Origin of the sequence: Methanobacterium sp., assembly GCA_039666455.1 — an archaeon.
Taxonomy (GTDB): Archaea; Methanobacteriota; Methanobacteria; order Methanobacteriales; family Methanobacteriaceae; genus Methanobacterium_D.
The window spans coordinates 1-40,624 of record JAVSLW010000019.1 but is presented as its reverse complement, the minus strand read 5'-3'; the positions used below and the strand labels follow the sequence as shown (position 1 = coordinate 40,624).

General features: G+C 35.4%; 52 protein-coding genes and 2 tRNA genes. 34 read left to right on the top strand and 20 right to left on the bottom strand.

All coding sequences use genetic code 11. The features are described 5' to 3' along the window. Positions 1 to 173 precede the first annotated feature (173 nt). Genes anfK through anfD form a run of 3 tightly spaced genes read right to left on the bottom strand, consistent with a single transcriptional unit; the run spans position 174 to position 3,501 of the window. Entirely contained in the window at positions 174 to 1,562 is a 1,389-nt protein-coding gene (anfK, locus tag PQ963_06075; protein MEN4029230.1) for a Fe-only nitrogenase subunit beta, read from the bottom strand. Between the two features lie 13 nt (positions 1,563 to 1,575). Beyond that, positions 1,576 to 1,926: a Fe-only nitrogenase subunit delta gene (anfG, locus tag PQ963_06070; GenBank protein ID MEN4029229.1), complete on the bottom strand. Its 351-nt coding sequence runs from the start codon at positions 1,924 to 1,926 to the stop codon at positions 1,576 to 1,578. Between the two features lie 18 nt (positions 1,927 to 1,944). Further along, positions 1,945 to 3,501, bottom strand: a complete 1,557-nt coding sequence (gene anfD / locus PQ963_06065) for a nitrogenase iron-iron protein, alpha chain (protein ID MEN4029228.1) — start codon at positions 3,499 to 3,501, stop codon at positions 1,945 to 1,947. Between the two features lie 786 nt (positions 3,502 to 4,287). Between anfD and PQ963_06060 the strand changes: the two genes are divergently transcribed. From PQ963_06060 to cofG, 4 genes are all read left to right on the top strand, one after another. Beyond that, positions 4,288 to 5,784 (top strand): pseudomurein-binding repeat-containing protein, encoded by a 1,497-nt coding sequence (locus PQ963_06060; GenBank protein MEN4029227.1) that lies wholly within the window; start codon positions 4,288 to 4,290, stop codon positions 5,782 to 5,784. Between the two features lie 535 nt (positions 5,785 to 6,319). Then, the gene (gene mptA / locus PQ963_06055) at positions 6,320 to 7,276 is read left to right on the top strand and encodes a GTP cyclohydrolase MptA (GenBank protein MEN4029226.1); all 957 of its coding nucleotides are present in this window, start codon (positions 6,320 to 6,322) and stop codon (positions 7,274 to 7,276) included. A gap of 32 nt (positions 7,277 to 7,308) precedes the next feature. Beyond that, entirely contained in the window at positions 7,309 to 7,740 is a 432-nt protein-coding gene (locus PQ963_06050) for a DUF2120 family protein (GenBank protein MEN4029225.1), read from the top strand. Between the two features lie 11 nt (positions 7,741 to 7,751). Next, complete coding sequence (cofG, locus tag PQ963_06045; protein MEN4029224.1) at positions 7,752 to 8,837, top strand: 7,8-didemethyl-8-hydroxy-5-deazariboflavin synthase CofG; 1,086 nt, start codon at positions 7,752 to 7,754, stop codon at positions 8,835 to 8,837. Positions 8,838 to 8,842: 5 nt separating this feature from the next. On the opposite strand, the gene PQ963_06040 is transcribed toward cofG, so the two are convergent. The 8 genes from PQ963_06040 to PQ963_06005 all read right to left on the bottom strand — a co-directional run bounded on the left by PQ963_06040 (position 8,843) and on the right by PQ963_06005 (position 15,339). Further along, on the bottom strand, positions 8,843 to 9,241 hold the full coding sequence (locus PQ963_06040) for a response regulator (protein ID MEN4029223.1): 399 nt from the start codon (positions 9,239 to 9,241) through the stop codon (positions 8,843 to 8,845). A 314-nt stretch (positions 9,242 to 9,555) separates the two neighbouring features. Next, positions 9,556 to 10,401: a 16S rRNA (adenine(1518)-N(6)/adenine(1519)-N(6))-dimethyltransferase RsmA gene (gene rsmA, locus PQ963_06035; protein MEN4029222.1), complete on the bottom strand. Its 846-nt coding sequence runs from the start codon at positions 10,399 to 10,401 to the stop codon at positions 9,556 to 9,558. A 10-nt stretch (positions 10,402 to 10,411) separates the two neighbouring features. Continuing rightward, complete coding sequence (locus PQ963_06030) at positions 10,412 to 10,984, bottom strand: DUF655 domain-containing protein (protein MEN4029221.1); 573 nt, start codon at positions 10,982 to 10,984, stop codon at positions 10,412 to 10,414. 120 nt (positions 10,985 to 11,104) lie between these two features. Beyond that, positions 11,105 to 11,434, bottom strand: coding sequence for an RNA polymerase Rpb4 family protein (locus PQ963_06025; protein MEN4029220.1), 330 nt, complete (start codon positions 11,432 to 11,434; stop codon positions 11,105 to 11,107). A gap of 5 nt (positions 11,435 to 11,439) precedes the next feature. Beyond that, on the bottom strand, positions 11,440 to 11,733 hold the full coding sequence (locus PQ963_06020; protein ID MEN4029219.1) for a 50S ribosomal protein L21e: 294 nt from the start codon (positions 11,731 to 11,733) through the stop codon (positions 11,440 to 11,442). A gap of 332 nt (positions 11,734 to 12,065) precedes the next feature. After that, positions 12,066 to 13,292 (bottom strand): tRNA pseudouridine(54/55) synthase Pus10, encoded by a 1,227-nt coding sequence (locus PQ963_06015; GenBank protein ID MEN4029218.1) that lies wholly within the window; start codon positions 13,290 to 13,292, stop codon positions 12,066 to 12,068. Between the two features lie 62 nt (positions 13,293 to 13,354). Continuing rightward, positions 13,355 to 14,686, bottom strand: a complete 1,332-nt coding sequence (locus PQ963_06010; protein MEN4029217.1) for a signal recognition particle protein Srp54 — start codon at positions 14,684 to 14,686, stop codon at positions 13,355 to 13,357. 164 nt (positions 14,687 to 14,850) lie between these two features. After that, positions 14,851 to 15,339 (bottom strand): hypothetical protein, encoded by a 489-nt coding sequence (locus tag PQ963_06005; GenBank protein ID MEN4029216.1) that lies wholly within the window; start codon positions 15,337 to 15,339, stop codon positions 14,851 to 14,853. Positions 15,340 to 15,518: 179 nt separating this feature from the next. Between PQ963_06005 and hpt the strand changes: the two genes are divergently transcribed. The 19 genes from hpt (at position 15,519) to PQ963_05910 (ending at position 27,600) form a co-directional block, all read left to right on the top strand. Further along, entirely contained in the window at positions 15,519 to 16,085 is a 567-nt protein-coding gene (hpt, locus tag PQ963_06000; GenBank protein MEN4029215.1) for a hypoxanthine/guanine phosphoribosyltransferase, read from the top strand. A 20-nt stretch (positions 16,086 to 16,105) separates the two neighbouring features. Further along, positions 16,106 to 17,098 (top strand): diphthamide biosynthesis enzyme Dph2, encoded by a 993-nt coding sequence (gene dph2 / locus PQ963_05995; GenBank protein ID MEN4029214.1) that lies wholly within the window; start codon positions 16,106 to 16,108, stop codon positions 17,096 to 17,098. A 179-nt stretch (positions 17,099 to 17,277) separates the two neighbouring features. Further along, positions 17,278 to 17,847, top strand: coding sequence for an exosome complex RNA-binding protein Csl4 (locus PQ963_05990; GenBank protein MEN4029213.1), 570 nt, complete (start codon positions 17,278 to 17,280; stop codon positions 17,845 to 17,847). A 1-nt stretch (position 17,848) separates the two neighbouring features. Beyond that, complete coding sequence (locus tag PQ963_05985; GenBank protein MEN4029212.1) at positions 17,849 to 18,112, top strand: DNA-directed RNA polymerase subunit L; 264 nt, start codon at positions 17,849 to 17,851, stop codon at positions 18,110 to 18,112. A 13-nt stretch (positions 18,113 to 18,125) separates the two neighbouring features. Beyond that, entirely contained in the window at positions 18,126 to 18,722 is a 597-nt protein-coding gene (locus tag PQ963_05980) for a DUF99 family protein (protein ID MEN4029211.1), read from the top strand. A 21-nt stretch (positions 18,723 to 18,743) separates the two neighbouring features. Next, positions 18,744 to 19,175, top strand: coding sequence for an NUDIX hydrolase (locus tag PQ963_05975; protein ID MEN4029210.1), 432 nt, complete (start codon positions 18,744 to 18,746; stop codon positions 19,173 to 19,175). 63 nt (positions 19,176 to 19,238) lie between these two features. After that, entirely contained in the window at positions 19,239 to 19,553 is a 315-nt protein-coding gene (locus PQ963_05970) for a transcription factor S (protein ID MEN4029209.1), read from the top strand. Positions 19,554 to 19,579: 26 nt separating this feature from the next. Then, positions 19,580 to 20,104: a DUF308 domain-containing protein gene (locus PQ963_05965; protein MEN4029208.1), complete on the top strand. Its 525-nt coding sequence runs from the start codon at positions 19,580 to 19,582 to the stop codon at positions 20,102 to 20,104. Positions 20,105 to 20,171: 67 nt separating this feature from the next. After that, positions 20,172 to 20,906, top strand: a complete 735-nt coding sequence (pcn, locus tag PQ963_05960; protein MEN4029207.1) for a proliferating cell nuclear antigen (pcna) — start codon at positions 20,172 to 20,174, stop codon at positions 20,904 to 20,906. A gap of 67 nt (positions 20,907 to 20,973) precedes the next feature. After that, positions 20,974 to 21,777, top strand: a complete 804-nt coding sequence (locus PQ963_05955; protein MEN4029206.1) for a hypothetical protein — start codon at positions 20,974 to 20,976, stop codon at positions 21,775 to 21,777. Positions 21,778 to 21,999: 222 nt separating this feature from the next. Next, positions 22,000 to 22,278 (top strand): 50S ribosomal protein L44e, encoded by a 279-nt coding sequence (locus PQ963_05950; GenBank protein ID MEN4029205.1) that lies wholly within the window; start codon positions 22,000 to 22,002, stop codon positions 22,276 to 22,278. A 9-nt stretch (positions 22,279 to 22,287) separates the two neighbouring features. Next, a complete protein-coding gene (locus tag PQ963_05945; protein ID MEN4029204.1) occupies positions 22,288 to 22,473 on the top strand; it encodes a 30S ribosomal protein S27e in 186 nt (61 codons plus the stop codon). A gap of 23 nt (positions 22,474 to 22,496) precedes the next feature. Next, positions 22,497 to 23,282, top strand: coding sequence for a translation initiation factor IF-2 subunit alpha (locus PQ963_05940; protein ID MEN4029203.1), 786 nt, complete (start codon positions 22,497 to 22,499; stop codon positions 23,280 to 23,282). A gap of 30 nt (positions 23,283 to 23,312) precedes the next feature. Next, positions 23,313 to 23,489 (top strand): RNA-protein complex protein Nop10, encoded by a 177-nt coding sequence (locus PQ963_05935; GenBank protein ID MEN4029202.1) that lies wholly within the window; start codon positions 23,313 to 23,315, stop codon positions 23,487 to 23,489. A 4-nt stretch (positions 23,490 to 23,493) separates the two neighbouring features. Further along, positions 23,494 to 24,261 (top strand): proteasome assembly chaperone family protein, encoded by a 768-nt coding sequence (locus tag PQ963_05930; protein MEN4029201.1) that lies wholly within the window; start codon positions 23,494 to 23,496, stop codon positions 24,259 to 24,261. A gap of 44 nt (positions 24,262 to 24,305) precedes the next feature. Continuing rightward, a complete protein-coding gene (locus tag PQ963_05925) occupies positions 24,306 to 25,508 on the top strand; it encodes a TIGR00375 family protein (protein ID MEN4029200.1) in 1,203 nt (400 codons plus the stop codon). A gap of 10 nt (positions 25,509 to 25,518) precedes the next feature. Beyond that, complete coding sequence (locus tag PQ963_05920; GenBank protein ID MEN4029199.1) at positions 25,519 to 26,370, top strand: MoxR family ATPase; 852 nt, start codon at positions 25,519 to 25,521, stop codon at positions 26,368 to 26,370. A gap of 79 nt (positions 26,371 to 26,449) precedes the next feature. After that, positions 26,450 to 27,223, top strand: coding sequence for a VWA domain-containing protein (locus tag PQ963_05915; protein MEN4029198.1), 774 nt, complete (start codon positions 26,450 to 26,452; stop codon positions 27,221 to 27,223). A gap of 59 nt (positions 27,224 to 27,282) precedes the next feature. Further along, the gene (locus PQ963_05910; protein MEN4029197.1) at positions 27,283 to 27,600 is read left to right on the top strand and encodes a VWA domain-containing protein; all 318 of its coding nucleotides are present in this window, start codon (positions 27,283 to 27,285) and stop codon (positions 27,598 to 27,600) included. 60 nt (positions 27,601 to 27,660) lie between these two features. Here PQ963_05910 and PQ963_05905 read toward each other — a convergent pair. The 4 genes from PQ963_05905 to PQ963_05890 form a co-directional block, all read right to left on the bottom strand. Continuing rightward, positions 27,661 to 27,735: transfer RNA gene (locus tag PQ963_05905), tRNA-Arg, on the bottom strand. A 244-nt stretch (positions 27,736 to 27,979) separates the two neighbouring features. Beyond that, positions 27,980 to 28,053 (bottom strand) — tRNA-Arg (locus PQ963_05900). A 133-nt stretch (positions 28,054 to 28,186) separates the two neighbouring features. Then, positions 28,187 to 28,906 carry a proteasome assembly chaperone family protein gene (locus tag PQ963_05895; GenBank protein MEN4029196.1) on the bottom strand — a complete coding sequence of 240 codons (720 nt, stop codon included), beginning with the start codon at positions 28,904 to 28,906 and terminating at the stop codon, positions 28,187 to 28,189. Beyond that, positions 28,907 to 29,344, bottom strand: a complete 438-nt coding sequence (locus PQ963_05890) for a PepSY domain-containing protein (protein ID MEN4029195.1) — start codon at positions 29,342 to 29,344, stop codon at positions 28,907 to 28,909. Positions 29,345 to 29,628: 284 nt separating this feature from the next. On the opposite strand from PQ963_05890, the gene frhA reads away from it, so the two are divergent. From frhA to PQ963_05860, 6 genes are all read left to right on the top strand, one after another. Next, positions 29,629 to 30,852 carry a coenzyme F420 hydrogenase subunit alpha gene (gene frhA / locus PQ963_05885; protein MEN4029194.1) on the top strand — a complete coding sequence of 408 codons (1,224 nt, stop codon included), beginning with the start codon at positions 29,629 to 29,631 and terminating at the stop codon, positions 30,850 to 30,852. Between the two features lie 9 nt (positions 30,853 to 30,861). Continuing rightward, on the top strand, positions 30,862 to 31,332 hold the full coding sequence (frhD, locus tag PQ963_05880) for a coenzyme F420-reducing hydrogenase, FrhD protein (GenBank protein ID MEN4029193.1): 471 nt from the start codon (positions 30,862 to 30,864) through the stop codon (positions 31,330 to 31,332). Positions 31,333 to 31,335: 3 nt separating this feature from the next. Continuing rightward, positions 31,336 to 32,133 carry a coenzyme F420 hydrogenase subunit gamma gene (frhG, locus tag PQ963_05875; GenBank protein ID MEN4029192.1) on the top strand — a complete coding sequence of 266 codons (798 nt, stop codon included), beginning with the start codon at positions 31,336 to 31,338 and terminating at the stop codon, positions 32,131 to 32,133. Between the two features lie 11 nt (positions 32,134 to 32,144). Next, positions 32,145 to 33,029 (top strand): coenzyme F420 hydrogenase subunit beta, encoded by an 885-nt coding sequence (frhB, locus tag PQ963_05870; GenBank protein MEN4029191.1) that lies wholly within the window; start codon positions 32,145 to 32,147, stop codon positions 33,027 to 33,029. Between the two features lie 93 nt (positions 33,030 to 33,122). Then, the gene (locus PQ963_05865) at positions 33,123 to 33,497 is read left to right on the top strand and encodes a hypothetical protein (GenBank protein MEN4029190.1); all 375 of its coding nucleotides are present in this window, start codon (positions 33,123 to 33,125) and stop codon (positions 33,495 to 33,497) included. A 35-nt stretch (positions 33,498 to 33,532) separates the two neighbouring features. After that, positions 33,533 to 34,345 (top strand): hypothetical protein, encoded by an 813-nt coding sequence (locus PQ963_05860; protein ID MEN4029189.1) that lies wholly within the window; start codon positions 33,533 to 33,535, stop codon positions 34,343 to 34,345. Positions 34,346 to 34,354: 9 nt separating this feature from the next. Here PQ963_05860 and map read toward each other — a convergent pair whose 3' ends face one another. After that, positions 34,355 to 35,260, bottom strand: a complete 906-nt coding sequence (map, locus tag PQ963_05855) for a type II methionyl aminopeptidase (GenBank protein MEN4029188.1) — start codon at positions 35,258 to 35,260, stop codon at positions 34,355 to 34,357. A gap of 279 nt (positions 35,261 to 35,539) precedes the next feature. Between map and PQ963_05850 the strand changes: the two genes are divergently transcribed. The 5 genes from PQ963_05850 to comE all read left to right on the top strand — a co-directional run bounded on the left by PQ963_05850 (position 35,540) and on the right by comE (position 38,359). After that, on the top strand, positions 35,540 to 35,971 hold the full coding sequence (locus PQ963_05850; GenBank protein MEN4029187.1) for a hypothetical protein: 432 nt from the start codon (positions 35,540 to 35,542) through the stop codon (positions 35,969 to 35,971). Position 35,972: 1 nt separating this feature from the next. Next, the gene (locus PQ963_05845; protein MEN4029186.1) at positions 35,973 to 36,485 is read left to right on the top strand and encodes a hypothetical protein; all 513 of its coding nucleotides are present in this window, start codon (positions 35,973 to 35,975) and stop codon (positions 36,483 to 36,485) included. A gap of 66 nt (positions 36,486 to 36,551) precedes the next feature. Further along, positions 36,552 to 37,196: a DUF1122 family protein gene (locus PQ963_05840; GenBank protein MEN4029185.1), complete on the top strand. Its 645-nt coding sequence runs from the start codon at positions 36,552 to 36,554 to the stop codon at positions 37,194 to 37,196. Positions 37,197 to 37,295: 99 nt separating this feature from the next. Next, positions 37,296 to 37,790 carry a sulfopyruvate decarboxylase subunit alpha gene (gene comD / locus PQ963_05835; protein MEN4029184.1) on the top strand — a complete coding sequence of 165 codons (495 nt, stop codon included), beginning with the start codon at positions 37,296 to 37,298 and terminating at the stop codon, positions 37,788 to 37,790. A gap of 17 nt (positions 37,791 to 37,807) precedes the next feature. Next, complete coding sequence (gene comE / locus PQ963_05830) at positions 37,808 to 38,359, top strand: sulfopyruvate decarboxylase subunit beta (GenBank protein ID MEN4029183.1); 552 nt, start codon at positions 37,808 to 37,810, stop codon at positions 38,357 to 38,359. A gap of 75 nt (positions 38,360 to 38,434) precedes the next feature. On the opposite strand, the gene hisE is transcribed toward comE, so the two are convergent. The 4 genes from hisE to PQ963_05810 all read right to left on the bottom strand — a co-directional run. Continuing rightward, a complete protein-coding gene (gene hisE, locus PQ963_05825; protein MEN4029182.1) occupies positions 38,435 to 38,722 on the bottom strand; it encodes a phosphoribosyl-ATP diphosphatase in 288 nt (95 codons plus the stop codon). Between the two features lie 19 nt (positions 38,723 to 38,741). Continuing rightward, positions 38,742 to 39,545, bottom strand: coding sequence for a CBS domain-containing protein (locus tag PQ963_05820; GenBank protein ID MEN4029181.1), 804 nt, complete (start codon positions 39,543 to 39,545; stop codon positions 38,742 to 38,744). A gap of 42 nt (positions 39,546 to 39,587) precedes the next feature. Then, complete coding sequence (locus PQ963_05815; GenBank protein MEN4029180.1) at positions 39,588 to 39,815, bottom strand: DUF504 domain-containing protein; 228 nt, start codon at positions 39,813 to 39,815, stop codon at positions 39,588 to 39,590. 109 nt (positions 39,816 to 39,924) lie between these two features. After that, the coding region (locus PQ963_05810; protein ID MEN4029179.1) for an Asp-tRNA(Asn)/Glu-tRNA(Gln) amidotransferase GatCAB subunit B at positions 39,925 to 40,624 on the bottom strand (700 nt) is incomplete at its 5' end.

Genomic DNA, 40,624 nt, shown 5'->3' with positions numbered 1-40,624 from the left:
CTGGTTTCATTATTTATTATATTATGTTTTCACAGTATTTAACCCTTTGATTTAAGTATTAATCTGAAAATTCATCTAATGACTTAAAGAAGTCATAGTATTCTTTCAGAAATTAGATAAATGAGGGTGTTATGAAAATTTAGTTATGTATGGCATATTTTTCAAACCACATTTTACCATACATTCAGGATCCATTCTTTATTCTTTTTATATTCCATATCTGTGAACAATACATTTGCCATTTCCTCAGCAAGCCACATAGCACCAGTATATCCGACGATAGGATGCCTGTAATAGCCTGCCCGGTCATATACTGGGAAACCTACACGTAGCATTGGAATATCGTTATCGATGGCCACGAAACGGCCTTTAGAATGGCCCATTATCAGATCCACCTCGATCTCTTTATTCTTAATTTTACTTTCTAAAACCCAAAAATCTGCATTTTGAATAATTTCTATGTCATATCCGACTTTTTCCTTTAGATCTTTAATTCGCTGGTCTTTCAAATATTCTAAATTTTCATCACCAAGCAGAAGCAGCACAGGTTTCATCTCCAGATCAAGGCAAAACTCAGCAAGTCCAATGACAAGATCTGGGTTTCCATAGATGGCCACCTTTTTATCGGCAAAAAACATGTGTACAAGATCTGTTAATGCATCAATAGCAATACCTCGCTCCTGCACAAGAGATTGAGGGATGGGTTTTCCAGTCATCTTTCTTACATTCTCTAAAAAGGTATCAGTATTGCGGATACCGATGGGTGTTGGCCCGATTACAGATGGAACTTCAAACTTCTTTTCAAGATACTGGGCAGCCTGCCCACCCTCGTATCTGTTGAGTACAATGGTACCCATTGCATTGGCCGTGCCCTTAAGATCTTCGATAGTTGTGCTTCCATGGGAAACTGCCTCTCCATCAGGCATCAGGGGAGAATCAAAGCTTTCAATTTCAAAAATGACCGTGGCATCCACATCCATCTCATTAAGAAGATGTTTAATAGCTGTCACATCTCCCGGATTCACCCAACCAGTGATTAAATTGATTTTTCCATTAGGTTTGTCTAATTCGGCAAAATGTGTTATGAAATCCTTAACTGCAGTATCATATCCATGGATCATGCTTCCTTTGAAGCTGGGGGTGTGTATTGGAATCAAATGAACTTCCCTATCTACAAATTTTTCCTTTAAAAGACCTTCGTTGAGCTTTCTAACAACTCCATCAATATCATCCCCTATGATTTCTGTTGAACAGGTTGAGATTATGGGAACTACTTTTACTTCAGGATACCTCATCAAAAGTACGTCAACAGCTTCTTCAACTCGACGCATTCCTCCCAGAACTGCTGAGTCCTCGTGTAAGGATGATGATGCCATAAGGAAGTTATCCTTAAAATGCTGGGCAAACAGGAGACGTACGAACATAACACAACCCTGTCCACCGTGGACGATGCCAATACAGTCTTCTATACCTATATTGGCGTATTGAGCACCGGCGGGTTGACAGGTAAATATGGGGTTGATAATACCGTTACGCTCTTTTTTTTCTATTTCAAAAGACATAATTTCACCTCTTTTAGTAGCGTTTGACTGTAAGCTCCTCATTGAGGGATCCAGTTATTGTTAAATAGTCTATTCGATCTTTAAGACCTTTCATAAGTAATTTTATCTCGCTTTTTTGCATTTCCAAAAGCCATGGATAATTACTTTTAAATTCTCTGGCCAGTATCACGGCTTCTGCCCAGTAACACCTGTCTGCAGGAGTCTCTTTTTCAACGGGTTCATTGCATAAAATCTGCATGGTCTTGGTAAGGACTCCTTCATTTTGATTTTCCCGATCCCATGCACGGGAGTTAAACTGCCACAGACTCCATTTCATAATATGATCAACAAGCTGTTCTATCCGTTCTTTCATAATGTCTTCCATCTTTATTTCCTCCTTACATTATGTTGAAAGACTTTTTTCAAGTTTTGGATATTTTTTTCCGCGTAATTTTGTAACACAGTCATAATCTCCAGTGTAGGGTCTTTCATCGCTTAAAGCCGCTTCTTCCCTGTCAATTTTTACATCAGAAATCATTTGCCGTGTCATAAATCCTTTATCTGTGGGTATTTCATCTTTGCTTATGTCCAGTCCGGATAACTGGTGAATCGGCGAATAAACTGCGTTGTAAATATCCCTTGCAAATCGGACCCATCCTTCAAATCCTTTATAAGGTCCGTTATGGTAAGCATGCGCATTGAGATACTGAACTCTCATCTTTTTGGCAACTTCACCTGGGCGTACACCAGTGAAAATGACATCTGGTTTTAGTTCTTTCATAGCTTCTATTCCTTCAAGCTCGTTAGGGTCATCAATTGCCAGTGCACCTTCTCCACACCGGGCTATACCTTTTTCCATATCTCCCTGATGGCCAAATTTTGTGTATAGTGAAACAACGTCCACACCCATTTCTTCATGTATTACATGGGCCCAGTGCCAGAGTTTAGAGCCTCCTGGCCATAAACATACTTTAATTCCCTTGAGACGCCTTGCATACCAGTCAAGTTCTGGTTTCCATCTGGTAATTTCTTCATCGATTATTTTCTGGGCTTCTTTTTCAAGCCCGAAAAAATACCCTACCTTAAGGAGTGATTCAGATAGAGGTTTGAAACCAAATCCATCAATATCCATACGTGGAGTGCCATATCTTTTTCGTAGCTCGTTACAGATGTATTCTGCTGAACGTGCGCATTCAAGAACATTGAGATGTGCCCGATGCATTCCTCTAAGATCATCGTAGGAACCATTCCCCGTGAATGTGGAGAGAACCTGAATACCCATCCTCTTGAAGTAATCTACCATCACTTCCTGGTCACCCTGGATGTTGTATTCTCCTACATAGTTAATGACATAGTCACTGGTGATCTCCGGTTCGAAGGTGCCTACTTTCTGATTTACCCATGCAATGTTGATTAAGTGGTGCCCTCCAGACTGGCTGGGACCTGCAAATCCTGGGGAATTACAGACAAAGATGTCCACATCCGGCATTTCTGCCATCACCTCCTTGGCCACTGCATCGATATCATCCCCGATCAGCGCAGAGGCACAGGTTTGATAAATTGTCATTCGTTTGATTTCTGGAAATGCTTCAAATGCTTCGATGATATTCTGTTTTAAAAGTTTTTCAGCACCAAAAACAATGTCTTTTTCTTTCATATCCGTTGCAAAGGTATACTTAAACTGGAAGTTGTCATTATCACTGAGATACCTCTTTGTCTGCCAGGTGTCATAGGTGCATCCCACTGGACCATGGCACAGGTGGATTACATCTTTCATGGGAGTGCCGATCACGTGTTTTGCCCCACAAAAAGCACATCCACGTTCTGAAATTGTTCCAGGGATAGTGTTTAGGTAACCAAGGGGTAGGCAGGATGTTAAATCCTCTCCCTCCCCTTTTATAACGGCATGTTTTTTTCTCTCAGGAATACATTCACTGCATTTAAACAGATGATATGGCATGACTTTCCCTCCTTTTATGGCTGGATATTAAAAATTTGAATTCGTGCTGTTTAATATATAATATCATATTTTGCCACAAGTTTCTCCCATATCCATCGGATTGAGTACTATATTTACTGTAAATAACTATTTCCACCACAATACACCCCCATTTCGTTTTTTACCGGAATAAGGAAGCATACTTCCGACAACATATGTTATAGTTCTAACCGATATATATACTTTGACATTTCGATCCTGAATTTTTTCTTCATAATTAAAAATTTCATAGCTACAGTGTTCTTTCGATATGCAAAAATATTCCAAATTGGTATTTAAAATGCCCTAACTGGACACTGAAATCCATAGTGTCCAGGACTTACCACACTTCAAATTAAGGCAAGGGAATTCAAACATAGTGTCATTTTATCTAATCTAATACTTGCATATGCCCTGCCATAGTATAATAGTTCCAAAATGATTAGATAAAACGAAAATCCTCATTTAATGGACACTCCTAAACTAACTTCAGCGATCCTCAAAGGATTGTCCCCTAATTTATGGTCATAACTGTATGGCAAAACATGTATCACTCAAATTTCCTTCAACGCTAAAATTCTATGAATTTTGGAGCAACCAAGAAATTCAGCCCGGGGACAGTTCTAAAAATAACTTTTAATAGGGCTTTAAATTGAAAAAAGAATCATAAAAGCTCCTTTTTTTAGATTTAAAACCAAAAGATTTATATAATACATGGCATTAACTATTGCCTACCCATATGAAAACTCTAATTGAGTTTTTCGATGATTGGGAATCGGAGGCGGTATAATTACGAAAAAATTGCTTTTTGCAGCCCTATTAATATTCGGCCTATCATTGGCAGGTATTGCTGGCGCAAGCGCAGCAGAAGTAGGAAATGCACAAACACAGTCTGATAATAACAGTACTGTGCAAAAAAAAGCTAATATACAAACAAATGATACAAACATTGTAAATAAATCGGCTACAACGCAAAATTCAGTCGATGAGAATGAAAAAACTGTAGAAAATACAGGCACTGCTACAGCAAGTACCAGTACTGATCAAACTACAGTTAAAAAACAGGCAGTTGCAGAAGATGCAGCAAGTACAGGTACCCGTAAAACTACAGTGACTCCAACATCGACTTCAACAAATGTAACCAAACAAAACTCAGCAAGTACCGGGACAGATACACAAAAAACAGTTGAAACTGCAGATGTTAACACTCAAAATTCAGTGACATCTTCAAAAACAGCGAATAATGCAACCAGTACTCAAAAAGAAGAAGCGACTGCAGGAGAAACAAAAACTACAAGCACCAATCAAACAGCGAATCAAACAGCAAATTCAACAAGTTTTACTGTAAATCAAATCAACGATGCAGCAGCTAGAGTCAAAGCATACATCGAAACCAATCACAAACTCCCAAACTACGTGACAATCGGTACAGCTCAAGTTAAAATGCCTGACTTCTTGAAACTACTGACTGCAGGACTATTACAAATAAACAACGGAACAACAGCACCAGTAACACTTGAAACTGTAAATATTCCAGCAAAACCAACTGAAAGCATTAAAAGTGGAAGTATAACTAAAACAGGTTATTTAGACCTTGCTAAAAGAGTCAACGCATTTATAAATGCAAATGGCATTTTACCAAATTATGCAACCACTACTCTCGGTAAATTAAGGTATGAATCCCTGATTTACAAGTTTTCCAAGATACTCAATTTCGAGAAAACAAACAACAGATTACCAAACTACGCTACAGTAAAAGCATGGTCAATTGTTTCAAATGCTAATTTAACGCAAGCTAGAGTAATATATATAACAAGCGACAACATAAATAGCGTTACAAGAGACACAGCACGGATTAAAGCAATTATCGATGGCTTAAAGGCACTGGGATTAACTGCAGTAAACGGAGGTTTAGGCCCTAATACACATATGAGTGTGCTTAAAAATAGCAAAGTACCCTCAAACGCACTGGTAGTTAATATATACGGTGGAGCCTGTGCAGGTACAATATATGAAATGGGACTAAGCTATTATAAGAAATTAGTCGGGGCCAAAAAAGTATTCAGTGTTTGGATACCACCATCTGCAAATATAACTGGTTTAGCATGGTTACCAAGGGCACATGACGACAATTTCAGTCCATCCAGGTTTAAAGGACTGGCGCATCCAGATCAATATCTAAAAAATAACGGATATGATTACATCTACTCTAGAGATTTAAACGCTATAATAGCTGCCATATATAAACAAGCAACAACTGCATAAAAGTAAATTAATTGGACATTAATACAATTCAATTTACTTTTCCATTTTTATTTTTTTAAAGACACATGAATAATTTAATAAAATCATAAAACTATTAAATATCATAATAATCAATTTATCAAAATCTCCAATATTCTGCATTTACAATCTGATACGTGATAAATGTTCTGCCCAATGATGTATTTCCACTTTATGTTAATTTAAATATGATTAATTCTTAATCAAAAGATTGGTATCCCTTTGATTATTTCAAATTCATTTTTCTAATGTCCAGAAGAGCGTACATTTATAAATCAGTTAATCGTATTTAAATTAATAAACAGTTAAAAATGATTTTAAAATCAAAATATTCAAAACTATTAAATATTTTCTAAAAAGCATCATGAATTTATGCATGCTGCAAAAACTTATCTAAAGAAAATACGCATGAGAAACTTTCGTTTCTCTGCCCCAAAATTCTCCGAATTTTGAGGGCCTCGAAAATCAGAGATTTTCGGCGGCTATGATTTTAAATTATCTAATTGGGGTGAAAATTTTGGATATCAAATGTTTTCCAGATACGCAGGATAAAACAGCTACAATTCCAGTGCATCTTACACGAGTTGGAGTAATTGGAGTAAAAAAACTTTTAAAAATTGAAAGAGAATGGAAAAGGCCTATAATACTCTTGCCGACCTTTGATGCATTTGTGGATCTTCCAAGTAAACAAAGAGGAATCCACATGTCCAGAAATCCAGAGGCAATAAGCGACGTGCTTGAAGAAGTTATTGATGGTAAGGTGACAGAAATAGAATCTCTTTGTGCTCAGATAGTAAGTAAACTACTTAAAAAGCATAAATATGCAAGAAGAGCAGAAGTAAGTATGAAAAGCGATCTTATGATCGCTAAAAAGTCACCGATCACCGATTTAAAGACCCAGGAAATGACCAGTATAATGGCAGATGCCACTGGTCTAAGGGACGGTGATGAAATAATTATCAGGAAAATGATCGGTGCAGAAGTTGTGGGAATGACTGCATGCCCATGTGCGCAGGAATCAATACGTGAAACCTCCAGAAAGAAACTCTTAGAGTTTTTAGATGAGGATACTACTGAAAAGGTTCTTGATTCTGTATCGCTTGCATCCCATAACCAGAGGGGAAGGGGGATGATCATGATAGAGGTTCCTAATGACCAGGTGATACGAGTGGAACAGTTAGTTACAATTATAGAAGAATCTATGAGTTCTCCTATCTGTGAACTTTTAAAAAGACCTGATGAAAATGCAATTGTGGTTCAAGCCCATGAAAATCCCATGTTTGTTGAAGACTGCGTAAGAAACATGGTGCAGAAAATAGTAAAGGAGTTTAAAAGCTTCCCTGATGACACTTTAGTTACTGTTAGGCAGGTGAATGAAGAGAGTATACACATGCACAATGCCTTTGCCGAGAAGGTGGCCACATTAGGTGAACTTAAATATGAAATAGAAGCTATGGAAGAAAATAGCGATTAATTCATTTAGTGAATTAAGGGAGATGAAAAGCGATGCAAACGCATAAAATTGCAGGGAAAGTAATGGAAAGTTTAGAAGCTTTCCATGGATCAAAGCCAGCTATAGACGCACAAAACATCCTTATAGTACGTGGAATGTCTGGAAAAAAATTTGATGAGGATATGGATGCTGTTCTTTCAGATCTTTTAAAAACCATTGGAGCACAGGAAATAGACATTTTTTCAAAGGATGGTGGAGATATTATAGGGATAATGGATGAAAGAATTCGTGCCAATGTTCCTGTTCAAAGTGAAACCGATATTTCCGGTATTCACATGATGAAAAACTCTCTTGAAGCCATGGGTTGTGATGTAGATTATAATCTTGGAATTTTAGATGATTCAGGAATTTTTATTGTTTCCTGGATGGATAAAAGTGGAATGGGTCCTCGATTCGTGGAAGTGGTTGTTGCAATCCTGGAATAATGGAAGATATTATGGCTGAATATTCAAAAAGTGATATAATAGTACTTTTAAATGCAAAAGGCAGAGATATTGTATCATTGATGTCTTCTGCAGAATCAAAAAGAAAGACAAACCGAATTACCTATTCAAAAAACGTTTTTTTACCTCTTACAGATATCTGCAGAAATGAATGTGGCTACTGCACCTTTAAAAAGACGCCTGGTGATGAAGGCGCACGGATTTTGATGAAGCAAGAAGAAATATTCAGTATTTTAAAGGAAGCAGATAAATGGAATTGCAGGGAAGCTTTATTTACCTTTGGAGAACGTCCTGAAGAAACAGAAGATGTAAGGGCAGCTCTTGAAGCTTTGGGCTATAGCAACATGACTGAATACCTTCATTATATCTGCAATGAAACACTCAAAAAGACAGGTCTTTTGCCGCACAGCAATCCAGGAGTACTTAAAAAAAGTGAATTAAAGACTTTAAGGGAAGTAAACGCATCAATGGGACTTATGCTTGAGACAACAAGCAAACGGCTGATGAAAACTGTGGTACACGAAAAAAGTCCCGGGAAAGACCCGGATTTAAGGATTAAAACTATTGAAAACGCGGGAAAACTGAAAATACCCTTCACTACCGGTCTCCTTATTGGCATTGGAGAAACGATTGAAGAAAGAGCAGAATCCCTCCTTGAGATAAAGCGTTTAAATGATAAGTATGGACACATTCAGGAGATAATTATTCAAAATTTCAAACCAAAACCAGGAACTCCAATGGAACATGAGAGAGAACCGTCATTAATGGAGATGATCAAAATGGTTGCTGTAACAAAGCTTTTATTTCCTGAAACTGGAGTTCAGGTTCCTCCGAATTTAAATAAACGTAATGCCCAGATATTTTTACTTGCAGGCGCTGATGATTGGGGTGGTGTTTCACCAGTTACCAATGATTATGTAAATCCAGAAGCACCATGGCCTGAGTTAGATGATTTAAGAAAAATGACAGAAGAAATAGGTTTATTTTTAGATGAAAGGCTTCCTGTATACCCTGAATTTATTAATGAAGCATTTTTAAGTGAAAAAATAATGAATAAGATAAATTCTTTTAAGTATTGAACTATTTATTTACTTAGAATAATCCTTTGATGTATTCTACGTCTGTAAAGAGCATTTTCAACCGTGTATTTTAGCTGATTTTCCTCAAAAGGTTTTACTGCATATCCATAGGGTTTTGTTGCCCGCATTAACTGCATCAGTTCCTCATTAAAATGACCAGTGATATAAATCACGGCCGTATCAAGATTATCAGTAATTTCCTTAGCAATATCTATTCCATTATCAGCTTTTAATTTAATATCTATGAGTGCAAGGTCTGGTTTAATCTCGATAGCTATTTTTAAAGCTTCTTCTTTAGACGACGCTATCATGGGGGTGTGGTAACCCCAGTATTCGAATTTGCTTTGAAGATCAACTGCAATTGCTGGTTTATCTTCAACTATTAAGATCATTGTATGATACATTGTATCACCCCAAAGTAATATTTTATGTAATATTTTTATTATAATATGTATATAAAATTTTATAAAACAGAACAAATCCTAAAATTTGTTTAGATAAGTGTCTTTTCATATATTTAGGACACTACACCCTTAAATACGTAAAATAAGTAAAATGAAGATTTGAAATGTAAATTTTAAAAAATGATGCTGGTTCCAATTAACAAAATATATTTATTATTAATCAGTTTTGGACTTTAAATCTGTGACTTCTGGACATTCTTTTTGAAATAATTCATAGGGATTCTATCTTATTTTTTCACCTAACACATTGATTTTTACCTGTTTTCTATTAAATGTTTCAATTCTTTAGTAATTCTCATAACTTCTCCTATCTCAAGCTTCACAACCCTTTCCATCAACAATTTTTCATCCAGTTTTGAAACTATCTCTTTAGCCTCTTTTTTATCCACATCAGCAATTTCATGGAAAGAATCAAGCAGTGCATTCCTCACTTTTTTCTTTTTATGCTGAAAGAGTGCCCTTGAAGTTTTTTCGAAGAATTCATCAATTTCTGCTCCTCTCTTTGGAACTAATTTAATCACTGCAGATGATACTTTAGGTTCTGGAAAGAAACAGTGCTTTGAAACTTCAAAAAGCATTTCAATATCAGCACAGAAGTGTAACATTAAAGATAGCCTTGAATAATTTGAATCACCTGGTTTTGCAACCATCCTCTCGGCAAATTCAAGCTGATACATAAGAATTGCAAAATCAAAGTCATATCCAAGCAGTTTAAAAGTAATTGGGGATGAAATTTTGTAGGGAAGGTTGGATACAACTTTATTAAACTCTGGAAAATCAATCTTTGTAGCATCTCCCTTTAAAACTTCAACATTTGAAATGCCCAGATCTCCAAGTCTTTTTTCCAAAACAGCAGCAATTTTTTGATCCTGCTCAATTGCAATTACTTTTTTTGCATTTTCTGCAAGCGGAATTGTTAGAGTTCCTATTCCTGCACCAATTTCTAAAACTGTGTCATTTCTGGATAAATCAGCATAATCAACAATTTTTTGGAGTATATTTGAATCTATCAGGTAATTTTGACCCTTTCGCCGGTCTAATCTTATGTTGTTGTTTTTAAGTATGTTCAGAGTTTCTTTTGCAAGCATGCAATTTTCCATACTGTTCAGTCTATTTTAAGCGAGGTCTTGTAAAGAGTATATACTTTCGTTTTCCCCTTTTATCCTCTGTAGCTTCAAGCTCTAATAAAATTCTCTTTGAAATAAGCTTTACCGGGTCTGATAACATTGCAACTCTTTTTTTGATATCATCAAAGCTTTGGAAAGGTTTTTCTTTCCTTGCTTTAATAATATCCCACATGTGTTTTTTTCCGATTCCAGGTAGAAGTTCCAGCTGGTGTAGTCTGGTTGATACTGGACCAGCTTCGTTAAAAAATTCAACGAATTTATCTTCTTTAGCCTTAATAATTTCTTCTATGACGTAATTCAATTCAACCCTGGCTGTTGCTGTGAGGTCGTCATATTTAAGCCTTCTATTTACTCGGGCTATCTCTTCACGTTTTCCTGAACCTATGTAGACTTTCTGGTGTATATCCAGAGTTACATTCTCTTTGGGGATAAGTTCCAGGAGGGTAAATTCTTCCTTACCTATTGCCTGTGCTACAGGCTTTCTTTTATATGTGGGTATACCTTCTTTAATGTAACCTAAAGGAAGATAATCCAGAATAATTGCATATTCTTCCATTTAATCACATCGGTGATGTTATTTTAAGACCTACAGTTTGAGAGATTCCAATTTTTATATTGAAGATTAAGAATTCTTAATCACATTTTTTAATATTTAATTTCATTAAATATCCCGGTTTTATCTGTACCTGTTCACTATTTCCAGTATCTTCTCCAGATCTTCTTTTTTGTATGTGCCCCTTTCTTTTGCAAATAACAGCCTTAGATCAGCCATATCTTCAGGCATTATATCTGCAATTTTAACAGCTTGAGTTTTTTTGAGTGTTTCTGCAAGTTCTTCAACCATTTTATTTGCAGATTCTTCATCGATCTTTGAAAACTTCGTAACATGATCCAAAGCAAGATTCTGCTCATATGTGAGTTCATGGTGCTTAGAAAGTTCTTCCAGCACTTTTTTTACTTCTGCAGTGGTGATAGGGTCAGTGTCAATAACTTTTTTCCCAATCATCAGCATCACTCTTGTATTTTAAGATGTTCTGGCCTTATAATTAACTTTTTAGCTTTGTTGCCATCATTAATGTCTACTATGTAAGCTCTTCCTCGTTTTTCAGTTACTTTTCCTGTTTTACCATGGAAGCGAGGGTGTGGTTGACCTTTTTGCACGCTTGGATCAATTATTATATGAACAAGATCACTTTCATCGAAAGTCTGTATTTTTTTAGAAATTGGATTTGCTCTACTAACTCTTATACTCTTTTTAAGTTTATATCGTGTCTTACTTCTTGAACCTCTGGATCTTCTTACCATTATTAAACCTCCAATATTTGAATTTAGAATACTTTTCGGGTATTAATACTCCATTATTTTCTATAAAAATGATTCAAAATGTGGTATGAGAAAAGTTGAATGAGATTAGGTCTCAGTTGAACCATAGATCATATTCATTATACTTTTTTCTGCAAATTTTAATTATTACAAATTTTTACCATAAGTATTCAGTACCCTGGTTGATTTACTAAAATATTGTTTATACTAACCTTTCTATTTTAAACTCTATTGTAATTTAAACCTTATGGATATATTGTCAGTTCGCCTTTAAATATCAACCTTATGGCAGGACTCATAAGTCTCCATGAATTCTATATTTTCACTTCCAGCACATCGAGCTGGGTGCACAGCGCAGAAGTTCCCAATATTTCTGATACATTGGGATTTGACCTGCCTTCATCACCGGAAATTAGTTCTTTAATGTATAATCCACCTTCACAATCAATTATCATCTCAAATTTTCTTGAATTAATCCAGTTAACACTCACTTTTCTTACCTTTCGTGTTCTTATTTTATCTCGTCTACGGTGAACTACCCTTACAGGTGTCCGCTGCTTAATAATCTTCAATGATTGTAATAAATCTAATTCTTCCTCTTTAATATCATCTTCAAGCCTTATAATTGCTTTATATGTTTTATAGGTTTCTGTGGATGAGCATTTTATTTCACCCTTTCTTTCTTTACCTGTAAATTTTAAATCAAGAACCTCAACTTTTCCCTCTGCAAATTCATTGATCTTTTCTTGGAGAAGCTTTAAATTAAGGTTTCTTATACAGGGTTCTTTAATTTCAAGCACGAAAGGTCTTCCACTCCCAAGCATTTTAACATCTATATCTTCTCTACCTGCTCCATGGAATTTTGAGCTGTTTCCTTTTGCTAAATCAAGAGCTGGAGATGAAACCAGTGATTCAACTGATTCTCGGTACATTTGCCCGGTATAGTTACAATCAGGACATCCTTTTCCCCGACATTTTCTGCAAGGCCATTTAGTCTGTGGAATTCCTCTAATAAGCTTCCGGTAGCGCCCTTCTATAAACAATGGATTTATTTGAATGTCTATATTATCATTTACAAAGTCTACCATTATTACAATGTTCGGATTTTCAAAATCAGCCTCTTTTTTAAGTCGAAAACACAATTCTTTTCCTATTTCTCTGTTTAACTCCTTTTTAATACTTTCAACATCTGATTCAATGTTTTTGTGGATTTTTTCTTCCCTACCTATAATATCTGGCAAAACTCGGGATCCAACAAGGAAGGTTGAAAATTCAACATTTTCTTCTTTTATTTTATTTATTATTCTGTTTACAATAGTATTCTGTACTGTGTCAAATATATTACTGCAAATATAGCATGAATCGGCTTTTAAGGAGCTGTAACCTTCCCCACCCAGAATTTTTCTTATAATTTCGCCCCTATCTTTGTTATCTTGTCCTTCTACAATTTTGGAAAAACTCCTGCCCAGACAGTGGTCGCATAAGTTCCATCCTGAGATCTCCATTATTTTAGCTGCATATTCAGTAATCTGTGAATTCATTTAATCATCTCAAAATATAGGCTGATGATGCTTTTAATTTGAAAAGCAGTGAAAATTTGATTTTACCGCATCATCTGCCGCATCATCTGACCTAAAGGACCACTCATTTTACGCTTTCCAAATCCTTTCATGGCCTTTTTAGTGACATTATAATACTTAAGAAGCTCTTTAACATCCTCATTACGCATGCCTGAACCTTTTGCAATTCTCTTTACTCTGGATTGTTTTATAACTTCAGGATGTGTGAGTTCATCTTCAGTCATGGAGTCCATCATGATTTTATACCTGGTTATCTTCTCTTCTGTCATTTGGGAAGCGTTTTTAGGGAGCTTTCCGCCCATTCCAGGAATCATATTCATAACCTGCCCTATGGGTCCCATTTTATTCATCATTTCAAACTGGGAATACATGTCTTTAAGGGTGAATTTCCCGCTTAAAATAGCGTCCATGGTGTCTGTGTCCAGATCTTCATCTGCAATCTCTTCCACCTTTTCAAGGAGCGTTTTAATGTCGCCCATTCCAAGAAGTCTTGATATGAAACGTTCCGGGTCAAATACCTCAAAGTCATCGATTCTCTCTCCAGTTCCAATGAATTTTATAGGTGCACCAATTTCTGAAACTGCAGAAAGCGCTCCACCACCCTTTGCAGAACCATCAAGCTTTGTTATAACAATTGAACCTACGTCTGTAGCTTGATTGAATGCAAGGGCCTGTTCACGAGCCTGCTGACCTATGGTACCGTCAATAACCAGTATAACTTCATTTGGCTTAACAATGGCAGATAATTGCTCCATTTCATTAAGAAGGTCTTTTTCTTCTTTATGACGTCCTGCAGTGTCTACTATAATGGTATCATGTTTTTTAAATTCTTTAAGGCCTTTTCTTGCAAGATCAAGTGCATCTTTGTTTTCAGGGTCACCGTAAAGAGGCACATTCATGTTTTCAGTTAGCTGACGCAGTTGTTCAAATGCCGCCGGCCTCCATGTGTCTGTACCTACAACTGCAGGATTGAATCCTTTCTTCTGTAGATATTTTGTAAGTTTTCCGATGGTGGTTGTTTTACCGCTTCCTTGAAGTCCTACAAACATTATTTTGTAAGGTCTATCATCAATTTCCACTTCCTCTGCCTTTGAACCAATGAGATTTACAAGTTCCTCGTATACTATGGTTATTATATATTCTCTCGGCGTAATCCCCTTAGGCGGTTCTTCTTTTAGTGCTCTTTCTTCTATTTTCTTTGATAAGTTTAATACAAGTTTAATATTAACATCAGATTGAATTAATGCCCTTTGTATATCTTTTATAGCTTCTTTTACTACTTCTTCATCGATTATTGACATTCCGGCCAATTTTTTCATTGTTTTTGTTAAGTTTTTTCCAAGATTACCTAACATGATTTACCTCTCATCTTATAAAATTAGGTGAAATTTTATGAGTAATTTTTTTAAGCCCCTCACAGGTGTCTTTTCTGTAATTGTCAGGTAGTTTCCTGCCTATGATTTTTAGTTCATAATTACTTCACCAGTTTGAGCATCTACCTGTTAACATTCAATTGATCCTACTGTGCCATCAGTACAAGTGCCCTACCCGTTTGAGCATCTACCCACCTATCTCCATAGATTTCTCCATCAGGAAGAACTCCCTCCGGATATCTCATGGTAACATTCCATATCCAGATAGGATGTCTACGATATCTATACATATCTCTATTTTCAGGTGACCATCCTTTCATGTGTTCTTTTCTCAATTGAAACAGTCGGGCATCTACAGATTTTGGTTGTGTTTCAGGTGGACCTAATTCTGCTAAAGCTTCCTCTGCTATTCTCATCGCTTCTTCTTTTGATATTTTAACCTGGATGGTTTTATTTGCAGGTGGTTCTATGGGTTCTGGTGGTGCAGGACGTGTAACATTTGGTGCTACCGGGGTTTCATTTACAGTAATGTTTCTAACTGGTGGAATTTCGTTCCTATTCTGCAAAATGACTCCTACCGCTGCTAAAGCCACAATCAGGACTATTATTACTGGAATTATGATTTTTCTATCCATCTTTTTCACTTCATAGTTTATCCACGACAGTTTATTATATAAGTGTTTATATTTTGATATTATTAAATATACCTTATTGTTATAAAAATATCTTGCTGTTATAAGATCCTGAAGATGAAGAAGATGAAAATATACCATTAATTTTCTGATTTAGATGTACTTTAATATTCGGTGGTAAAATGATAGAAATACTTAAAAAAACACTTGAAGAATCACCAGTAGTAAAAAAAGGAGAATATGATTATTTTATACACCCTATTACTGATGGTATAATGCTGGTCGAACCTGATCTTTTAAGAGAAGTTGCAAAAGCCATTAAAGAGGTTGCAAATTTAAACGTTGATAAAATCGTGTGCATGGAGGCCATGGGAATCCACATTACAACTGCACTTTCACTTGAAACAGATATACCTTTTGTGGTGGTTAGAAAACGCTGCTATGAATTGGATGAAGAAATTGCTGTTCATCAAATAACAGGCTACAGTGAATGCGAAATGTATATTAACGGAATCAGAAGAGGAGATAAAGTCCTGGTTGTAGACGATGTTGTAAGTACGGGAGGGACTATGATAGCAGTTTTAAACGCCTTAAAGAGCTCTGGAGTAGAGATAGTAGATGTTGTCGCAGTTGTAGAAAAAGGAGAAGGAAAACAGCGGGTTAAAAATGAAACAGGATATGAAGTCAAAACTCTTGTAAAGGTTGATGTAAAGGATGGAAAAGTAATAATAGAAGATAGTATTTTCTAAAGTTCCAATTTAGGGATATAATGTTAAATTACGATTTTAAGCTTGATGAGGTCATAGAAAAAATAAAAGGAATGAATGCAGGTGTTGTTGGAATTCAATTTCCTGAAGGCCTTAAAATTCATGCTACACAGGTAGCAGAAAAAATAGAAAAAGAAACAGATGCAATAGTCCTAATATCTGGGGATCCATGTTATGGTGCATGTGATGTTTCAGATACACATATGGAAGGTCTTGTTGACCTGATTGTTCATTTTGGACATACAGAATTTCCAGTTGACCACAGAGTTCCTGTTCTTTTTATTGAAGCCTACTCCCGGATAGATGTAATGAAAGTAGTTGAGGATGCGCTTGCAGAACTTGAAAATTACCGAAAAATTGGTCTTGTAACTACGATCCAGCATTTAAACATGCTGTCAGACATTAAAGAATTTTTAGTAGAAAATGGTAAAGAAGTTATAACAAAAAAAGGTGCTGGAACAAATGAAGGTCAAGTTTTGGGCTGTAATTTCTCTGCAATTAAAGATATTGATGCAGATGCCTTTTTATATGTTGGAAGCGGTAATTTTCATTCTTTAGGCATTAAACTATTTGCAGAAAAACCAGTTATCATTGCAGATCCTTATATGAATGAAGTAAGAAATATTGATGAATTTACAGATAGAATACTTAGAATTAGATTTGCAAAGATAACAAAGGCAAAGGAAGCAGAAAAATTTGGAATAATATTATCCTCAAAAAAAGGCCAATCCCGGCCTGATCTAGCTAAAAAATTAAAGAATTTAATAAATAAAAAAGGGAATGATGCATTTATAATAATGATGGATAATATTTCCCCGGATCTTTTACTTCCTTATCTGAAATTAGATGCTTTTGTTGTAACTGCATGTCCAAGAGTGGCCATAGACGATGCAAATATGTATAAAAAGCCCCTTTTAACTCCTAAGGAACTGGAAATAGTTCTGGATATTAGAAAATGGGAAGACTATAAAATAGATGAAATTGAACACATTTAAAAGTCAAACCTTGCAAAAATAGAAGGTGTTATAAAAAGAGTATAAAGAAAATTGAACAATACTATAAATAAAACTTTTAATTAATTAAAATATAATATAAAATCAATATTTTTTAAAATGAAAAAATTAAATAATGGAAAGCAATTTATATAGTTTTTTGTTTTAATTGAGGTGAATTAATGAAAGCCAAATCTGGAGACTTTGTTTTACCTGGTGACATTTTAGGAGTCAGTGAAGAATTTGTCCCATCAAAATGGACCTATGAAGAGGAAGGGAAAATTAAATCGCTGGTGGTTGGAACTGTATCCATCAATGATAGAAATAAGGAAATATCAATAGTTCCAAAAACAGGCACTCCTCCGTCTTTAGAAGTGGGTAAAATAGTAGTAGGGGAAGTTTTGGAAGTAAGAAGTCAGAGAGCTTCGGTGAAAATAGATAAAATTAAAAATGATGATAGAGATCTGGTAACTTCATTTACAGGGGGGATCCACATCTCCCAGGCACAGAAAGGATACCTTTCTAAACTAACTGAAGCGTTTAGAATAGGTGATTTAGTTGAAGCAAAGGTTATAAAGATTTTTGGTCTTGACAACGTTGATCTTAGCACTACCGAAGATGAACTGGGAGTTTTAAAGGCAATGTGCACAAGATGCAGACATTTCATGATAAAAACAGGCAAAAATGAAGTTTACTGCGAAAACTGCGAGAAAAGAGAGAAAAGAAAACTTTCTTCACATTATGAGGGATAAGATGAAGGTTATAAAAGATACAAAAAATGAACTGGAAATAGAAATTACTGGGGAAACCCACACATTATGCAATGCACTTAGAAAAACTTTAATGGAAGATAAAGACGTGGAATCTGCAGCATACAGTATTGACCATCCTATTGTAGGAGAACCAGTACTGTACATTAAAGCTAAAAACCCGAAAAAATCCCTTAAAAAAGCAGCAGAAACCATAAAAAAACAGTGCGACGAGTTTAAAGGTTTAATAGAAACTTCTAAAAAATAGCATTTATTTTAAGATGAAGAACAAAAGATTCCGGAAAATCAAGTCAGAAATAAGAATTTTAGGGATTGACGACGCACCATTTCCTCCCCACACCAAAAAAAGAGTTATGTTAATTGGCACGGTTTTTAGAGGAGGTACATGGCTTGATGGAGTTTTAAGAACTTATATTACAGGTGATGGAAAAGATTCAACCGAAAATATCATCCAGATGGTAAATAAAAGTCGGCATAAAGACCAGATTGGGGTAATAATGCTTGATGGAATTACTTTTGGAGGTTTCAATCTTGTTAATATAAAGGAAGTTTTTAATAAAACAGAAATACCTGTAATTGTTATAATGCGGAAGTTTCCAAACTTTGAAAGAATAAAAAAGGCACTTATGAGATTTGAAGACCATGAAAAACGGTGGGAATTCGTGTTAGATGCAGGAAAGGTTTATAAAATCAAAAATAAGGAACCTATTTATATTCAAATATGCGGCATTGATCTGAAGGATGCAGAGGAAATTGTAGCAATTTCAGCCACCAGAAGTGCTATACCTGAGCCAGTACGGGTTGCACATCTAATAGCTGCCGGCATAGAAACTGGAGAGTCTAAAGGCAGTGCCTGAATATAGTTCATGAGGAATTTAATGTATAAAACACCTTCATTAACCGTTGATGCGGTAATAACCTGTGAAAACGATTCTATAATTTTAATAAAGCGGAAAAAAAGTCCCTATAAAAATTCATGGGCGCTTCCAGGAGGCTTTGTTGAATATGGTGAAACAGTAGAATCTGCAATCTTAAGAGAAGTTAAAGAAGAAACTTGTCTTGAAATTGAGTTACAGGGGATTGTGGGCGTATATTCAAATCCAGATAGAGATCCGCGAGGACACACCGTTACAATATGCTATCTTGCTGTAATAACTGGTGGAGAATTAAAGGCTGATACTGATGCTTCTGATATTTGCTGCATTAAAAAAGAAGAGGCTTTAAAATTAAAACTTGCATTTGATCATGATTTAATCCTTAAAGATGCTTTTAGACTGATGAAAAATAAAATAAAGAATCAATATAAATAACATCATTGATTTTCATAAATTAATGAAATTCGTTAAAATTAATATCAAACTCGGAGGACTTAAATGGAATTTTGTCCAAAATGCGGAACTGTAATGTTTCCTAAAAATAACTGCTTTAAATGTAGATGTGGATATATGAAAGATATAACCCCTGAAGAAAAAAGTAAGTATGAGGTTTCACAAAAAGTTAAAGCAAATGAAAACGTAATTGTTAAGGGAGATGACGTAAAAACCCTGCCAACTACACGCGCAATCTGCCCAAAATGCGGCAATAAAGAGGCATACTGGTGGCTTCAGCAGACAAGAAGGGCAGATGAATCTGAAACAAGATTTTTAAGATGTACAAAATGCGGGCAAACATGGCGTGAATACGATTAGCAATAATCTATAAAGAGGGCATTTACATGAAAGAGAATTCAGACACGGAAAATTCTGAAAAAGAAGATGACGAAAAGTCGGATAAATCCATAGTATATAGATTCCTAAAAAAGTTTAATTTTACTCAAGGATCTGAACATGGACTGGAAAATAAGGATTCAAATGAGCCTGAAAATTCTAAATCCGCGGATAAAAAGGAAGAGCACGAACCTCATGGATTTCCAATGATAAGCGATTTTTTGGGTCCAGAAAGAGTTAAAAATATCAAATCTAGGAAAAATGAAATATTAATGTGCACAGGTACTTTTACAGGTATTTTACTGATCATATTCGGCATAGCAATGATTACAGAGCCAGCATATAGGATTGCAGACAACGTGGTATTTGGGGAAAGGGAAGTATTTTCAGTATTTTTAATTTTAACAGGTATAGTTTTGATAGCTTGTAGTTTTGCATACAAATTTCTTGGAAAATCGTTTTTTGAAAGAATAGATAATAATATAGAATCATATGATAAAAAATCTTCTGACTCTACAAAAAATAATAGATAAAAGGATAAATATATAAAAATAATAGATAAATAAGATAAAAAAATAATTCTTAATTTGGAGGGTGGAAATGTTTAAAGCAGTACTGGGCGATTCGAACATCTTAAAAACAAGTTTCGATGCTATCTCTTCCATAGTGGATGAAGTGCAGATACAGACAGACAGCGAAGGCTTGAGATTGGACGCACTGGATAGATCACACATCACATTTGTCCATCTTGAACTTAAACCTGCACTATTTGATGAATTTGTAGTTGATGAACCTCAAAGAATCAATGTTGACACTGAAGAACTTATGAAAGTGCTAAAAAGGGCCAGAAGCGATGATATTGTTGAACTCAGGACAGATGAAGGAAACCTTATTGTTATATTTGAGGGTGATGCCCGCCGCAGGTTTAAAATAAGGCTTATAGACATAGAATATGAAGCACCCAGCCCTCCAGATCTTGAATATCCAACAGAATTCGAAGTTCCGTTCGCCCTTCTTAAAAATTCAGTGCAGGACATTGAAATAGTTTCAGATAAGGTTGCATTCACTGTAGATGCAGATAAATTTATTGCAGAGGCAGAAGGTGAGTTTGGAGATGCAAAGATAGAATATCTTCACGGAGAAAAAATAGATACAAACGCAAAATCTGTTTTTTCACTTGAAAAGATTAAAGAAATGCTTAAGGCAGATAAATTCTCTGATACAGTTCTTTTAAAGCTTGGAAGCGACATGCCGCTTAGTCTTTCACTTAAAATGATTTCAGATGAAGGAGAATTAAGTTTCCTTTTAGCACCACGTGTAGAAACTGAAGAATAGACTTAATATTTTTTTTATTTAATGAAAATGGTTTGTTCAGGTTAATTTGAAAAGTGAGGAATTAAGGTTGGATGAATTTTTCCAGAGACTAAGAGAAATCCAAAAAAAAGAGCGGAACATAAGTGGATTAGCTGATGTTGGAGATAATTTCTACAGCGATGTTTATAGTTACCTGAATAAACTTATAAAAGAAATAGGTGATAATCCTCTCTCTTTTTATTCTTATCTGCATCGCGATACTCGAAGAATTGCAGCAGAGATATGTGAAAGGCGTGAACACAAAATAATCGAGAGTGCACTTCTTAACATACAGAAATCTCGGAGATTATTCAACGAAAATTCTTCTAATAATGGCGCTGATTCTCCTCCACCTCCTCCTCAAAACATGACTCCTGAAGAGGAGAATCTGTATTATTCTGTTGTTAAATCCTTTTCAAAGTACAGAAAAGAGATTGTCAGTCCTTTAAGTAAGTTTAAAGTTAAAAGATCTAAATTATTCCCTTCAAAAGTGGAAAAAGAGGTGCATGGTGGCTCCGAATCAAAAATTAGATCTGATCTTAAGGAAAATAAAAATAAGAAGGTTCCTACAGGAATAGATCATGATATAGAAAGCTATCAGACATATGAAATTCCAGAGCTTGAAGAAAGAGAAATAACAGAAACATCAAAACCCCATGATGATAAAAAAAGTCAAATAAAGACTTTAATAGTCCTGGAAGAGCTTCCCCCTATTATTGGAGTTGATAGAGAAATTTATGGGCCTTTGTTACCTCAAGATATTGTTTCAATGCCTGAAGCAAATGCACAGATAATTATAAAGAATAAGAAGGGCAGATTCATAAAAAAACATGAGAAAATAGCTTATAAATAATTAAACCATTTTTACTGTCCAGTCCAAACTAAAGAGCACCCATTAACTTTATAGTTCCTGTATTAAAGAAGATCTAATAATTTGATAATTTGAGTTTCATCCAAAATCTTTATCCAAACATATAAATAAGCTGTTAAAAATAAATAAAGTTAATATTTGTTAAACTTTTAGATGAGTTAAATATAATAAATTTTGTTCATTTTCATAAATGAGGTGATTATAATGAAAATTCCAAAAGAAAGAAGAACATATTGCCCAAGTTGCAAAAAACATACTGCTCACGAAGTATTCGAATCAAAAAGAAGGAAAGCCAGCGAACTTAAATGGGGGCAGCGTCAGTTTAGGCGTGTCACCAGTGGATATAGAGGTTATCCAAGGCCACTTCCATCTGGAAACAAACCAGTTAAAAAACTGGATTTAAGGTACAAATGTAAAGAATGTGGAAAATCTCACATAAAAAGATCTTCATTTAGGGCTGGAAAAGTGGAATTTGTAAGTTAGGTGATTTTAATGGTAGTTACAGGAGATCATAAAGGTAATTTTTTAAAAGTAAAATGTTTGGACTGTGGAAACAAGCAAACAGTATTTGATCATGCTGCATCAAATGTTCAGTGCATAATCTGTGGAAAAACACTGGTAAAACCTAAAGGCGGGAAGTCTCTGATAGCGGCTCAGATTGTTGAAGTCCTTGATTAAGGACAATTAATTCAGGTGTTCTAATGGTAAGAATGAGAAAAGAGTGGCCAGACGAAGGTGATCTGGTAGTAGGAACAGTCCATAAGGTTTTGGGGTATGGTGCATTTGCCTCTCTTGAAGAATATGAAGGAAAAGAAGCTTTTATTCACATTTCTGAAGTATCCTCTGGATGGGTAAAAAACATCAGAGACTATGTTCGTGAAAACCAGAAAATTGTGGCAAGAGTTTTAAGGGTAAACCCAAAAAAAGGACATGTAGATGTTTCCTTAAAAAGAATAAGGGAAGATCAAAGGACAAGAAAGATCCAGCAATGGAAAATAGAACAGAAGGCAGAGAAACTCCTTGAAATAACTGCAAAAACAATAGGAAAAGACCTTGATGCCGCATATGAAGAAATTGGATATAAAATCCTGGAAGAATTCGGAGATCTTTATGAGGCATTTGAAACAGCTGCAGAAGAAGGTGAAAAAGCACTTATAAATCATGGTATCAATGATAAATGGGCAGAAACCATTACTGAAGTTGCTAAAAAGAATATAACTCCTCCTGAAGTTCAAATAACTGGATATGTTGACTTAAAATCATATGCACCAAATGGTGTTGAAGTGATAAAAAATGCACTTAGTGCTGTAGAAGATGAAAGCATTTCAGTTCAATGTGTTGGAGCTCCAAGATACAGACTAATAGTTAAATCCTCTGATTACATTACAGCAGAAAATTTAATGAAAGAAGCAGCCAAAAAAAGCATTGAAACTGTTTTAAAAGAAGGTGGCGAAGGAGAATTCCAGCGCGAGCTTGAAAAAGCATGAATTCTTAGTTAAACAGCTGCAGGTCTTTTAATGAAAATGAAAATGAAAAAGTGTAAGTCCTGTAAAGTATATACACTTAAAAATGAATGTCCTTACTGCAAGGGAGAAGTGGGAGTAGTATATCCACCCCGGTATTCTCCTGAAGATAAATATGGGAAATATAGAAGAATACTTAAAAAACAATTGTTAAAAAAAAATAAGGGGTGATTAGATGGATAAAAGTTATATTAAGATGATAGAAGAAGTGGATCTTAAAGAACCAGTATTCATAGAGGCGCTTCCTGGAATCGGTCATGTTGGGAAATTAGTTGCAGAACACATTATTCATGAACTTGACGCAAAAAAGTTTGCAGAGCTATACTCGCCATCATTTCCACCACAAGTCTTTGTAAACGAAGATGGGACTATTGAACCAATGAAGAATGAATTCTACGCGCTTAAAGGTAACAATGGGCAAGATTATATAATACTTGTTGGAAATACTCAGGGATTAAGTCCTGAAGGTCAACATGAAGTATGTGGTATAATACTTGATTTAGTAGAAAAACATGGCGTTAAAAAGATGTTCACACTTGGTGGTCTCGGAACAGGACAGCCTGTGGAAAAATCAAGAGTTTTAGGTGCTGCTACATCAATAGAGCTTGCTGAAATGTTAAAAGAACATGATGTAACTCTTAGATCCGCTGATGGTGGTATAATAGGGGCTTCAGGGCTTCTTTTAGGAATGGGAATGCTTCGAGGCGTGAATGGAGTATGTCTTATGGGCGAAACACCAGGGTATTTCATAGATGCTGAAGCATCAAAAGCAGTTTTAAAAGTTTTAATGGAAATACTTGGTATAGAAATAGATATTGTAAAATTAGAAGAAAGAGCTGAAGAAACAAGGAAAATGATATCCAGAGCCCAGCAAATGGAGCGAGAAATGGCTGAAAGAATGCATATAGCTCCCGGCGAAGAAGATTTAAGATACATTGGGTAAACAAACGTTATTTTTTAAAATTTCAATTTTCCTGTAGTGATGGAATGATAATAAGAACAGATCTCCATACCCACAGCCTTTATTCAAAGGCAACCTCAAAAAACATGGTGATAAATACAATTGCATCACAGTCAAAGCTTAAAGGACTGGATTTAATTGGTACTGGAGATGCACTTCATCCAGGATGGCTTCAAATAATAGAAGATAGTACAAATCCATCAGAAACTGGAATATATTCCGTTAAAGATTGCGATGAAAATTCACAGACACGCCTTTTAAAAACAGTTGAAAATCCAGAAACTAAAGTAGACAAATGTAAATTTATTTTAACAGTAGAAGTGGAAGATCAAAATAGAGTTCATCAACTCATAATTTTACCTTCAATCGAATCTGCTTATGAAATTCGAGAAGAATTACCTTCAAAAAACATCGATACTGAGGGAAGATCCAGAGTTAACATGAATGGAGCAGAATTAATGAATCTGGTTAGAGATCATAATGGATTAATCGGCCCATCCCATGCATTTACTCCATGGACAAGTATTTACAAGGAATTTAACAGCATTTACGACTGTTATAACGACAAACCTGATTTTTTAGAGCTTGGACTTTCTGCTGACACAGATATGGCAGATAGAATAGAAGAGCTTCAAGATATCCCCTTTCTTTCAAACTCTGATGCTCATTCTCCATGGCCTCACAGGCTTGGAAGAGAATTTAATGAAATTGAAATTAAAGAATGGACTTATGATGCTTTTAAAGAAGCCATAAGATCAAAAAAAGTTGTAGGAAATTACGGATTCGATCCAAGGCTTGGTAAATATCATGAAACTGGATGTGTGAGATGTTATCAAATATTTACGATTGAAGAAGCCAGAAAACTTAAAATGAGATGTCCTTGTGGTGGATTAATCAAAAAAGGTGTTAAAGACAGGATTGGAGATATTGCAAAGTGGGATGAACCACATCATCCAGAATTTAGGCCTCAATATACTCATATTCTTCCACTTGCTGAGATAATAAGCCTTGTTTATGGAAAGGGAATTACTACTATTTTTGTGCAGAAAATCTGGAAAGAATTAGTGCATACATTTGGAAGCGAGATAGAAGTTTTGATTTATGCACCTCTTGATGAAGTTACAGGAATAGAATCTAAATTGACGGAAGTTATAAAGTCATTTAGAGAAAATACTCTTAAAATTCAACCTGGTGCAGGTGGAATGTACGGTAAAATATTATTAGATTAAGGCAAAGATAATGGAAACAAGTGAATTGAATATAACGCACATAAAAGATGTGTTAGCTCAAAATAATTACATTCCTGACGATAATATAGTTACAGTTGTTTTTATTGCTTTATCACTTAAAAAACCAATTCTTATTGAAGGGCCTCCTGGAACAGGTAAAACTGAACTTTCAAAAGCTATTTCAAAGGCATTTGAAAGGAATTTTTTCAGAGTACAATGTTATGAAGGCATAACTTTTGAACAGATCGTTGGAGAATGGAATTATCAAAAGCAGCTTTTAAGTCTTGAAATGTCTAAGATTAAGAAAACAGAAAATGATGTCTTCAAGGAAGAATTTTTTATAAAAAGGCCGCTATTATCAGCATTTATGAATGAAAAACCTTCTGTTATCTTAATTGATGAAATTGATAAAGCTGATGAAGAAGTGGAGAGTTTTTTACTTCAAGCTCTTGGAGAAAAACAGATTACAGTTAATGATCTGGGAACTTTTGAATTAAAGAATGATTTAATGGTTATAATGACTTCAAACTCTCAACGGCAGCTTTTAGATGAGACAAAAGACCGTTGTTTATACTTATACATTGATTACCCTTCATTTGAAAGGGAAGTTGAAATTGTAAAATCGCATACTACTGAAGCATCCTTGAAGCTCGTAAAAAATGTTGTAAAGGCAATACAAAAAATAAGAAAGCTTAATCTTACTAAAAACCCTTCAATTAGGACTACTATTGACTGGGTAAGGAGCATTATGTTATTTAATGAGGATAATTTAGATAATGATTCTTTTAAAAAGACTATTAATGTTGTTATTAAAAATGAAGACGATAGAAAGAAAGTTTTAGACGATATTAAAGTAAAATAGCCTCTTAAATATAATATTTAGTTGTAAAAGAGATTAGTTGAGGTTAAGGAGTATTAACAATAAAACTCTTGGAATTTAAATGATAAATGAAATAGTTAAATTTTCAGGCATGCTCCGGGAAAATGGAATTCCAGCAAGTATTAGAAGCACAAAAATTGCATGCAAAGCTGCTCCTTTAATTGAGAATAATGGTGGGAATTTACAGGAGGCTTTGGCATGCATTTATCTTAAAGATCAGCGCCAGAGAAAGAAATTTAACGAATTGTATAAATTATTTTTTGAGGAAAAAGGAAAAAACGAAGAGCAAAAGCTTCCAGAGGGGTTCATTGATAAATCAAAATTCATAAAAAAGTACAATGTATCAATAAGCACAAGAAAAGTTTCTGATTTTGATTCAGGGGATAAAGCACAGCAGTATAAAATAGATTACATTAAAAACACTTTAAATGACATAAACGATAATGCCAACATGGAAGGTAACTCAGAGCTTCTAAAAAGTAATATCAGAACTTTAAACACGCTTCAACCGGAGTTAATAGATTTATGCCAGAAGCTTGGTCGAAAAATCGCCACAAAAAGAGTGCGTAGATATAAGATGGCCAGAAAACAAAAGCCAGATATTAGGCGAAGTATCAGAAGGAACATGAAACATGGGGGAACTCTTCTTGAACTTGTTAAGAGCAAGCCAAAGATTAAAAAGCAGAATCACTATTTTTTAAGTGATGTTAGTGTTTCGTGTGATTGGATTAGTATCTGGTTCTTTTGCATGGTTTATGCAGCCCAAAATTCATTTAATCGTACAAGGGCATTTGAATTTGATAATAAAACTGCTGAAATATTTCCTCTGCTTTAGAGGAAATCAACGTAATTGATGCTTTCATTAAAGTTTTAGAAATCAGACAAAATAATTCAATGATCCGCGGTAAATCTAATATGTTTACAGCATTTGAAGGTTTTTTAAAACATGCTAACTTAAATAGTAAATCTTATGTACTGATTTTAAGTGATTGCAGAGATTGGGCAGGTCCCAAGGAAGAAGGAATACCAAAAAGTGCGGAACTTATTGAAAATATGGTTAAAAAGTCTAAAAGAGTTTTAATATTGAATCCAGAGCCGAAAAATAAATGGAATGTGGCTGATAGCCGTGTTTCGCATTATGAAAAAGCAGGGGCTGAAGTTTTTGAAGTAGGTGATTTAAAACAGCTTGCTGATTTAATTAGTGAAATTTAATTTTAAATTTGAGGTGATGTGAGTATTGACACAAAAATTCATAGAATTTTGAGCGTTTAGCGGACCCGCCGGGATTTGAACCCGGGACCCTCAGATTAGGAGTCTGATGCCCTATCCTGGCTAGGCTACGGGCCCACATTTATTCAAAAATGTTTTGTTATGCATGATTTATAAAGTTTGATATTAAAACTGTTTGAAATATTTTAAAATAAATAAGTTCGCTTTTTTGCTTTCGTCCGAGCGAAACGAGGATATTTTTTGATCAACCGCTCGAAAATTCATAGAATTTTCGAGGGCCGTAGGAAACTGCGTTTCCTCGGCTGCAAAAACTTTGTTTTTGCAGGCACCAAAAATTGCAAAGCATTTTTGAGTGGATGAGCGGACCCGCCGGGATTTGAACCCGGGACCTTCGGATTAGAAGTCCGACGCCCTATCCAGCTAGGCTACGGGCCCACATTTACATGGCTTAAAACTGGTAATTAATAGGTTAGTAAAAACTAGTATATAAAGCAAACGTTAACAAAACCCCTTAAAAAATTAAGTGAATCAGAATCTCTTTATATTTAGGATTCCGTTTTTCAAGTCTTTATATATACATCTGTGATCCTGGTTCACTCTGGACATGTTGAGATAATTCCTGGAGCCTTGATTCTATCTCTTCAGCTTCTTTTATGAGGGGTTCTGCATTAACTTCTGTACCTATCATTTTATTTAAAACATTGATCACATTTGCAGCTGCTCTTGGATCAGGATATGGACTTAATACCTCTGCAAATAAGCAGGACCCCGGTATGCCTTTTTGTATGCTCCTTGTAAGTAGTGTACCTGATAGCCCTGCTATATTTCCAAAGGGTAATATGGGTACATTTAACTTTCCAAGTCTTTCCAGGGATTGATCTGAGTTTGCTACACCTGCAACTCCCTGAGTTTTCCCTTTTACTACTATGCTGTTGAATGTAATGATTTCTTTACTGTTGTTTCTGTTCATCCAGTCTACTATTGCATTGGTCATATCGTAAGTAACATTTGGCGGAATAATGAAGTCTGAAAGGAACATTACAATTCCATCAGTTGCATATACTCTGAATGGATGAATAGCCTTTCCTTTATACAGTACCGCAAGTGGGGGGAAATATTTGGAGTCAATATATCCTATTTGCTCCATATTAAGCTCTTCAACTAAAAGCCATCCTACTATATTGCCTATAAGACCTAATTCTGGTGATCCTTCCAGTACTATTGCATCTTTAACGTCTTTAGAGATTATTTTACAGCATTCAACTTCGGTTACAACCATTTCAACCATCTATGGTGCACCTCCTGCACCTCCAATAATCTTGCCAGTTTGAGCATCTATCTCAAATTCTCCGACCTGCTTACTGTTGTCCATGACTGGAACAATGTAAATTTTAGTCCCGTCTCTTGTTATTAATTCCGGAGTACCTGCTGTAACACCAGGCTCTTCTATTGATTTTTGGGCTATAGATTTAGCCTGATCTGGTGTTATTTTCACATTACTACCTCCATTTCCACTTTGGCTCCCTCCAGAAGTTCCTCCTTGGGTTTCACCTTGAGTTTGTATAGACTGCTGACTGCTCTGGCCTGGAGATTGTTGTTCTTGTGGATTGGCAGGATTAGTAGGCTGCCATAGTCCGGGAGTAGTTGATGAAATCTGATAACCTGCTGCTGCAGCCCCTATTAAGGCTACAATAATAACAGATATCAGGATCTTTGTATTAACCATTTGGTTCACCTCTTTTACTGACTGTCTCAAATTGGAGTTATTAATTTAATGAACATATTATTGATATGATCATTTAAGTTATTATATTTACGCATCTTACCTGAATTAAAAGGAGTGTTTTGAAAAAGCAAAGAGCTTTTATGAATTTTTAATCTGAAACTATATAATTGGTTATTCATCATATATATATTTTTCATTTTTTTTTTCAAAGAAAAGCTTATTATTAAAGATAATAAATTGAAATATTGATAATCATATATTTTTAAAAACAAGAGGTGATACATTTGAGCGAAAAGATTGTCATATCGCCAACATCACGACAGGAAGGACACGCAGAATTGGTCATGGAAGTCGATGATGAGGGAATAGTAACTAAGGGGCGATACTTTAGTATTACTCCTGTCAGAGGGCTGGAAAAAATAGTAACAGGCAAATCTCCAGAAACTGCACCAGTAATCGTGCAAAGGATCTGTGGTGTCTGTCCTATACCTCATACTTTAGCATGTGTGGAAGCTATGGATGATTCATTAGGTATAGAACCGCCAAAAGCAGGTAAACTCTTAAGGGAACTTGTTATTGCGGCTCACCACGTAAACAGTCATGCTATACACCATTTTCTTATAGCTCCTGATTTTGTACCTGAAAACCTGTTTGCTGCTGCGGTAAACTCTGTTTCTGAAATAAGAAAAACTGCCCAGTACGTAGTGGATATAGTTGGTGGAGAAGGTATACACCCATCTGACATCAGGATTGGTGGGGTTGCTAAAAACATATCTGAACTTGCAAGAAAAAGGTTATACGCAAGATTAAAAGCACTTCAACCAAAAGTAGATGAGCACGTAGACCTTATTGTGGGTTTAGTTGCAGATAAAGATCTGCCAAAAGGATTGGGTGTTCATGACCAGCCAACAATTGCTACAGACATAGTCTATGGTAACAGGGATAATTTTGATTTAGACAGATTCACTGAAATGATGCCTGAAAGATGGTACAAAGATCCTGAAATCGGCAAAAAAGCATGTTCAACCATTCCTCTCTACGATGGTGTAAACATAGAAGTAGGTCCAAGGGCAAGAGCTGTTAAATACGGAGGATTCTCTGGAAAAGGTACAGTGGCTCAACATGTAGCCAGAGCAATGGAAATGAAAACTGCTCTTTCAAGAGCAATAGCCATACTGGATGAACTCAACACATCAGCACCTGCTAATGTGGGTAACTTTGATGTTAGAGGTACTGGTAAGCTTGGAATCGGTGCAATTGAAGGTCCAAGGGGAATGGACGTGCACATGGCCCAAGTAGGTGAAAACGGCAAAACTGAATTCTACAGTGCTTTAGTCCCTACAACCTGGAACATTCCAACCATGGGCCCTGCAACTGAAGGATTCCACCACGAGTACGGCCCTCATGTAATTAGAGGATACGACCCTTGTCTTTCATGTGCTACCCATATGATTGTAATTGATGATGAGGACAAGAGTGTCATAAAAAGCAAAATGGTCAGATTATAGGGAATAAAAATGCCATACGACGCGGAGATTTTAGTAGTTGGCTGTGGAAATGTCCTGTTTGAAGATGACGGATTTGGACCAAGAGTAATTGAGACCTTACAGGAATATTTCAAGGAACATGAACTTCCAGAAAACACAATGCTTGTAGATGCAGGGACCAGCGCACCACATTTCATATTCTCTCTTCCTCACGAATCATGGAAGAAACTTATAGTGGTGGATGTGGTTAATTCAGGCGCAGAACCTGGAACAGTGCGAAGATTTGAGGTAACAGAGCTTCCAAGGGGACGGTACGACGATGCTCACTCATGGTCTGTAGAAGAACCACTGCATGAGCTAAGTAAAAAATGCGAAGTTTTCGTAATTGGATGCCAGCCAGAATCTGTCTCTGCACCCGATGTAAAAATGGGGTTAACTGAAAGTGTGGAGGAAGCAGTTCCCAGGGCCATTAAAATCATTTTAAAAGAAATAGGGGTTTAGCATATGTTAGCCCGAATTAAAGAATTTTTAGGAATGGAATCAAAGCCATCTGATGCAGGAGAAGTAGTTTCGAAAGAGGAGGTTGAAAAAGTGGCTGAAGAAAAACCGAAACCAAAAATAGGTTACATCCATTTAAGCGGATGTACCGGAGATGTTATGTCATTAAGCGAAAATTATGACATTTTAGCACCTTTACTTACTGAAATGGTAGATATAGTATATGGACAGACACTGGTTGACCGATGGGACATACCAGAAATGGATATAGCATTAGTAGAAGGGTCAGTTTGTCTGCAGGACGAACACAGTTTACACGAAATAAAAGAAGTTCGTGAAAAAGCAGGATTAGTAGTAGCATTTGGGTCCTGTGCTGCAACAGGATGTTTCACCAGATACTCCAGGGGTGGACAGCAGGCACAACCAGCTCATGAATCATTTGTACCAATAGCAGATGTAGTGAATGTGGATTTATCAATTCCAGGATGCCCGCCATCACCAGAAATAATTGCTAAGACAGTTGTAGCTGTTTTAAACAATGATATGGACTACCTGCAACCAATGATGGATCTTGTAGGTTACACAGAAGCATGTGGATGTGATCTTCAACTTAAAATCGTGAATCAGGCACTGTGTATTGGGTGTGGAACATGCGCAATGGCCTGTCAGACCCGTGCATTAGACATGACTGATGGAAGACCAGAGTTAAACAGTGATAGATGCGTAAAATGCGGTGTATGTTACATCCAGTGTCCAAGAAGCTGGTGGCCAATGGAAAGAATTAAAAAGGATACAGGATTATAGGGGGCTTAAAAATGGTATTAGGAACATATAAAGAAGCACTTTCTGCAAGATCAACTGATAAACAGATCCAGAAAATTTCACAGGACGGAGGAATAGTAACAGCACTCCTATCTTTTGCTCTTGATGAAAAAATTATAGACGGTGCAGTTGTAGCAGGACCTGGAAAAAATATGTGGAAACCAGAACCAATGGTTGCTATGACCTCTGATGAAATTTTAGCGGCAGCAGGCACTAAATACACGTTTTCACCGAATGTGTGGGCACTAAAAGAAGCTGTAAGGCAATATGGTCTTGAAAAAGTAGGTACTGTTGCAATTCCATGTCAAACCATGGGTATAAGAAAGATGCAATCATATCCATTTGGGGTAAGATTTGTTGCAGACAAAATTGCACTTCTAATTGGTGTTTACTGCATGGAAAACTTCCCATTTGAATCACTCCGAACATTCATATCAGAAAAAATGGGAGTTAGCCCAGATCTGGTTGAAAAAATGGATATAGGTAAAGGTAAATTCTGGGTATACACAGCAGATGAAGAATTAAGCATCCCACTTAAAGAAACACACGGATACGAACAAAACGGATGTAATGTCTGTCTTGACTACGTTGCAGAATTAGCAGATGTTTCAACAGGTTCTGTAGGTTCACCAGACGGCTGGTCAACAGTACTTACACGTACTGATGCCGGTGAAAGTGTATTCAAATTAGCTGTTGATGCAGGTTTAATTGAAACCAAACCTATGGAGAACGTAAAACCTGGCATGGGATTACTTGAAAAACTTGCAACAGATAAAAAAACCAAAAACCAGAAAACAATCGATGACCGGATAGCAATGGGATTACCTGTCCCATACAAAGCAAGTACAGAAAAAGAAGACCCACTTGCAAATTACTAAGCAAAGAACTGAAAAGTAGGAATTATTCCTACCACTTTTTATTTTTTGAAAATAAGCTTTTATTTCAAAGCATAATACTCATATATGATTAAAATGGACGCACTTATACTTTTAGGAGCTATGTTTCTTGCCTATGGCGGCATTATCTTATTATATCACAGAATACGTGCAAATGAAAGAAAAACAAAGATATCTAATTTTATGCTCAAAGGAACAATGAATATGCGCCAGAATAATCCAGAAAGGGCATTAATTTATTTTAACAGAGCTTATGAATATTCCATTAATATAAATAATAAAGCCGATGCTGCAGAGGCATTATACAATATTGGCCATATATATGGAGAAGAAGGTAAAATAAGTACTGCAATGAAATACTGGAAGCAGGCAGAGATTTTATATCATGAAATTAATGATAATGAAGGTAATAAGAAGATAAAAGCAGCTTTAAAGTTAATTAAAAACTAAATTGTTGTTTTAAATGCTAATTGGAGTTTGTATAAATGGAATCTTTGGATTTAACTCCTGCAGAATCTTTAATAATAACATCTCCAGATTCTAATGGAACTGAGATGATAAAGCTAACTTTGATGGATCTTATTTTAAAAAAAGCGCTTAATGTGAACATGGAGTATTTTGAGTCTCGGTTTTCAAAAAATAACTATAAAACTACATTTATAAGCATTAATAAGTCATATAAATCAGATTTTAAGCCTCATGAAGAAATTTTAATGAGAATTATTGATAATAATGAATTGGAGCTAAAAGAATTTATAAAAACACTTTTTAAACGACTTACATCTTCAGATTATAAAAATATATACGTAAGAGGCCATTTAGTTGATAAAGGTTATCTTATAAAGCAGAGAAAGATGCTGTTAGCTCTTCTTCCATATAATACCTATGTCTTAACTGATAAAGGGGTGGAATTAAAATCAATGATAATGGAACTTCTAAATGAAGCAAAGTATCTTGATAAATGGATAAAAGAAGACCTTGGACGCGCAAAGGCATATTTATCTGTTATGGGATCCCATATTCTTCTTACAAAGACTTATGATATTGAGGATATAAAAAAATTCAATAGAATGTTATCATATATAAAACCAGCAGCTAAAACAAGTGATTATTACTATTATTACATGTATACTGTGCCCGTTGATTTTTTGGATGATCAAGGAGATCCTAAAAGCTTTGATTTTTTAGATATTTCTTTACTTGATAATTTTGATTCTTTCGGTGACTTCTTCAGTGATTTTGATGCAGGATCTGGTGGTGGATGCTGCAGAAGAGATAGTGAGGGAAAAAGTAACTAAAATAGCACCCTATTCCGTTATAACAAAACATCCATCTTTTTCCACAATTACAGTATGCTCAGACTGCGCAACTACAGCATTACTTTTTTCACGAAGCACGTGGTAAGGAAAAACAGCTCTTGATGAGATGAGCATCCGCATCGCTGCATTTAAATGGTGTTCACTGAACCTGCCTTGAAGCCATCGTTTAGCAAAAGGTAAAATCCTGTAATCTTCTTTGATTATTTTCAATGCCCTTTTTGCATGAATCAAACGTAATGGCCTGTCTTGTAAGTATCGGAATATGTAAACTTCGTTCATGTCGGTGACCCTTCCAATACCATCGGTTGCAAATGGTTCTATAGCCAGTACGTCTCCTTCTTCTAATTTATGGGAGTTATTCTCTTTAATATTTGGTACTGAAAGTCCAGAATGAAGTATCCAGCGATCCATACTGTGTCCAGTTAAATTAGATACCGAATTAAATCCTCTATTTTTTATGGCTTTTTCAATTTCCTCTCCAACTTTCCCAATTTCAACTCCTGCTTTTACAGTGCTTAAAGCATTATCAAGACCTTCTTTGGAAGCTGTTATCATGTTTTCATGCTTTTCAAGCTCATCTTCAGGAATATCATCCCCAATTAGCACACTAATTGCCGTATCTGCAATATAACCATCTACATGTGCACCTAAATCAATTTTAACGAGATCTCCAGATTTAAATACTTTTTCATCATCTGCAGGCGGTGTATAATGTGCCGTAACTTCGTTGACTGAAATATTACAGGGAAAGGCTACAGTTCCTCCCATTTCAACAATCTCATTTTCCACAAATTCTGCAAGTTCCAAATATTTCATATCTTCCCTAACATAGGCTACTGCTTTTTTCCTAACTTTTGATAATATTTCTCCGGCCTTTTTGTATTTTTCAATCATATAATCACGTGAATTTATTAAACTGTTTTTCATGTCAAATTAGTTCTCTATTTATTTATTTTATATCGGATTGGTATAATTAATTAACATTTTTTTAAATAATAGGAAAAATAGATATAGAACAGATTTTTTTAGCTTTCAGGTGTTTACTGTTTATCCAGAAATTTCAATACTTCAATTTTATATATATTAAGATTTAATATATTATATAAATTAGTTAATAGTTGCTTTAAAAACTGGATTAAGAAATCTTATAAAGAAACAAAAAAGGTGAAAATTATGGCTGATATTGCTACAGCAATTTCAGATAATGTTGTTTTGATAATTTTAGGCGTATTAGTGGCAATTGTAGTAATAATTGTTGTTACTCAATGGAGAAGAGTCAGAGAAGCTCAAAATAATGTGGCACTCGTTGAAAAACAGGTGGAACTTAAGAAAATATCCCTTGTAGAAAAGGATCTTGAAGCAAAACGCATGATGGAAAATGTCATACCTCTTCCAAAGGAACAACAGGAAGAACTTGCTAAAATAAGGAGAAATACTTCTGATGTCATGCATAAAGTAGGATATCTCCACAGTGAAATAAGTGAAAGAGTTGCTCTACTTGAAGCCAAGACAGAATATGGAAAACTTCAAAGATTAATGAAAGATCTGGAAAAGAAAGAAATGGATATTGATAAAAAGGTTAAAGAAACCACAAGGAGGAGTTAATATGGGGCCGCTGGAATTATTTGCAATTTTAGTATTGGCAGGCGCAATAATTGTACTGTTATACTACTACATTCAGGAAATAAAAGGAAGTGGAGGAACAGGGTTTAAAGGAGTAAAGTCAAGCATTTCTGATAGTGGGAGCCGTGTTTGGGAAGGTATTTCAGGACAGTACAATAACCAGAGCTCTGGAGGAGAAAGAATGGCCGGAGTAAGTGAAAAAGTATCTGAAATGGGTGAAAAATTAAGAGGAAAAGTCAAAGAAGTACCAATAAGTACAGATGTGTTATCCAGACGAATCGATGAATTTTTAAATGAACAGAGTGACCAGCTTATTAAAGACTGGGAACTGGCCACCAAATCAGACATATCAGGTCTTGAAAAAAAATTTAATAAAGTTTCTCGTGATGTGGGTGAACTGGAAAGCCGTTTCAACGAGTTTCGAGGGTTTACTAATAAAAGAATAAAGCATATTGAAGAAAGGCTTGGTAATTTAGAAGGCAAAGAAGAAGAATAGCCAGATAGGGATTATGTAAATGATTAAAGCTGCAAAATAAGGTATTAATAGTGATAGGATGATACTATTACAGATCCAATTAAAGAGTTAGCAAAAGGATTTACTGCAGGCGATTTTTCTATTTATGCCAAAAAGATCACTGCAGGAAGATTCATCGACGAATTCAACCTGGATATCTACATCAGAAAAGATAATAATGAAGATTATGTTCTCTCTGCAAAAATATTTCTTGGCAGAAAGCCGCATTATCTCCCCTGGGTTGAACTTTTCAATATCCATAATCGGCTGGATATTGGCGGAGATATTCATTTCTACTTTGATTCAACTTACGAGAAAGAGCTAATAAGTCATTTTTCCAGTTTCCTTGATCCAGCAGGAAGAATATTTATTGAATATTTACAGGATGCAGAAACAATGTATGGATTACAGTCCGGATTTCCTCCAGCAACAACACGCCTTGGATTCAGGTTATTTGAAAATGGTTTTACCTGGTTTAAAGACTGGTATTTTCCAGAAGGTTTTATGGAAGGAGGACAAAAACTTCAGGGAGAGAAAACTTCAGACATTGAATCCAAAAACCGTCAAATAATACAAATCCTGAAGGAAATTAAAGCATTCCTTGAAAAAACCGACCTTTCAGGTGAGCATGATCACTATGGGAGGAATGTGGTAGAAAGGACCAAAAAAATTCTTGCAACTTACAGGGACTAACATTTTTTAGCAGTGATATTTTTTTTAATAAGGATTTATTTAGCTTAAAAATTTACAATTCCCTAACTTTACAAAAATACTGTTAATCAGGTGTGTTAAGTGGAAGGTAGCGAAGCTGTTTATAAATCATTGAAAAATGCAGGGATTGACTTTGTAGTAAGTTTACCCTGTGTGAATCTGGGTAAAGTAATGGAAATGATAGACTGCGACCCTGATGTAATCCATGTTCCAGTAACACGTGAAGAAGAAGGATTTGGAATTTGTGCAGGTGCATTTTTTGGTGGAAAGAATCCAGCAATTTTAATGCAGAATTCAGGGCTTGGAAATTCAGTAAATGTACTTGCATCCCTATATGAACTTTACAGAATTCCCATACTTATGATAATGAGCCATAGGGGTACTGAAGGCGAATTTATGAGTGCTCAAGTGCCTATGGGGAAAGCAACACCCGGAGTTTTGGATGCCCTGAATATAACTTATTTTAATCCTAAAACCCCTGAAGAGGCTATGGAAATCATTCCCCATGCATGGAAACTGTCTGAAATAGGAGAAGCACCAGTAGGAATATTATTAGAGATTCCATTCTGGAAATAATAGTTTAAAGTGATATTATGGAACGTATTGAAGCCATAAAAACAATAGCAGAAAGTCTTGAGGACGAATTAGTTGTATGTAACATTGGATTTCCATCCAGAGAATTGTATGCAGTTAAAGATTCTCCAATTCATTTCTACATGCTTGGTTCCATGGGAATGGCATCATCAATAGGTCTTGGTCTTGCTTTATCCCAGAAAAGAAAAGTTGTTGTTTTTGACGGTGATGGCTCAATTCTTATGAACATGGGAACACTGGTAACAATTTTCAGCCAGGATTCGCAAAATTTGATCCTCGTTGTTTTTGATAATCAATGCTACGGCTCTACAGGGTCACAGTGCACCTACACGACAAAGGTTGATCTCCATGAAATTGCAAAATCGGTAGGATTTAAAAATACATTTGTTTTTGAAGAAGAAATTGATTTCAAGGAAGTTTTAGATGTAAAAGGGCCAGTTTTTGTGCATATGAAAGTTATGCCAGGAAATGCAGACGTTCCTGTAATTGATATGGAACCTGAAGAGATAAAGGAAAGGTTTATGGAAGAAGTGAAGAGGAAATCGGAGTAATTTACTTATAAAGCAACTAAATGTGCTAATTCCAATTAAAAACTAATTTGAATAGCAAACAAAATATAAGTTAATTTATTTATGTCTCCTCGCGAATTCATCAAAAAGTTCATCAATATCAACGCCTTTATAGGCAAGAAGAAGCAAAGTGTGAAAAATAAGATCAGCAGATTCAGATACGATATTTTCATTATTTTTAGATGCAATTATAACTTCTGCTGCTTCTTCACCAATCTTTTCAAGGATTTTATCTTCAGCCTTCTTTTTATCATCACTCATTAATTTAGAAGTGTAGGAATTAATAGGGTTATCACGTCTATTCTCTAATACACTGTAAACTTCTCTTATTATTTTATCTTTCAATTTACTGGTCTCCTGCAAATCACTGTTTTTTCTGTGATTTTTCTTTCTTTAAAGTTCCAGTTATGGCTATTAAAGGGTGTTGAGCATCATCAATAATATCAATATCCTTAAGGGTGTAAATTCCCTCTTTATCAGCAGTTTTTTCCAGTCCTAATTTAATATCTTTCTCTAATTCGATTATGTAGGAGTCAATTTCTTTACAACCAAGCTTGGAAGCGGCTACAGTTCTATGATGACCATCCACCAGAATAAATCGGTCACCACTTTTTACAGTAATTGTTGGCTCTGCAAGGCCTCTTTTAAGTTCATATGTCCTACCTTGAAGTTCATCAGCGTATATCTTGTTTTGAGTTGGCCTGAGTTTTTCTGTGGGCACTTTCATTCGCATAAGCCTGGTTTTAATGCCATATAGTTGTTCCAGGGTTTTTTTAAAGTAATTAACCTTCATTGGAGTGGATCTTTCAATGTGGGATCTCACAATATCAGTATTGGTGATTATGCCCACTAACTTCTCGTCTTTATCTATAACCGGGAGTCTTGATATTCCCATTCTAAACATCACACGCGCTGCGTCGTTTATAGTCATGTCCTGGTCAGCAACAACGATGTCCGTTGACATAATATCTTTAACCGAATGGTTCCATGGTTTTAAGAGTAAATCAGAGGTAGTTACCATCCCCATCACTACACCGTTTATTTTAACTGGAAATCCATCGTGTCCAGTTGTTTTCATTAATTTAATCACTTCTTCGTTTGGGGTATCTGGAGTTACCGTAATTACATCTTTTGTCATATAATGCTTTACAAGAGCTGAACCACTCATTTAAAGTCCTCTTATCTTATTTATATTAATTATGAAATATAACTATTTATTCCATAATATCTGGTCATCATATTCTATTTTAACAATTCTATGGCATGGAATTTGCGTTTCATCATCTAATATTAAAAATCCACGTTCTAAACTTGATATTCGGCTGCATACAATTTTTTTAAGGTTTCCTGGAGCACCTCTATGTATATAAGTGATGTTACATTTTCTGATGTCCATTTCAGGGTGCCATAAAATCATGTCTAAAATATTTTTTGCCATTTAAAGACCTGATTGTCATTAAATTTTTGCTATTTTTAATCTGTTTAAGGTAATTTAAAAATTTATGGTTAAAAATGAGGATGAAAAAATAAATAAGTTATTTCAGGCATTATCCAACTAAAGCTTCTCTTAAAAGTTTAGATGTTTCTTCAGGATCAGCTTTACCCCGTGTAAGTCTCATCACCTGCCCTATAAGAAAATTCATTGCCTCCTTTTTGCCTTCATGGTAATCAGAAACAGCCTGAGGATTTTCATCAATGGCCTGTTTTATAGCTTTTATGACGCTTTCCAGGTCACTTACACCAATTAAACCCATTTCTTCTGCAATTTTAGCGGGAGAATCTGGATTTTTAGGCATTTTTTCAATTATTTTCTTTGCAGCTTTGGGAGTTACTTTTTTACTTTTAATTAAATTTAAAAGCTCTACTATACTGGCTGCTGTTATTCCACTTTCATCAAAACTCATTTTATTGTAATTAAGAACTCTTTTAAGATCATCCCTCATCCATACTGCTGCAAACGATGGTTCTATTTGCTCTGAAACTTCTTCAAAAGCATCTGCAAGCGCAAGTTCTGATGTTATGACTTTCGCATATTCATCTTCAATATTGTAGTCTTTAACGAATCTTTCTGCCCTTATATGTGGGGGTTCAGGCATATTTTCTCTAATTCCCTCAATTAACTCCTCTTCTGCAATCATTGGAGGGAGATCAGGATCAGGTATGTATCTATAATCATCAGCTTCCTCTTTAAGACGCATTGGAACAGTTATCATCTGTGATTCAAGGAAAGCACGAGTTTCCTGCTTA

Excerpts from the sequence above, each read along its gene's own strand:
- anfK (MEN4029230.1), bottom strand. The coding sequence starts at position 1,562 with ATGTCTTTTGAAATAGAAAAAAAAGAGCGTAACGGTATTATCAACCCC.
- anfG (MEN4029229.1), bottom strand. The coding sequence starts at position 1,926 with ATGGAAGACATTATGAAAGAACGGATAGAACAGCTTGTTGATCATATT.
- anfD (MEN4029228.1), bottom strand. The coding sequence starts at position 3,501 with ATGCCATATCATCTGTTTAAATGCAGTGAATGTATTCCTGAGAGAAAA.
- PQ963_06050 (MEN4029225.1), top strand. The coding sequence starts at position 7,309 with ATGCAAACGCATAAAATTGCAGGGAAAGTAATGGAAAGTTTAGAAGCT.
- cofG (MEN4029224.1), top strand. The coding sequence starts at position 7,752 with ATGGCTGAATATTCAAAAAGTGATATAATAGTACTTTTAAATGCAAAA.
- PQ963_06040 (MEN4029223.1), bottom strand. The coding sequence starts at position 9,241 with ATGTATCATACAATGATCTTAATAGTTGAAGATAAACCAGCAATTGCA.
- rsmA (MEN4029222.1), bottom strand. The coding sequence starts at position 10,401 with ATGGAAAATTGCATGCTTGCAAAAGAAACTCTGAACATACTTAAAAAC.
- PQ963_06030 (MEN4029221.1), bottom strand. The coding sequence starts at position 10,984 with ATGGAAGAATATGCAATTATTCTGGATTATCTTCCTTTAGGTTACATT.
- PQ963_06025 (MEN4029220.1), bottom strand. The coding sequence starts at position 11,434 with ATGATTGGGAAAAAAGTTATTGACACTGACCCTATCACCACTGCAGAA.
- PQ963_06020 (MEN4029219.1), bottom strand. The coding sequence starts at position 11,733 with ATGGTAAGAAGATCCAGAGGTTCAAGAAGTAAGACACGATATAAACTT.
- PQ963_06015 (MEN4029218.1), bottom strand. The coding sequence starts at position 13,292 with ATGAATTCACAGATTACTGAATATGCAGCTAAAATAATGGAGATCTCA.
- PQ963_06010 (MEN4029217.1), bottom strand. The coding sequence starts at position 14,686 with ATGTTAGGTAATCTTGGAAAAAACTTAACAAAAACAATGAAAAAATTG.
- PQ963_06005 (MEN4029216.1), bottom strand. The coding sequence starts at position 15,339 with ATGGATAGAAAAATCATAATTCCAGTAATAATAGTCCTGATTGTGGCT.
- hpt (MEN4029215.1), top strand. The coding sequence starts at position 15,519 with ATGATAGAAATACTTAAAAAAACACTTGAAGAATCACCAGTAGTAAAA.
- dph2 (MEN4029214.1), top strand. The coding sequence starts at position 16,106 with ATGTTAAATTACGATTTTAAGCTTGATGAGGTCATAGAAAAAATAAAA.
- PQ963_05990 (MEN4029213.1), top strand. The coding sequence starts at position 17,278 with ATGAAAGCCAAATCTGGAGACTTTGTTTTACCTGGTGACATTTTAGGA.
- PQ963_05985 (MEN4029212.1), top strand. The coding sequence starts at position 17,849 with ATGAAGGTTATAAAAGATACAAAAAATGAACTGGAAATAGAAATTACT.
- PQ963_05980 (MEN4029211.1), top strand. The coding sequence starts at position 18,126 with ATGAAGAACAAAAGATTCCGGAAAATCAAGTCAGAAATAAGAATTTTA.
- PQ963_05975 (MEN4029210.1), top strand. The coding sequence starts at position 18,744 with ATGTATAAAACACCTTCATTAACCGTTGATGCGGTAATAACCTGTGAA.
- PQ963_05970 (MEN4029209.1), top strand. The coding sequence starts at position 19,239 with ATGGAATTTTGTCCAAAATGCGGAACTGTAATGTTTCCTAAAAATAAC.
- PQ963_05965 (MEN4029208.1), top strand. The coding sequence starts at position 19,580 with ATGAAAGAGAATTCAGACACGGAAAATTCTGAAAAAGAAGATGACGAA.
- pcn (MEN4029207.1), top strand. The coding sequence starts at position 20,172 with ATGTTTAAAGCAGTACTGGGCGATTCGAACATCTTAAAAACAAGTTTC.
- PQ963_05950 (MEN4029205.1), top strand. The coding sequence starts at position 22,000 with ATGAAAATTCCAAAAGAAAGAAGAACATATTGCCCAAGTTGCAAAAAA.
- PQ963_05945 (MEN4029204.1), top strand. The coding sequence starts at position 22,288 with ATGGTAGTTACAGGAGATCATAAAGGTAATTTTTTAAAAGTAAAATGT.
- PQ963_05940 (MEN4029203.1), top strand. The coding sequence starts at position 22,497 with ATGGTAAGAATGAGAAAAGAGTGGCCAGACGAAGGTGATCTGGTAGTA.
- PQ963_05935 (MEN4029202.1), top strand. The coding sequence starts at position 23,313 with ATGAAAATGAAAATGAAAAAGTGTAAGTCCTGTAAAGTATATACACTT.
- PQ963_05930 (MEN4029201.1), top strand. The coding sequence starts at position 23,494 with ATGGATAAAAGTTATATTAAGATGATAGAAGAAGTGGATCTTAAAGAA.
- PQ963_05925 (MEN4029200.1), top strand. The coding sequence starts at position 24,306 with ATGATAATAAGAACAGATCTCCATACCCACAGCCTTTATTCAAAGGCA.
- PQ963_05920 (MEN4029199.1), top strand. The coding sequence starts at position 25,519 with ATGGAAACAAGTGAATTGAATATAACGCACATAAAAGATGTGTTAGCT.
- PQ963_05915 (MEN4029198.1), top strand. The coding sequence starts at position 26,450 with ATGATAAATGAAATAGTTAAATTTTCAGGCATGCTCCGGGAAAATGGA.
- PQ963_05910 (MEN4029197.1), top strand. The coding sequence starts at position 27,283 with ATGATCCGCGGTAAATCTAATATGTTTACAGCATTTGAAGGTTTTTTA.
- PQ963_05895 (MEN4029196.1), bottom strand. The coding sequence starts at position 28,906 with ATGGTTGAAATGGTTGTAACCGAAGTTGAATGCTGTAAAATAATCTCT.
- PQ963_05890 (MEN4029195.1), bottom strand. The coding sequence starts at position 29,344 with ATGGTTAATACAAAGATCCTGATATCTGTTATTATTGTAGCCTTAATA.
- frhD (MEN4029193.1), top strand. The coding sequence starts at position 30,862 with ATGCCATACGACGCGGAGATTTTAGTAGTTGGCTGTGGAAATGTCCTG.
- frhG (MEN4029192.1), top strand. The coding sequence starts at position 31,336 with ATGTTAGCCCGAATTAAAGAATTTTTAGGAATGGAATCAAAGCCATCT.
- frhB (MEN4029191.1), top strand. The coding sequence starts at position 32,145 with ATGGTATTAGGAACATATAAAGAAGCACTTTCTGCAAGATCAACTGAT.
- PQ963_05865 (MEN4029190.1), top strand. The coding sequence starts at position 33,123 with ATGGACGCACTTATACTTTTAGGAGCTATGTTTCTTGCCTATGGCGGC.
- PQ963_05860 (MEN4029189.1), top strand. The coding sequence starts at position 33,533 with ATGGAATCTTTGGATTTAACTCCTGCAGAATCTTTAATAATAACATCT.
- map (MEN4029188.1), bottom strand. The coding sequence starts at position 35,260 with ATGATTGAAAAATACAAAAAGGCCGGAGAAATATTATCAAAAGTTAGG.
- PQ963_05850 (MEN4029187.1), top strand. The coding sequence starts at position 35,540 with ATGGCTGATATTGCTACAGCAATTTCAGATAATGTTGTTTTGATAATT.
- PQ963_05845 (MEN4029186.1), top strand. The coding sequence starts at position 35,973 with ATGGGGCCGCTGGAATTATTTGCAATTTTAGTATTGGCAGGCGCAATA.
- comE (MEN4029183.1), top strand. The coding sequence starts at position 37,808 with ATGGAACGTATTGAAGCCATAAAAACAATAGCAGAAAGTCTTGAGGAC.
- PQ963_05820 (MEN4029181.1), bottom strand. The coding sequence starts at position 39,545 with ATGAGTGGTTCAGCTCTTGTAAAGCATTATATGACAAAAGATGTAATT.
- PQ963_05815 (MEN4029180.1), bottom strand. The coding sequence starts at position 39,815 with ATGGCAAAAAATATTTTAGACATGATTTTATGGCACCCTGAAATGGAC.